The following is a 57671-nucleotide window of genomic DNA, read 5'->3' as shown; positions in this document are numbered from 1 at the left end:
CCGAAATCAGCTCGGCCGCGCACAGCAGATGGCAGTTGTCTATGGCTGTAAATGCGCTTCCCGCAGAGCCATGTCCTCTCTCAGAATACGCTGGATCTCCAGTATCGCGGCCGCGCTCTGTTGCACGCTGTGCCCCGAAATAATGACTTTCTCGGACTGTGCGCCGGGAAGATGTGCGCTGCGATAAGGCACAAGACCGTCATCGGAATCATCGAGGGCCACTTCGGAATTGGCTTGGGCCACGATCGAGTGATAGCGCACCTGGGATGAGATGGGAAAGCCCGCCGCCGTACGCACGAACGGATCGTTTTCGTCGAGATTGTTCACGCTATTGGGAATGGTTGCCAGGCTTTCACGGCTGCTGGCGGCCGCATTGGGTGTCAGTGTATGGGCGAGTTCTTCGAGCACCGTAATGGGAAAGCGGATAAATCCCGCCATCCAGCGCCCCAGGCGTCCACCCGCGACCGATGTGCCCCGATGAGGCGCCGCGATGAAGATGGCACTGCTGACATTCGGGAAGGGCTCGAAGCGCAACATGGGATCAATGCGCCTGATCTGCTGCGGCGTCAACCGACTGTGATCCGCAGCCAATTGCACCAGCGATTGATCGGTTGACGACACCATCAACCGCGCGATGACCCCGCCCATGCTATGCCCCACCAGCACGAGGTCGGACGACGCCGGCGCTTGGCCGGATGGGTCGAAATGCGTCAGCGTATCCCCGAGCGCCCTGCGAATCATGGCGTGGTTCAACGCGACTGGCATGTTGGTCGGGTAGTAGACCTGCCAGATCTGGTAATGCTGGCGCAGGGCCTCATCGCCCAGGATTTCGTTGGCGAGTTCCACCCAGGCTTCAGGGCTGCTGGCCAGTCCGTGCAGCATGACGATGATCCGCCTGTTCGGATCGTAGGGCTGCATCAAGTAGACGTGCGGGCGGTCGATGCCACCCTCGCGCCCGAGCAGGCTGCGCAGCGACTGGCGGTTGAAATTGGCACGGGCCAGCCATACGCCATAGCCGGCCGTGAAATTGGCCGCCAGCGGCACACGTTGGCCGCGCAGCATAATGGCCGATTCCACATAGGGGTCATGCACCGTCAGACGGGCTGTACGAGCATGCAGCACGCTGTCCAAGTTGTCTCCGTCGGGATGCAGCAGAACCGTCATGGACGGCGCGGGCATCTCGCTCCAGGGCAGCGGTTGCTGATCATGTTTTGCCGCTGGGCGACCACCCCGAGTTGGGGCGGCGCTCAGGGACTCGTCCGGAATGACCGCCACAAGCTCGGCGCCAAAGCCGTCGCGCCGGTAGAGGCTACGCAATCCACGGAAAGACAGGGACGAGGCTGGCAGGAGTTCGGCTGGCACCGCCGTACTGCCCGGTAAGCGCGCGCCGCGCATATCCAGCTTCAGTTCCCAGCCTGCAATGTTCCAACTGGTCTGGTCGGGCAACTGCGTCGGCATTTGTTGCCGAACTTCGAACATGCCGGTGGCCGCATGCTCGACGGCATAGTTATACCAATCCCGCACTTGGGTCTGGCGATCCTCGAAGGCCCGCTCTCCCGGAGTATGGTCACCAAGGAACAGATAAGCATAGGCATAGCGAATCGTCTCAAGCCAGGCGGCTTGCTGCGCTGAGCCGGGCTTCATGGCCTGAGCCTGCGCCAGCCATAGTTCGGACAGTGCAGCCAGGCGTCTATCCGTGGCGACCCCCGTCACGGTAGCCAAGGCCTCCGCGCACTCCGAGGAGATCGGCTTTGCGCATGCCTGCTCATCCAATGCCGCCACCCTGATGGTCTGGACAGTCGCATCGCTGAGCTTGCCACGTGTCAGGATGTCGCCGCGCTTGAGTTCGATGGCCTCCCTGGCAGGTAGCGTATGAACTTCAACCACTGGGCCGAACTCGCGCAGGATCGAGCAGCCCCCCAGCAGCAGCGGAGCAAGAGCGGCGCATGCAATGAGAAGGCAGGCCTGCGGGAACCTCATGGATTCACCTCGTTGGCAGGGATGCCTGGCACGCCTTGTCGAATCGACATCGAGAAGTCATCCTCTGACACATCGGAAGCAAGGGCACGTTCGTTGATATGCCCCAGTGCCTGCAATTCATCGTAACGATAGCCAGGCGTCAATCCATGCAGGTCGTAGACGTACCGCGCAAAATATCCAGACAGCAGCAGGCGATAGTCCATTGGCAATGCGGGCGCAATGACCCGGGCCAGCTCGAATACGATGGTCGTGCAGTTACTGGTTAACGTGTTGTAAAAGCGCGGTTTCTGCCGCAGTTCATTGGCCGCGTTCAGATACTCCAGAAACAACGCGCGGGCACTCGCCTGATTCATCTGCAAGCGATAGAGATAAACATCTTCGCCTCGCGCGTTGCTGCGCGTACGCACAATGTCTCGCTCATCGGCGGCTACCAGGATCTGCTCGAACTGACGGAAGAATCCTCCTACCGCCGAGAAGGACTCATGGCGTTCCTTGCGAATTTCCAGCGAGAACACCACGCGTTCACCGCCATCGAAGCCGAACGACACCAGGGTGTGGGCGATGTGCGGCCCCATCCAGTAGGAAAGCACCAAGTCGGCGCTGCGCAGACGATCCAGGTCGTATGTGCGGCTCTCCCACTGCGGGGTGTAGTCGGTTTCGCTGCGCCACTGGAAGTTGCGCACATTATTCAGGTGAACATGGTTGCCGTCGATCCTGGCCTCCAGCAACTGAGCGACATCGTCAGCCCATACACGCTGGTGTGACGGCTGCAGCGTCCCCCACCACATGAGCAGGGAGGCGGCTGCGATCACAAATGCGAATCCGGCGATGTTGCGATTGCGCCGCCCAAGCAAGCCCGCCCGCGACAAGACAACGGTCACACCCAATGTGGACCACATGGCAATGACGAACCATCGCACCACCGAAGGTCCCGGCATCTGATGCCACAGAGCCAGCGCACCCCACACAGTCAGCAGCAGTACCACAAAGCCGATCGCCAAGCCTGCAAGGGCGCGCAGGACTCTGTGCATCACTCCGCTCATTGAGGCTGCAAAAGCTCAAGCAACAGTTGCCGGTGCGCATCCCGTAACTGCACCAGCGAGATGGAAGGATTCCCCTTGGACAGCATCGAGGAACTCAGCCACAGCACTGCGGGCGCGAGCGCCAACGGGAAGAAGTGTTCGGTCAAGACGCCTGGGCGAATGACGCCTCGGCGTATGTTGCGGTGGATGATCGTCTGCGCCCGCTCTTTCAGCCCGAGCGCAACTTCGTTGTGCCAACGCTGCACCAGCTCTGGAGTTCGGGCGCTTTCGGCCAGAAGCAGCCGGTAGATCGACATCGTGGCAGGGGAGCTGAAGGTCGCGTACAGGCGATCCAGGTAGACATCTACCAGCTCTGGCAACGTCAGATCCTCATCCGGGAGCCAGCCCTGGAAATCACAAATCTGCTTCGTCGTACGTTCGAGCAAGGCGTGAAAAATTTCTTCCTTGCTTTTGAAGTGGGCATAGATGCCAGCCTTGGACAAGCCCGCGCATTCCGCCAGGCGCTCCATCGACACTGCGTTGTATGTCCGATCCGCGAATTCGACCAGGGCCGCGTCGAGTATTTCCTCTTTCCTGGCGGCAGAGGACAGGTAGCGGCGCTTGTTGTCTGGCGCGTCATCTTTCTTGGGTGGCATTCAAAGGCTCTGTTCAAAGATCTGAGGGGTGTTCCCATGGGCCTGTCACCGGCTCTACCAAGAATCAGGGCCTTCCTTGAACCCAAGCCGGCAGCTCGAATTGACCTGCGTCAATGACCGACGAGCCCGCTGATTGCGGTTCTTGGATTGTAACGTATAATTGAAAATAACCGTCCAGTCGTTTGTTTTCAGATTTCACAATGCAGATCAACACAGGGCGCGAGTGAACCTGGCACATCGGGTTACGACACAGGAAGAGCGCCCTATCAACCAGCCGGGGAACACGGGGATGCACATATCAACAAGGAGATGAAGTGGGCTTGACAGCACTTGCAAGCAAGAAAGTAGGGCCTGCGGACACCAGCCACGAACCCCGCATTGCGCGGGTGGCAGCCATTCCCTCCTCTGCGACCAGACCCTCTTCAGCCCGATACCTGTACGGAACGTGACCATGCTCCCAACTTCCCCGTTGTTTCCTGCGTTCAGATTGCGCGCTGCCTCGTTGGCCCTGAGCGCCGTCGTCTTGACCGGCTGCATGTCGCTCGCTCCGGCGCCAGACACCCCGCCATTGCCCGTGCCCGAAGCCTGGCCCGCGCATCTTGGATCAGGCACCGACGGCGCCCACGCGGGAGAGCTTGCCTGGCAGGCGTACTTCACCGACCCCCTGCTGCAACGCCTCATCGAGACCGCGCTGGAAAACAACCGCGACCTGCGCGTGGCCGCGCTGCGCGTCGAGGAAGCCAGCGCCACATTCCGCATTCAGCGCTCGGATCGTTTTCCTGCCATGGGCGTGGGCGCCCAAGGTGGACGCGCGCGCGTCCCTGGCGACCTGAACATGTCGGGCCGATCGCAGGTGGGCGGCGAGTACCGGGCCGAGGTGGGTTTGACCACCTGGGAACTGGATCTGTGGGGTCGGATCCGCAACCTGGAAGACGCCGCCCTGCAAACTTGGCTGGCTTCCGACGCGGCTCGCCAGGCCGTCCATTTGGCGCTGATCGCCCAGGTGGCAGACGGCTATCTTGGCCTGCGCGAGATCGACGAACGCGTGGCGATCGCACGGCAAACCGTGACCACCCGCGAGGAGTCCTATCGCATTTTCCGGCGCCGCGTCGAAGTCGGCTCGACCTCGAAGCTGGATCTCACACAGGTCCAGACCCTGCTGAACCAAGCTCAGGCGCTGCTGACGCAGCTTGAGCAAGCTCGCACCACGCAACTGCACGCCCTGGCACTGCTGGTAGGCGCTGATCCCGGCCCGCTGCCCGCCAAGGCACCCTTCGATGAAACGACGGTTCTGGCTGAGCTGCGGGCCGGTCTGCCTTCGGAGCTGCTGGTCAGTCGCCCGGACATCATTTCCGCCGAACACCAATTGCGTGCCAGCAATGCCCACATCGGCGCGGCCCGCGCGGCGTTCTTGCCGCGCATTGCGCTGACCGGCAGCTTCGGCACGGCCAGCTCCGACTTGAATGGCTTGTTCGATTCCGGCAGTCGCGCCTGGACCTTCATGCCCACCCTGTCGCTGCCCATCTTCGATGGCGGGCGCCGCCGCGCCAATCTGGAGCTGAGCGAAGTGCGCCGCGACATCGCCGTCGCCGGATACGAAAAAACCATTCAATCGGCCTTCCGCGAGGTGGCCGATGCGCTGAGCGCAAAGCACTGGCTGGCTGAGCAGTTGACGATCCAGAGAGCCAACCTGGAAGCGCAAAGCGAACGCGCACGCCTGGCCAAGTTGCGCTACGACAACGGCTCGGCCGCCTTCTTGGAAGTGCTGGATGCCCAACGCGATCTGCTGGGAGCCCAGCAACAACTGGTACAGGCGCGCCGCGCGCTGCTGTCCAGCCAAGTGGCGCTGTATGCCGCGCTCGGCGGCGGCACCCTCGCCGCAGCCGGCGAGGCACAGGGTGCGGCCTCGACTCCCGCTTCCACCCCATCAACCCGTTAAGGCACGCCGAACCCATGACTGTCTCCCCCTCTCTCAAGAAAAAACTCCTGGTCGCTTTCGCTGCAGCGGTTGTTGCCGCGCTGGCCTGGTGGAGCTGGACGAGGTTTACCGACAGCGGCCCGGGCGAAGGATTCGTCAACGGCAATGGCCGCATCGAAGCCACCGAGATCGACGTGGCCACCAAGCTTCCCGGCCGCATCGAAGACATCCTGGTGCGTGAAGGCGATTTCGTCACAGCCGGCCAGCCACTGGCCAAGATGCGGCTGGAAACGCTGGAAGCGCAGCGCGACGAGGCCCTGGCCATGCGTCAGCAGGCTGAGCATTCGGTGACCGCGGCGCAGGCACAGGTGGCGCTGCGTGAAGCCGACGTGACTGCCGCCTTGGCTCTGGTTGGTCAGCGCGAGTCGGAACTGGACGCCGCGCAACGGCGCCTGACACGCTCCAGCACGCTGTCGAGTGAGGGAGCCGCCTCGATCCAGGAACTGGACGATGACCGGGCGCGCGTACGGGGCGCCCAGGCGACCCTCGCGGCCAGCAAGGCACAGGCCGCCGCTGCCCGCGCCGCGGTCGAAGCCGCCAGGGCGCAGCTTGTCGGCGCGCAGTCCAGCGTGTCCGCCGCTACGGCCAGTATCAGCCGCATCGAAGCCGACATCCGCGACAGCGAACTGCGGTCTCCGCGCGACGGACGGGTTCAGGTGCGTGTCGCGCAACCCGGCGAGGTGCTTGGAGCGGGCGGACGTGTCTTGAACCTCCTTGATCTGTCGGACGTGTACATCACCTTCTTCCTGCCCGAAACCGTGGCCGGCCGCGTTGCGCTGGGTTCGGAGGTTCGCATCATTCTGGATGCCGCGCCCGAGTATGTGATTCCAGCCACCGTTTCCTTCGTCGCCAGCGCAGCGCAGTTCACCCCCAAGACGGTGGAAACCGCCAGTGAGCGACAAAAGCTGATGTTTCGCGTGCGCGCACAGATCTCGCAGGAGCTGCTGCGTGAGCACCTGAACCAGGTCAAGACCGGTCTGCCCGGCGTAGCCTGGGTCAAGCTCGACGCCAAGGCCGAGTGGCCTCAGAACCTCTCCGTTCGTGTGCCGGAGTAAGGTATGAGCCACAGCGCGCAGCTCGCGACCGTTGCAAGTGTCCGCCAGGTAAGACTGCGCTACCGCGACGTCATTGCCTTGGATGGCATTGACCTGGACATCCCCGCTGGACGGATGGTCGGTCTGATCGGCCCCGACGGCGTGGGTAAGTCCAGCCTGCTCTCGTTGCTGGCCGGTGTGCGCATCATCCAGGAAGGCACGGTCGAGGTGCTCGGTGGCGACATGGCCAGCAAGGCCCACCGCAAGCTGGTGTGCCCGCGCATCGCCTACATGCCGCAGGGGTTGGGCAAGAACCTGTATCCGACGCTCTCGGTCGAGGAGAATCTGCAATTCTTCGCGCGGCTGTTCGGCCATGACGCGCCCGAGCGCCGCCAGCGCATCGATGAGCTGACCCAGGCCACGGGCCTGTTCAAATTCCTAGCACGTCCGGCAGGCAAGCTCTCCGGGGGCATGAAGCAGAAGCTGGGCTTGTGCTGCGCGCTGATTCACGACCCGGATTTCCTGATTCTCGATGAACCGACGACCGGCGTGGATCCGCTGGCGCGCGCACAGTTCTGGGATCTGATCGAACGCATCCGCGCCGACCGCCCCGGCATGAGCGTGATCGTGGCCACCGCCTACATGGACGAGGCGCAGCGCTTCGACTGGCTCGCCGCCATCGACGACGGCAAGGTTCTCGCCACCGGCACACCGAAGGAATTGCTGGAAAGAACAGGCAGCCCGAACCTGGAAGAGGCGTTCATCCGCCTGCTCCCAGAAGAGAAAAAGCGCGGGCACAAACCGGTGGTCATTCCTCCCTTGCCGGAAGACGGCGCCGACGACATCGCCATCGAGGCCAAAGGGCTGACCATGCGCTTTGGCGACTTCGTCGCCGTCGACAGCGTGTCCTTCCGCATCCGGCGCGGTGAAATCTTCGGCTTCCTCGGCTCCAACGGCTGCGGCAAGTCTACGACGATGAAGATGCTCACCGGGCTACTGCCGGCGAGCGAGGGACGAGCCTGGCTGTTCGGTCATGAGGTGGACCCGCATGACTTGGACACCCGCCGCCGCGTCGGCTACATGTCGCAGGCATTCTCGCTCTACAGCGAAATCACGGTACGCCAGAACCTGGAGTTGCACGCCAAGCTGTTCAGCGTGCCCCCGAAGGACATTCCGGGCCGCGTCGAAGAGATGGTGGAGCGCTTCGGCCTGGTGGAAGTCATCGACAGCTTGCCGGCCAGCCTGCCTCTGGGCATACGCCAGCGCCTGTCGCTGGCAGTCGCCATGGTGCACAAGCCCGAACTGTTGATTCTGGACGAGCCGACCTCCGGGGTCGATCCAGTAGCGCGCGATGCATTCTGGCGGCTGCTCATCGAGCTGTCACGTCGCGACCGGGTGACGGTCTTCATTTCCACCCACTTCATGAACGAGGCCGAACGCTGCGACCGCATGTCAATGATGCATGCGGGCAAGGTGCTCGACAGCGACGTGCCCGCCAAGCTGGTCGAAAAGCGCGGCGCCGAAACCCTTGAAGAGGCCTTTATCGGCTACCTTATCGAAGCCGACGGGGGCACGGCCACCCCCGCCAGCCAGGCCCAGGCATCAGTCCAGGCGGCTGAGCCACCTGCTGCGCACGCCGCGCACACCGGACAGTCCTCGGGTGGATTCAGCCCACGCCGCATGTTCAGCTACCTGTGGCGCGAGTCGCTGGAACTGCGGCGTGACCCGGTGCGCGCCACCCTGGCGCTGGGTGGTTCGCTGCTGCTGATGTTCGTGATCGGCTTCGGCATCACCATGGACGTCGAGGACCTGAGCTATGCGGTGCTCGATCGCGACCAGACCACGCTCAGCCAAAGCTACACGCTGAACCTGGCCGGCTCGCGCTACTTCACAGAGCACCCGCCTATCGTCGATTACGAGGATCTCGACCGGCGTATGCGCAGCGGCGAACTGTCGCTGGCCATCGAAATCCCCCCTGGCTTCAGCCGCGACGTGTTGCGGGGCCAGAACGTGCAGATCGGCGCCTGGATTGACGGCGCCATGCCGCAGCGCGCGGAAACCATCCAGGGCTACGTTCAGGGCATGCACCAGCAATGGCTGCTGGTACAGGCCAGCGAGCGCGGCGGCGCCAGCATGGCTGGCAACACCAACGTCGAGACGCGCTTTCGCTACAACCCCGATGTCAAGAGTCTGCCGGCCATGGTGCCGGCGGTGATCCCTCTGCTGCTGCTCATGCTGCCGGCCATGCTGACCGCGCTGGCAGTGGTGCGCGAGAAAGAGACGGGGTCGATCACCAATCTCTACGTGACACCGGTCACGCGCATCGAGTTCCTGCTTGGCAAGCAGTTGCCCTATGTCGGCCTGGCCATGGTGAACTTCCTGCTGATGAGCCTGCTCGCTGTGACCATCTTCGGTGTGCCGGTCAAGGGCAGCTTCTTCACCCTGGCGCTGGCCGCGCTGATCTTCTCCTTCGCCGCGACAGGCATGGGGCTGCTGGCCTCGGCCGTTACACGCAGCCAGATCGCGGCCATGTTCTTCGCCATGATCGGCACCCTCATACCGGCCACCCAGTTCGCCGGCCTGATCGATCCGGTGTCCTCGCTCGAAGGCTCCAGCAAGTTCATCGGCGAGATCTACCCCGCCACGCACATGATTTCCATCAGCCGTGGCGTATTCAGCAAAGCGCTTGGCCTGGCCGACCTGACAGGGCCGCTGTGGTCGATGCTTTTGTCGGTCCCGGTGATTCTCGGCGCAGCCGTTTTGCTACTCAAGAAGCAGGAGCGCTGACATGGGCAGAAGAAACCTGGCCAACATCTACGACCTTGGCGTCAAGGAATTGTGGAGTCTCTGGCGCGATCCGATGATGATCGTGCTCATCGTCTACGTGTTCACCGCGTCGGTCTACACCTCGGCCACGTCCATGCCGGAGACGCTGCACAACGCGCCCATCGCCATCGTTGATGAGGACAAGTCGGCGCTGTCCCAGCGGATTGCCTCGGCCTTCTACCCGCCGCAGTTCACCCAGCCGGCCATGATCGACTATGGGGACGTGGACCCGGGCATGGATGCCGGGCAGTACACCTTCGCCCTGGTCATTCCGCCCAACTTCCAGCGCGATGTGCTGGCGGGGCGCTCGCCCGCCGCGCAGCTCAATGTCGACGCCACCCGCATGAGCCAGGCCTTCACCGGCAGTGGCCATGTTCAACAAATTTTCACCGGTGAAGTCAACGAGTTCGTCAAGCGTTATCGCAGCACCACCGCGCCACCCGTGGATCTGGCCTTGCGCGCGCGCTTCAACCCCGCCCTCGACAAGGCCTGGTTTGGCTCCGTGATGCAGATCATCAACCACATCACACTGCTGTCCATCATCCTGACCGGCGCAGCGCTGATCCGCGAGCGCGAGCACGGCACCATCGAGCACCTGCTGGTGATGCCGGTCACGCCCGCGCAGATCATGCTTTCCAAGGTCTGGTCGATGGCCCTGGTCGTGCTGATCGCCTCCTTCCTGTCGCTCACCCTCATGGTGCGCGGCGTCCTGGGCGTGCCCATCGAGGGCTCCATCGCGCTGTTCTTCGCCGGTGCAGCGCTCAGTCTGTTCGCCACTACGTCGATGGGCATCTTCATCGCCACGCTGGCGCGCAACATGCCGCAGTTTGGCATGTTGATGATGCTCACCATCATGCCGCTGCAGATGCTGTCGGGTGGCACTACGCCACGCGAAAGCATGCCCGAGATCGTGCAGAACATCATGCTGGTCGCACCCACCACCCATTTCGTGGAACTGAGCCAGGCCATCCTTTATCGGGGCGCGGGGCTGGAGACGGTGTGGCAGCCCTTCCTGGCGCTGGCCTTGATCGGCGCGGTGCTGTTTTTCCTGTCGCTGGCACGCTTTCGCAAAACGATCGGCCAGATGGCCTGATCGTTTGACCGCCCGATTGGGCATTTCAACCCAAGCAAGGAGTTTGACCATGAGCAATGAAACCATCCCCCTCAACCTCTTCAAGGCGAACCTGGAACTGCAACTGCGCCTGCAGCGCCTGATGCAGGAAAACGGCCAGCAATGGCTGGAGAACGCCACGCGCGCGGGCAGCGAAAACATTGCCGAGTCCGGCACTGAGATCGAAAGCCTGCTCAAGGCCCAGAACTGGCAGGAGTTGGCCACGCTGCCCGCGCAGGCCTTCTGGCGTCAGTTTCAGCACCAGATGGGTGGCGCGCAGGCACTAACGCAAGTCGCAATCAAGAATCAGACCACCTTCACCCAAGGCCTGCAGCAAGCCATTCAGGACTGGCAGAAATCGGTCACGCAGGCCGTAGGCCAGGCAGATGCGATATTGCCGTTCCAGGATATTTTCAAGCAATGGGGAGCGGTGTGGGCCAAGGCACAGGACAAGGACGCACCAGCCAAGACAGGTGGTCGCAATGCCGGCTGAGCAACGCACTGCACTGGTCACCGGCGGCAGCGGCGGCCTGGGCGAAGCCATCGCCCGGGCCTTGCACGATGCGGGCCATACCGTGCTCATCGTCCATTCGCCGGGCAATGCCAGCATTGGCGCGTGGCTGAAAACCCAAGCCGGCGAAGGTTACGACTTCGCCGCCTACGGCGCGGATGTGGCCGACCATGCCCGTTGCCAGGAACTGGCTGACCGCATCCACACAGACGGGCATCGCATCGACATCCTGGTCAACAACGCGGGCATCACGCGCGATGCCACGTTCCGCAAGCTGAGCTACGCCGATTGGGATGCCGTCCTGCGCGTCAATCTCGATTCCGTATTCAACGTGACCCGGCCATTCATCGACGGCATGCTCGACAGGGGCTGGGGCCGGATCATCAACATCTCCTCCATCAACGGCTCCAAGGGGCAGTTCGGCCAGACCAACTACTCCGCCGCAAAAGCCGGCATGCATGGCTTCACAAAAGCCCTCGCACAGGAAGTGGCGCGCAAAGGCGTGACGGTCAACACCGTCTCGCCGGGGTATCTGGATACGAAGATGGTGACGAGCATGGCCGAAGACGTGGTCAAGCAAGTGGTGGCCGGAATTCCCGTGGGCCGCCTGGGACGGCCTGCGGAAGTCGCAGCACTGGTGGCATTCATCGCCAGCGAGTCTGCGGGATTCATGACCGGCAGCAACGTCTCGATGAATGGTGGCCAGCACATGTACTGACTGCGGCAGGGCCGCCAGGGCGCTGTGTCGGCGGCTCCTTTCCATTCATTTTTTCCGTTTCATCATAGAGGGAGTGCCCATCGCCATGAATCAAGACACCACGACATCACCAACGGCCGCTTGGGGGCAGTTGCTGTGGGACCCGTTGCGACTATCGGCGATGGCAAACGAGTATGCAGTGGATGCCTGGCAGCGGTCCATTCTGTATGCCGACGTTCGCCGCCAACGCGGTAACCAGTACCAGGCGCATTTGGAGGAGCAGACGCCGAACGTACTCGACTTCGCCTCTGAGGTCATCATGTCCGGGCTGGACCTTCCGCAGCCGGTCAACTATGGCCTCGTACGTATCCTGCCGCCAGCCGACACGCCGAGCGATCCCCGCAAGCGACCGTTCGTGGTGGTCGATCCACGCGCGGGCCACGGCCCGGGCATCGGCGGCTTCAAACCCGACAGCGAGGTCGGGGCAGCCCTCAAGGCAGGGCATCCCTGCTACTTCGTTGGCTTTCTGCCCGATCCCGTTCCCGGTCAGACCGTCGAGGACGTCATGCGAGCCGAAGCGGCCTTCGTGCGCAAGGTCGGCGAGCTGCACCCCGACAGCCGCGGCAAGCCTGCGGTTATCGGCAATTGCCAGGCGGGCTGGCAGATCCTGATGGCAGCCGCCGTCTGGCCCGAGCTGTTCGGGCCGATCATCGTGGCCGGCGCGCCACTGTCGTACTGGGCGGGCGACATGCCGATGCGCTACGCAGGCGGCCTCACTGGCGGTAGTTGGTTGACGGCATTGACCAGCGACCTAGGAGCTGGTCGGTTCGATGGTGCCTGGCTGGTTCAGAACTTCGAAAACCTGGACCCGGCCAATACGCTTTGGACCAAACAGTACAACCTGTACGCCAAGGTCGACACGGAAGGCCCGCGCCACCTGCAGTTCGAGAAGTACTGGGGCGGCCACGTCTTCCTGAACGACGTGGAAATGCAGTACATCGTCGACAACCTGTTCATCGGCAACAAGCTGAGTACGGCCCAACTGGTGACGTCCGATGGCGTGCGCATTGACCTGCGCAATATTCGCTCGCCGATCGTGGTGTTCTGCTCTTATGGGGACAACATCACTCCACCGCCCCAGGCCCTGGGCTGGATCACCGACCTGTACCGCAACGACCTGGATGTGGTGGGACATGACCAGACCATTGTCTACGCCACCCATGACAGCATCGGGCATCTGGGCATCTTCGTCTCCGGCAGCGTCGGGCGCAAAGAGCACCAGGAGTTTGCTGCCAACATCGACGTCATCGACGTGCTGCCAGCCGGCATCCACCACATGCAGATCGACGAGCATCACGACGACGCCCAGGAAGGCGAACCAGCCAGTGACGCCTACCTGACCCGGATCCAGCGCAGCAATATCGATGAAGTCCGTGAGATCGTTCGCCCCGACCCGGAGAACGATCGCCGCTTCGCGGCGGTGGCGCGGATCTCCGAGGTCAACCTGGCCTGCTACCGCAGCTTCGTGCAGCCATGGGTCCGAGCCCTGGTCACGGATCAGGGGGCGAAGTGGCTGGAGCCGCTGCATCCACTGCGCATGGGTTATGAATTGTGGTCCGATCGGCACCCGCTGGCCGCCGCTGTACAAGAAGCGGCGCAACAGGTGCGCGAACATCGCCAGACCGTCTCCGAGGCCAATCCTTTCCTGCAACTGCAGACGGAGTTTTCCACCGCCGTCGAACAGATGCTGGATCAATTCCGTGATTGCCGCGACCAAATCTACGCACAGGCCTTTGACATGCTGTACAGCCTGCCGCTGGTTCAGGCCATGACAGGACAGAGCCTGCACGACGATGCGCCGCCGCGACCCCATCCTAGCGAGACGCCCGAACATCGCCAGTATCTGGCGCAAGAGTTGACACGGCTCGAAGCGGATATTCACAACGGCGGGATAACCGAAGCCGCCATACGGGCGCTGTTCTTCGTGCTCGCGGCGCGTGGGGAGGCCGACGGGCGGCACTTTCGGCACGCAGAGGAACTGGTGCGCCCTCATTTGACAAATGACTTCGACATGCAGGCTTTCCGCCACCTCGTGCGTCGGCAGGCTTTGCTCATGAGGCTCGATGAGGACGCCATGGTGTCCGCCATCCCCGGATTGCTCAACGGCATAGCGCCTGAGGACATCCGACAGGTAGCGGGAATGATCGTGCAGGTGATTGGCAGCGGTGATGTGCTGTCCGCACACGAGCAAACCCGACTGGAGCAGGTTTCCACCCTGTTCAAGCGGGCGGCGTGCGAGGCGCAGGCGGCTTCGGCGCTCGCGATGGCAAGTCCCGCCAATGAAACGTCCGCTGCAGCCGTGGACGGGAACTCGGCACCCGCCATGCCAAGCTCTGCCGGTGACACTTCCGCTGCGGTTATGGACACGAAACCCCAAACATCCTCGCCAAAGCCGAAGGCGCCTCAGAAGAAAACTGTGTCCAAGACGCCAGTCGCGCTGCGGACAAGTCAAACACGGCGAGGGAAAGGCAAATGACGACCTCGTCCACACCGGTCGATGCCACTGCCGACGCATTGCAGGTTCTGCGCAACCGCACCTTCGACGAGATCGCCATCGGCGACAGCGCCAGCCTCGAACGCGCGTTTTCGCCGCAAGACATCCACATGTTCGCGCTGCAATCAGGCGATGTGGACCCGGAACCTGCTGCGTCCTCAAGCGCTCGGGACACCACGGAGGCCATTTGTGCAAACGTCCTGATCTCGGCTGTGCTGGGAACACGGCTGCCGGGGCCTGGAACCCAATATGTCAGCCAGAGTCTGTGCTTCCTCGGAGCGGTTCGGCCCGGTGACAGGCTGACCGTGCAGATGCAGGTGACCAGCAAGGACACGGCCACCCACCATGTCACGCTGGCCTGCACCTGCACCAACCAGACGGGGGTGGCGGTTTTCCAAGGCCAGGTAGAGGTCGTGGCGCCCACTGAGCGCATGGAACGAGCGCGCACCGCGTTGCCGGAAATACACCCGGATGCGCAGGGCCGCACAGGCCTGCAGCACCTGCTGGCGCATGTCGCGCACTTGCAACCGATTCGGGTGGCCGTCGCCCACCCGTGCGATGCCCCCAGCCTGTCCGCCGCGCTCGAAGCGCGCCAGGCGGGGTTGATCGAGCCGGTGCTGGTCGGGCCACGGGTGCGGCTCGAAGCAGTCGCCACCGAGGCCGGGTTGGACCTGACCGACGTCGCCATTGTGGACGTCCCGCACAGCCACGCCGCTGCGCAGCAAGCTGTCGCCTTGGCAGCCGCAGGTGAAGTCGAAGCCCTGATGAAAGGGAGCCTGCACACCGACGAGCTGATGTCCGCGCTGGTTTCGGCAGCAGCGGGGTTGCGCACCAAGCGCCGGGTCAGCCATTGCTTCCTGTTGCAGACACCTGCCTATCCGCGCCCGTTCATCGTTACCGATGCGGCGATCAATATCGCCCCGACTCTGGAACAGAAGGCAGACATCATCCGCAACGCCATCGAGCTGGCGCAGGTAATCGGCGTGCGCGAACCCAAGGTCGCGATCCTGGCCGCGGTCGAGACGGTGAGCCCGACGATGACCGCCACGCTGGACGCGGCGGCGCTGTGCAAGATGGCTGATCGCGGCCAGATCACTGGCGGCCTGCTCGACGGGCCGCTCGCCTTCGACAACGCGGTCTCCATCGCCGCTGCGCGTACCAAGGGGATCGTCTCCGAGGTTGCCGGGCAGGCTGACATCCTCGCCGTGCCTGACCTGGAGAGCGGCAACATGCTTGCCAAGCAGTTGATCTTCCTGGGCGGAGCAGCCAGCGCTGGGATCGTCCTTGGAGCCAAGGTGCCGGTCATTCTGACCAGCCGTGCCGACTCGCGTGATACGCGCATCGCCTCATGCGCGATTGCACTGATGCTCGCCCACCACTATCGGCTGTCACCGCCGTGAATCGACATATCAGTCATTTATCCATCTTATTGGAGGAAACACCATGAAGTACTCATTTTCTGGCCGCGCAGCCCTGGTCACCGGTGCAGGATCCGGCATTGGCGAGGCCATCGCGCGACTTCTTGCGAGCAACGGCTTGAGTGTCGTCGTCTCGGATGTCAGCGCCGACAATGCGCAGCGCGTCACCAGTCTCATCAACGCCGAGGGCGGCCACGCCGTGGCCAATGTGGCCGACGTGGCACGCATCGATGAGGTCCAGGCTGCCGTGGCCTGCGCGGTCGATGCGTTTGGCGACCTTCATTTTGCCGTCAATAACGCCGGTATCAGTGGCGACCAGAGTCCTGTGGGGGAACTGGACCCTGCCGCCTGGAGCCGGGTGATCGATGTCAACCTGAACGGCGTGTTCTATGGCCTGCGCCATCAGATTCCCGCCATCCTGCGCTCTGGAGGCGGCGCCATCGTCAACGTCTCCTCCATCCTCGGAGTGGTGGGCGACGCAGCGAACCCCGCGTACGTCGCAGCCAAGCATGCTGTTACCGGGCTGACCCGGTCGGCAGCGCTGGCCTATGCCCCCAAGGGAATCCGGATCAATTCGATCCATCCCGGTTACGTACGTACGCCCATCCTGGATTTCCTGGATGAATCGGCCCTCCAAGAGGCCGTTGGCCTGCATCCGATCGGTCGCCTGGGTACACCGGACGAAATCGCCCATGCCGTGGCGTTTTTGCTATCGGAAGGAAGCAGCTTCCTTGCTGGCACCCAGCTCATCGCCGATGGCGGCTACACAGCGCGCTAAGTCTGAAGACGATGAGACCGCAGACAACCGCGCACACCTTGGCGAGGTCGCACGGACGGCGCGCAGAGAGGACGACCTGATGGACGTCACCATGGCCCGCTCTAGGCGCCACGAACACAGACTGATCCTTGTGCTGAACTGCGGCTCATCCAGTATCAAGTTCGCGGTGTTCGATTCCTCGGCCGCGCCACTGCCGCGCCAGGCATTGTGGAATGGCAAGGTGCAGGGAATCGGTGGCGCCAACCCGGATTTCGGAGAGACGGGGGTTGCGCCGTTCCCGATCGAACTGGAAACGGCACATCCGTATCGCGCCGCACTGCGCCTCATCCGCGATCGTGTCAGCCAGCGGCTCGACGGCCGCCGGATCGGTGCGGTCGCCCATCGTATCGTCCACGGCGGCAGTAAATACTTCATGCCCGTGCGCGTGGACGCGAATGTCCTGGCCGACCTCAAGGGCTACATTCCTCTGGCCCCGCTGCACCAGCCATTCGCGCTCGAAGCCGTGGAGATCCTGCTGCGGGAGCAGCCCGATCTGCCACAGATGGCCTGCTTCGACACGGCCTTCCACCACACTTTGCCCCAGGTCGAGAAGGTCCTGCCGTTGCCCTATGCCGCATGGGAGCGCGGTCTGCGTCGGTACGGGTTTCACGGCCTGTCGTATGAGTACATGGCAGTGGCCTTGCCCGAACGCCATGGCGACGCCGCGCGCGGTCGCACCGTCGTTGCCCATCTGGGCAGTGGCGCCAGTCTGTGCGCCATGCGTGGACTCAAAAGCGCGGCCACCACCATGGGCTTCTCCGCGCTCGACGGCCTGATGATGGGCACCCGCACCGGCGCGCTCGATCCGGGTGCGGTGCTCTACCTGATGGAAATCGAGAAGCTCTCACTGGAGCAAGTGGGGCGCGTCCTCTATCACGAGTCCGGCCTGCTCGGCGTTTCGGGAATCTCGGCCGAGCCGCGCGTCATTGTCGGACACGAGAACGATGCAGGCGAAACGGGGGAGCGAGCGCGCTTGGCACTGGCCCTTTACGTGCGCCGCATCGTACGCGAGATCGGGGCCTTGGTCGCCGTGCTGGGTGGCCTGGACATGCTGGTGTTCACGGCGGGTGTCGGTGAACACAATGCGTTCATTCGCGAGCGCATCTGTGCGGCGCTGGGCTTTTTGGGCATTGCCTTGGATACCGATGCCAACGCCAGCCACGCGGCGACGATTTCCAGCGATCACAGTCAGGTCACCGTGGCGGTCGAGCCCACCAACGAAGAGTGGATAGCCGCCAGCCATGCGCTGTCCTGCCTGGACAGGGAGAAGGCGCGATGACGATCGATGCCTTCCATGGATTCACGCTCGCCATCCTGCTGTTGTTCGTGGGCAAGGGCTTGGTTGCGCGTTGGGGCATCTTGCGTCGATACAGCATCCCGGAATCCCTGGTGGGCGGCTTGGCCTGCGCCCTGGTTGTCTTCGCCCTGTACTACGGTGCGGGGATCGTCATCAGTTTCGATCTCGAAGCGCGTGACGCGCTGCTGCTGTACTTCTTTGCGGCCATTGGCCTGGGTACCGACGCCCGCACGCTGCGCCATGGTGGACGGCCCTTGCTGATCCTGTCGGGGTTGGCCATCGGGTTCATGGTGCTGCAGAACCTGGCCGGGATGGAGATGGCACGCGCCTTCGGCCTGGATCCGCGCACCGGGCTGATGGTGGGATCGATTTCCCTGACAGGAGGCGTGGGCACCACCTTGGCCTGGTCCGATCACTTCGTTCACAACCTCGGCATTGCGCAAGCGCAGGAACTGGGATTGGCAGCGAACATGATCGGCCTGATCGCGGCCTGCACCATCGGGGGCCCAGTCGCAAGCTTGCTCATGCGTAGGCATCGGCTTCAAGCCTCTGGGGACAGCGCCCTGGAAATTGGCACGCTGCACAGGGATGAGCAGCATGCCCGCCTGGACTACTACGGCCTGCTGCTGGCATTGCTCTGGCTCAACTTCGCCTTGATGTTGGGATACGGAATCAATGCCTTGGTCGCGCGTACCGCCGTCACGCTGCCCGCCTTTGTGGGCTGCCTGCTGGCCGGAATTCTCCTGCGCATGGCGGCCGACTGGATGAGGCCAAGTGGGCGCGGACGTTTATGGAACTGGCCGAGCATGCAGCCAGGCATCGCCCTGGTTTCCGACATGTCATTGGGCCTGTTTCTGACCATGGCGCTGATGGGACTCAGGCTCTGGGAACTGCAGCCCGTGCTCGCCTTCATCACGGCGGCGATGCTGGTGCAGATTGCCTTGGTCATCGCATTCGTTTTGCTGATTGTTTTTCGGGCAATGGGCAAGGATTACCAAGCCGCCGTGGTGTGCGCGGGTTTCGGCGGTATTGCGCTGGGATCTACCGCCACTGCCATCGCCAACATGACGGCGGTGACTCGGGAGCATGGTGCGGCACGCGAGGCGTTCATTGTGGTGCCCTTGGTATGTGGGTTCGTCATCGATATTGCGAACGCACTGGTAATCAGCCTGATGGCCGGTTAGGCGAAGCGAAACAGCGGAGCGAGCTGGCAGATGGATACATCGCTGACGCGCTGGCGAGGCGTCGTCGCCCAGGAAATCGCAATCGACTCCCGTTTTCAAGCAAGGGGCTCTTTCTACTTGTGCAGAAATAGAGGTAATACGCTTTGACGAATAAAAAGAACGGCAATATCGACTCAGCCATCAATCCGAAGTTGGATGGGGAGGCCCATGTCGCTTGGGCACAGGCTTGGTCGTCTATTTCGCCGGAGACATCGTTGCTCGCGTGGGTGGACTGGGCGAGCCATTTAGCAAACAGTCCTGGCAAGCAAGCCGAGCTTTTGGCGTTTGCAGCCTCCCTGTCCGAGCAATGGATGACCGTATTGAAGAAGAATCCGGCCAACCCGGACCGGGGAGCCACCGCTCCTGACCGGTCACCTGTCAATGACCGCCGCTTCAACGATCCTGCATGGGATCAATGGCCCTACGACCTTTTCCGCAGTTCATTCGTCAATCAGACCAAATGGTGGGAGCAGGCCACGCAGGGGGTGTGGGGAGTGGATCCGAAACACCAACGCCTGCTGGCGTTTGGCGCCAAACAGTGGCTGGAAATGCTTTCGCCCGCCAACGCTGCGGTTTTCAACCCCGTTGTCCTGAAAAGAACCATCGCAGAGCAAGGCGCCAATCTAGCGCGGGGGACGTCCAACTTTCTCGACGACTTGCGTCGGCAACTATCCGGCCAGCCTCCCGCGGGAACGGAGAACTTCGTCGTTGGGCGCGACGTAGCGGTCACGGAAGGAAAAGTCGTTCTGAGAAATCGACTGATCGAACTGATTCAGTACACGCCCACTACCGAGAAAGTCCATCCCGAACCGATCCTGATCATTCCTGCCTGGATCATGAAGTACTACGTACTGGATCTGTCACCGCATAACTCGCTGATACGGTATCTGGTTGCGCAAGGGCATACGGTTTTTTGCATCTCCTGGAGAAATCCGGATGCTGAGGATCGAGATTTGGGCATGGATGAGTACCTGGAGTTCGGCCTGCATGCAGCGCTGGACGCTGTGACTTCCGTCGTCCCCGGGCATGGAGTCCACGCGGCTGGTTATTGCCTGGGCGGAACGCTACTGGCCATTGGTGCTTCAGCCATGGCGCGTGATGGCGATACGCGGCTGGTGTCGGTAAGCCTGCTTGCCGCACAGACGGACTTCAGCGAACCGGGCGAGCTGAGTCTTTTCATCAACGAGAGTCAAGTGGCGCTGTTGGAAGCCAGCATGGCTCAAACCGGTTATTTGACCTCCGACCAGATGAGCGGAGCTTTTCAGCTACTGCGTTCCTACGATCTCATATGGTCTCGCATGATTGACGAATACCTATTGGGCGATCGCCGGGCAATGACCGACCTGATGGCTTGGAATGCCGATGGGACTCGCCTCCCCGCGAAGATGCATTCGCAGTATCTCCGACGCCTTTACCTGAATAACGATCTCAGCGCGGGGCGTTATCCCGTCACGGGTCGCCCCGTTTCAGTGGGAGACATCGCTGTACCGGTGTTTTGCGTCGGCACTGCCTCGGATCATATTGCGCCTTGGCGCTCGGTTTACAAGCTGCATCTCCTATCTTCGGCCGAGCTGACTTTCGTGCTGACCACTGGAGGACACAACGGCGGCATCGTGAGCGAGCCCGGCCGAGGTAACCGCCAATATCAAATCCATACCCGCGCGGCCGGTGATGGATACATGGCGCCGGATGAGTGGCAAGCGACGATGCAGACGCATCCGGATTCCTGGTGGCCCGCATGGTCGGCGTGGCTGCGAGAGCGTTCCGGTGATGTTGTTGCGCCTCCGCTCATAGGTGCTGAATCCAGTGGATACCCCACTGTTTGCGACGCCCCAGGGGAATATGTACGCAACTGAATAAGCGTATCCCGCGTCCGCTATTGCGACACGGTATACGCAATATCTGTTCGTCATCCCGTTCTACTCTGATAACTGGAGACATTCATGTACTCAAGAATCCTGGTTCCGCTCGACGGAAGTCCTACTGCCGATTTGGCGCTCCACCACGCTGCGGTGCTGGCACGCCTGAATGGCGCAACCATCGTCTTGCTGCACGTCATCGAGGAGATGAAGCACAGCAACGGCTTCGAGAGGCCGAGGATCTATATTGAAGAAGTGAGGCCGGGCTTCCTGGCGGCCGGGCAGAAGCTGCTGGACGAGGCGGCGCTGCGGCTGAGGCAGGGAGGCCTGGTGGTTGAGACCGTCCTTCTGGAAAGCAACGGCGAGCGCGTCTCGGTGCTCATCGCTCAGCAGGCACTGACTACTCAATGCGAGTTGGTGGTGTTGGGTACCCACGGACGCCGGGGCGTGGACAGGCTGCTAATGGGAAGCGATGCAGAGCAGCTCGCTCGCATCGCACCAGTTCCAGTGATGCTGGTGCGCCAGTCCCAATCGGTCATTGTGACTGCAACCCCTGGGCAGGGTGGCACGCCAGCGTGACGAAATTTCAGTCCACCCACCCCGCTGAACGGAGGCTCAGAATCGCAGCCACCTTGGTGCTGCTATTGCTGAGCGCCTCCGCACAGGCCCAGTCCTGCCAACAGGACAACCCGCTGCGCGCAACCGGAACGCTCAATCTGCGGATCGACAACGACATGTTCGGCGGCATTGGACAAGATCAAGGGTACTCCAACGGGTTTCTCGTCAGTTGGGTCTCCCCCAATCTTGTGGATTATCGCGATGACCCTTGCCTACCGCGTCTCGTCCGTGGGCTGAATCGTTTTCTCACAGTGCTGCAACCCGAGGGTTTTGACGAACAGAACATGACCATCGGCTTCGGGCAGATGATGTACACCCCGAGCGACAAAACGCGCAGCGACCTGATCAAAGACGACCGCCCTTTCGCAGGTGCAATGATGTTGAGCCTTGGCTACAACGCGCGGCGCGGCGATACGCTGCGCACCTCACAAATCCGTGTCGGTGTTGTAGGCCCCTCGTCCCAGGCCAGGCAAACCCAGAACTGGTGGCATGACACCATCGGAGTGGACAAATTCAATGGCTGGAGACACCAATTGCGCGACGAACCTGTACTGCAATTGCTGCACGAACGCCGAACGCGAGTCTTCAGGCAAGAAAACGTCAGCGGTTGGAGCTGGGACCTCACCCGCCACTGGGGCGGCAGCTTCGGCAATTTCGCCACCTACGCGAATGTCGGGGGAGAATTGCGCTATGGCCTGCGCCTGCCGGACGATTTAGGCACCGCGCCGCTGCGGCCGGCCGGAGAAAATACCTCGCCCGTGCGCACGACCGCTGGAAGCAACTGGAACGGACACCTCTTCGCAGCACTCGACGCCCGCTGGGTTTTGCACGACATCACGCTGGATGGCAATACCTTCAAGTCCAGTCATAGTGTTGATAAACGGCCATTCGTGGCCGATGTCGGCTATGGCATCGCGATGACTCAGGGCAACTGGCGCATCGCGATAGCCCGCTACCACCGCACACGCGAATTCCGGGGGCAAGACGAAATCCCGGTCTACGGAACGATCACTGTAGGACGGAAATTCTGATGCAGATCAGTTCCTTCCTGGACTCAACACGGGCCATCCCGTCGTTATTCGTCGGCACGAGCCTGGTTGCCCGGATGAAGCATCGACTCCGACCAAGCGCCTGAGTTTCGATAAGCGACCAAGGACAACTCACAAGAAAGGAGACAACTGCATGCAACGACTCACCCTTGCCCTTCCAGGCAACGAAGATTTCGCCCGTCGTCTCGCGCAGACATATGGCGGCGATGTCGGCCGCATCGAAACGCGCCGATTCCCCGATGGCGAGAGCTATGTCCGACTGCATGGCGAACCTACCGGCCAGATCGTGGATCTGATTTGCACGCTGACCCATCCTGATCCGCAATTCCTGCTTCTGGTTTTTGCCGCGGACGCCGCACGCGAGCTCGGCGCGCGCGAAGTGAATCTGGTTGCACCATACCTGGCCTACATGCGCCAGGACAAACGATTCCATGACGGCGAAAGCGTGACATCGCGGTCTTTCGCACGCATGGTCTCATCGACGTTCGACAAGCTGCTCACGGTGGATCCGCATCTGCACCGCTATCCGACGCTCTCCGCGCTCTACACGATCCCCACCACCACCCTGCATGCCGCGCCGCTGCTGGCCGACTGGATCGCTGAGCATGTCGAAAAGCCCTTGATCGTCGGCCCCGATGAGGAAAGCGAGCAATGGGCCGGCTCCATCGCATCCCGCATCGGCGCGCCGCACGTCGTACTTCGCAAGACACGCCATGGCGATCGCAGCGTAGACATCGAGGTTCCCGACCTGTCGGTCTGGCGTGACAGAACCCCAGTGCTGGTGGACGACATCGCATCATCGGGCCGCACGCTCGCCATCGCGGCGCACAAGCTCGCCGAGCAAGGAATGCGCAAGCCGGAGTGCGTGGTGGTGCATGCCCTGTTCGCCGAAGATGCCTGGACCCTATTGACACCGTTGTTTGCCCGGATCACATCCACCGACACGGTACCGCATCCGAGCAACCGCATTGGTCTTGCTTCGCTGATTGCCGGCGCGCTTTCCAGCGGCCAGACCGATCCGCGAACCTGATCTTCCACCTATCCCGCTATTTTCAAGGAACCCGAAATGCCCTCTCAGGCTAACCTCGCAATCGATTGGCGTGCTGGTTACGGGCCCATCGCGCACAGGTCTGAAACCATCGAACGTATGCAGGCCCTAGTGCAACGTCTGGTCGCGCAAAGGCGTATAGCAGACGAAGCCTCGGCCCATGCGCTGCTGGCTGCAGCCGACCGGGTGGCCTGCACGGCCATGAGCGTAGTGGCGCATATGACCTATGCCCGGCGCATCGACCGAAGCGGCTGCCCACTGGGCTCCGATGATTTCAAACAAACGCCCGAAGGCCACACCGGCGGCTCGCTCAACATGGTGCCAGCCTTCGTGGGTTATCTGTTGGCCAACGCGCTGACCGGGACGACACGCGGCTGGCTCATGGGGCAGGGGCACTGCGTGGCCGCGATCGAGGCGGTGAACGCACTGACCGGCGATGTATCCGCCGCCCAGCGTGGACGCTACGACCGCAGCGAGGCGGGCCTGTCGCGTTTGATCGCGGACTTCTACTCCTATGCCATCGATAAGCAGGGTCGGCCCGCGGTACCGCTGGGTAGCCATGCCGGGCCGAACACGGCCGGCGCGATCTCCGAAGGCGGCTATCTGGGGTTCGCCGGGCTGCAGTATGTGCACACGCCGTTGCCGGGAGAAAGCCTGGTGGCATTCCTCAGTGATGGCGCTTTCGAGGAACAACGTGGCTCGGACTGGGCGCCGCGCTGGTGGCGCGCCGAGGACTGCGGCTTCGCCATCCCGGTCATGATTCTCAACGGACGGCGCATCGAGCAGCGCACCCAGATCGTGCAGGAAGGTGGCGCTACCTGGCTGGCCGAGGACCTGCGCCACAACGGCTTCGATCCGGTCATCGTTGATGGACGTGATCCGATGGCGATCGCATGGGCCATTGTTGAAGCCGAAGACACGCTGAGCGCCTTCGCCGCACGCTCGGACCGGCGCTATCCCGTCAAGCTGCCCTACGTGATCGCCGAGACGGAGAAAGGTTTTGGCTTCCCGGGCGCGGCGACCAATGCCGCCCACAACCTGCCGCTGGACGGCAATCCGCGCGAGGATGCACAGGCACGCGAGGCCTTCAATGCAGGGGCTGCGGCGCTGTTCGTGCCGGAGACCGAACTGGAAAACGCGCTCACCATTCTTGCGAATCACGGCCAGAGCCGGCGCTCGCGCGAAAGCGAGCACCCCATGGCCCGACGCCATCCAGCGAGTCCTCAACTGCCGATGCCGACCTGGGGGCCAACGGAGGTGTCGGGCAGCGCCATGTCCGCACTGGACCGTTGGTTCGTGGAGCTGGTGCAGGCAAATCCACAGTTGCGCATCCGGATCGGCAATCCCGACGAACTGGCCAGCAACAAGATGGGGGCCACTCTGGCGCTGCTCAAGCACCGCGTCAACGTGCCCGAACCCGGCGTCCCGGAATCGACGGATGGCTCGGTGGTCACCGCACTCAATGAAGAAGCCGTTGCGGCCGCCGCCCTCGCCAACAAAGGGGGGCTGAACCTGATCGTCAGCTACGAGGCATTCGCGGTCAAGATGCTTGGATTGATGCGCCAGGAGATCATCTTCGCGCGTCGGCAGAAGGAGCTGGGCCAGCCGCCAGGCTGGATCTCCGTCCCGCTGATCGTCACATCCCACACCTGGGAGAACAGCAAGAACGAGCAGTCACACCAGGACCCGACCATTGGCGAAGCATTGCTGGGGGAGATGTCGGACACCGCACGCGTGTTGTTCCCGGTGGATGAAAACACGGCGTGCGCCGCGTTGCGAGCGGTCTACGCCAGCCGCGGCCAAGTGGCTTGTGTGGTGGTCTCCAAGCGCGACACGCCGAATCACTTCAGTGCCGCCGCGGCTCAATCGCTGATCGAGCATGGAGCAGCCCATGTAGCCGGCGATCCGTCCACCGCACAACTGCAATTCGTAGCGATTGGCGCCTACCAGTTGGAGGAAGCGCTCAAAGCCCATGCCCGCCTGGAGCACCATGGGCTTGCGTCGTGCATCACCGTGGTGGTCGAGCCCGGCCGTCTACGCATTCCGCGAGACGAACTTGAGGCCGCCTTCGTGCTCGGTGACGAATCCCTGCAAGCGCTCTTCCCGCCTCACCTGCCGCGCGTGTTGATAAGCCATACCCGCCCTGAGCCGATGCTGGGCGTGCTTCGCCGCATTGACAGCGGCCCTTCGAAGACGCGGGCTTTGGGCTACATCAACCACGGCGGCACCCTCGATGTGGCTGGAATGCTGATCGCCAATCGATGCACCTGGGTGGATGCCATCTATGCCGCTGCGCAAGTGACCGGCTGGAACAGTTCGCAGGCTGCTGCTGCCGCGACCGACGCGTGAATTTCAAGTGGTTCTGACACGGTCCGCAGTGACCGCGCCAGCTCCTGATTTCACAACCCACCAACAAGCGAGGAGACAACTTCATGCTCTCACTGACCAGCCTGGGCGGTGCCGGTACCGTCACCGGCTCCAAACACCTGATCACATATGGCAGTACCCGCATCCTGATCGACTGCGGACTTTTCCAAGGACTGAAGAACCTGCGCGAGCTGAACTGGCAGCATCTTGTCGTTGAGTCCAAGGACATCGATGCGGTTGTACTGACGCACGCGCACCTGGATCATTGTGGATATCTCCCCCGATTGGTGCTGAACGGGTTCCGCGGGAAGATTTTCTCGACGCCAGCCACACGGGACGTCGCCGAACTCATCCTGCTCGACAGTGCTTGGTTGCAGGAGAAGGATGCCGAGTTCGCCAACCGGAAGGGATTTTCCAAGCACAAGCCAGCCCTTGCCCTGTATCGGGTCCGAGATGCCGAACGCACGCTCTTGCAGTTCAAGCCCGTGCCACTGCATCAGGAGACGGTATTGCCGGGCGGTGCACGCCTGGTTCTACGCAGGGCCGGCCACATTCTTGGAGCGGCGACGGCGCAGATCGACATCGGCGGCAAGCGTTTGGTGTTCTCCGGCGACCTGGGCCGCTATGACGATGCGGTCATGCCTGATCCTGAACCCGTCACGGAAGCGGACTACATCATCATCGAGTCCACCTATGGCAATCGTCATCATGACCGTTCCGATGCCGTCGAAGCGCTAGGCGACATCATCGAGCGTACGACTCGCCGCGGAGGCACCGTAGTGATTCCCGCTTTTGCCGTAGGACGCGCGCAGTCGTTGATCTATGACCTATGGCTGTTGCGACAGCGCGGTCGGCTCCGCAACGTGCCCGTCTATCTGGACAGTCCCATGGCCACCAGCGCAACTGCGCTGCTGCACCGCCATGCCGACGACCACAAGCTCGCTCAACACGATTTCGAGACGGCATTCTCAGAAGTCACATACGTGCGCGACGTTGAAGAGTCCAAGGCGCTATCGGCGAATCGATACCCCAAGGTGATTATTTCCGCCAGCGGCATGGCCACCGGCGGCCGCGTGCTGCATCACATAGAAGCGTTTGGCGGTAGCCATCAGAACACGCTGCTGTTCTCTGGATTCCAAGCAGCAGGTACGCGCGGGCGCAAGCTGCTTGAGGGCGCTCGCGAAGTCAAGATCCATGGACGCTGGATGCCGATCAAGGCAGAGGTCGCCGAGCTTGCGATGTTGTCGGCTCATGCCGACAGCGATGAGCTGATGCGATGGCTGCGCGGCTTTACCAAGGCGCCGGAAAGAGTGTTCATTGTTCACGGTGAATCTGATGCCTCTGAGGCGCTGCGCGAACGTATCCAGCGCGAACTCAATTGGCACGCATCGGTGCCCATGCAAAACCAGGAGTTCGCCCTGTGAGTGCCCGCATCACGCCCCAGACACCCGCCTTGCAAGCATTGCGCATGCGACTGCATGCCCAGCATCAACCCGTCGTCTTGATGCGTACCGATTGCCATGTCTGCCGTGCCGAAGGGCTGGCACCGCGGTCACAGGTACTGATCATTGCCGGCGACCGCACTGTGCAAGCGCTACTGTACCAAATCGACAGCGATCTGCTCAAAACCGGACAGATCGCTCTGTCCGAGGCCGCCTGGGATGCCCTGGACATTCATGAGGGCGATCTTGTGCAGGTTCGGCATCCTCCGCTGCTCGAATCGTTGTCGGCCGTGCGTGCGCGAATTCACGGCCACCGACTGCAAACGACGGAGTTGCAGGCGATCGTCCGTGATGTGGTCGATGGTCGCTATACCGATGTCGCACTTTCGGCCTTCCTGACCGCAACGGCGGTACTGCCTCTGGATATGCAAGAGACCATCCATCTCACCCGTGCGATGGTCGATGTCGGGGATCACCTGCAATGGCAGGCTCCGATTGTTGTGGACAAGCATTGCGTGGGCGGATTACCGGGAAATCGCACCACGCCGTTGGTGGTTGCCATCGCCGCAGCCAATGGATTGGTGATGCCCAAGACCTCATCACGCGCCATCACCTCTCCCGCTGGCACCGCGGACACCATGGAAACGCTGGCTCCTGTAGACCTGGACCTGGATACGCTCAGAAAGGTCGTGGAGAAAGAGGGTGGATGCGTGGCGTGGGGCGGCGCGATGCACCTCAGCCCCGCGGACGACATCTTCGTGCGTATTGAGCGTGAACTGGATATCGACACGCAAGGACAACTGATTGCCTCGGTGTTATCCAAGAAGATTGCAGCAGGGGCGACCCACATCGTGATCGATATTCCGGTTGGGCCAACCGCAAAAGTCCGCAGCCGGGAAACTGCCGAGCATCTTGCGCATCACCTTTCGGAAGTCGCCGCGTCATTTGGCCTTGTATTGCGTTGCCTGTTTACAGACGGGAATCAGCCTGTCGGCAGAGGTATCGGCCCGGCGTTGGAGGCGCGCGACGTGTTGGCCGTATTGCGCAACGAGGCGGATGCGCCGCAAGACCTATGTGACCGCGTGGCGTTGGTGGCGGGCGCGGTGCTTGAGCTTGGCGGCGTCGCCAAAGAAGGGGAGGGACTTCGGTTGGCTCATGAGACGATCAGCAGTGGCCGCGCGTGGGAAAAATTTCAGAGAATCTGCGCGGCTCAGGGGGGATTTCGTGAGCCGCCCCAAGCTCTCTATGTCGAACCGCTTTTGGCAACCACTTCAGGCCGAGCAGTACACATCGACAACCGTAAGCTTTCTCGTTTAGCCAAATTGGCCGGTGCGCCTGAGAGTCCAGCCGCAGGGATTCAATTGCAGGTGCGCTTAGGTGACGAGATAACACGCGGACAACCATTGATGTTTTTGCATGCGCAAACCTCTGGAGAGATGGCCTATGCACTCGCATACGTACAAGGCATTGGGGACATTGTAAAGATTGAACCTTAGCGCCGTGGATAAACAGGGCTCTTGAATGCTCGGTCAAACACAGCCCGGCCTCTCGTTTGGAAAAGTTGAACGCCTACATCTCATGCTCAAGAACATATGAAAAAACATCGCTTAAAAGAAGTTTTCAACCTGCATCGCGTGGAGCAAACAGAAGGAGGTCGTCAGCGCCTGAATAGGAACATTGCTCATGGAACTGCGGCACCTGCGTTGCTTTATCGTTTTGGCCGAAGAACTTCATTTCACACGGGCGGCTGAGCGTCTTCACATTGAGCAACCTCCTCTGTCCCGCGCCATCAAGGAGCTTGAGGACGAGTTAGGCGCTGTGCTCTTCGACCGGGACCGCCGGGGCACCCGACTGACCGCTGCGGGTGCCGTGTTCCTGCAGGACACTCGCCGGCTATTCACCGTCCTGGAGCAGGCCCGCGAGAACGTCAAGGCTGTCGCGGCGGGCTTGCGAGGCAGCCTGCGCATCGCCGTATCCGACGGCGCGCTCGATCCCCGGCTGTCGGCGTTTCTAGCCCGTTGCCGTGCCGAAGAACCCGAGATCGAGATACGGATGTCCGAAGTGCCTTTGGCCGAGCAGTTGCGCGGCCTGCGCTCGGGCGACTTCTGCATCGGATTCGCTCATACCGCCGACGTCGGTGATGGCATCGTCGCCGAACCTATCTGGCAGGACCCGCTGGTGGTCGCCTTGCCAGCCCGGCACGCACTGCTCGTCCACAAGGAGGTTCCACTCCATGAACTCCGGGGGCATCCTCTTGTCCTGTGCGATCCCCAGGTGTGCGAAGGCTACTGCCGCGAGTTGGCGCGCCTCCTGCAGACCCAGGAACACAAACTGAATGTCGTTGAGGAGGTTTCCTCGCTGGACATGATGCTCACCTTGGTCGGTGCCGGCTACGGCGTGGGCTTCATGACGGCGACCAAGATTCCGGTCAGCCAGCGACCGGACGTGGTGATCCGTCCATTGGCGCTGGATACAGCCGTGATCACCACCTACCTGCTTCGACTCGAAAGCAGCAACTCATCGGCTTCGCTGGTGCGATTTATCGACCGCCTCCGGGACCCTTCGAGCGACTGACGCAACGGACCGCACCACTTAAGATTGGGCATCGGCACGAAGATTGCGTTCCGTTGCACTCATCAGCTCTGCCGCACTTATGCTGAGGGCAGCGGAGATTTTCAGTATCAATGCGAGCGTGGGCATGTGCTCCCCACGCTCGATCTTGCCCATATGCGAGCGAGCTATACCAGCCATGGACGCGAATTCATCCTGAGCGACTCCCTGCGCCAAGCGGGCAGCACGCACCGCTTGGCCGAAGGCCAGTGCCGGCTCGGCTTCATAGGTGGTTGTGCCAGGGGGGCGGCCCGGTTGAACGCTGCGCTTCTGCATCACCAGAAGCGTCGATCAATCGACCGAATTTAACCACGTTAAAGATATCTCTTTTGGCTATCATGGTGGCTCGCCTTTTTGATCCGATCGCTTTGTGGGGGCTCTCATGCACGACGCCACCAGCCAGTTTTCCTTTTCCAATTTCAGGCTTGCCATAGCGCCTGGCGTACCGTCATCGCATCTTTCGGCATTGCTTGCGTTGCAGCGTGCGGAAGAGCCGGAAGTCACCATTTCGTTTCATGAGGTCACAGCCGATGATTTGATTGCGGGACTTCGGGAAGGCCGCTACGACGCGGGCATGACGCTTGAAGGATCGAGCGATCCGTCGCTGAAAAGCCAACCTCTATGGACCGAGAACATGGCCGTCGCCATGCCGTTGCGCTTTCCCTTACTTGACCAGGCGAAGCTCACGATCGCCGAACTGTTGGACTACTCCGTCTTTCGCTGGCCTGCAGAGAATTGCCCTTTGCTGGATCAGCGGCTGCCTTCTCTTCCCGCGGTGAGTCAACAGAACATTCAGCGTGTCTCTTCCTTCGAGATGATCGCGCTATGGGTCGCTGCCGGCTACGGCGTCGGGGTATCCGCGCAATCGCGCATTGAGCATGCGCAGGGATGGGGCATTCACACACGGCCGCTGTCTGACGGACCCTACGAGATCGTGACCCACCTGCAGCGGCCCTGCGGACAAGCCGACGTTGTTTCAGAGCGGTTCGAGCGCAGAGCACTGCAGGTCGCCAAGAATGCTCCAACCTAGTCGAGTGCCAATGTCCTCGTTCTGCGTCTTCAGTTCAAGGTGCTACACGTGCATTAGGCATTCCACTCGCCAAGCAGCAGACATCACTCGCGCTCTATGACACGGAGCAGCGCCGTTCTACGCTTCGACATGGGGCCAAACGCCTTCGTGACCCCTTCAACGGGTTTCCCTGCCTGCAATGAGTCAAGGATGTCAGCCCAGTCCTGCATGATTACCTTGCGGGACTCCACAAACTTCGTGTGATCGTAGGGCGCGCGCGATGAGTCCTTGCTCTTTTTGGAATGAGCGAGTTGAAGATCGACCCGCTTCTCCGGATATCCCAACAGTCCAAGGATCGTCGTTGCGGTCGAGCGGAAGCCATGGGACGAAAACCGTCCGCCATAACCCATGCGCTTGAGTGCTTGATTGAGCGTCGTTGCCGACATCACTTGTCCCGGCTTTCTGTAGCTCGGGAACAATACTTTGCCGCCGCCAGTTAGAGCATGTAGTTCCCTAAGAGCGGCCACCGCCTGCCGTGACAGGGGAACCAGATGGGGGCGTCGCATCTTCATGCGCTCGGACGGAATCGACCACATGGCGTTGTCCAGGTCGAACTCTTCCCAGGAGGCCTTGCGCAGTTCTACGGTGCGCACGTAGGTCAAAGCCATCAGCTTGAGGGCGAGGACTGTCGTCTGGTAACCCCCTTCGTTGTCCACACGATTGAGAAAGTCCGGGATCTCTGCCCATGTCAACGGAGGGTTGTGGCGGACCTGAGGGCGCTTGACCAGTCCCTTGAGCAAGGCGGCAGGATCGTATTCGCAGAGACCTTGGGCAGCCGCATAACTGAAGATTTGCCCACACCACTGGCGGATGAGGATCGCCACAGTCTTCGCGCCACGAGCCGCCACATCCTTGATGATGGGGCGCAGATGTGGAGCCCTGATGCTGCTGATCGGCAACTTGCCAATCCGGGGGAAAACATCCTTCTCAAGGTAGCTGGTGACCTGGTTGGTGTAGTACTCGCTCCAGTGAGCATTGCTGACGATCCACTCCCGAGCAACGGTCTCGAACGTGCGTTCGTATGTGTCGGCCTGGAGGGCGATCGCCGCCTTTTTCTCCACGATGGGGTCGAGGCCCTTCTTGACCAACGCCTTTGCCCGGTCCCGTTCCGCACGGGCTGCCTCCAGCGTGACCTTTGGGTACACCCCGATTGAGTACACCTGTTCAGCGCCGCCCAGCCGGTAGCGGTACCACCAGAGCTTGGAGCCGTTGGGCTGAACGCGCAAAAAGAGGCTGCCTCCGTCCCGGAGTTGGTACACCTTGGGCCTGGGCTGCGCCGTTTCCACTTTGCGCGCCGAGAGAAGATTGAGTGCTGTGAGTGCCATGTGTATAACGCCTCCAGTTTGGCCCGTTACACACTCCATTACACACATGAGCACTGGATTTGTCCAGCTTTCAGAATCGCTCGATGGACGATCAACCCTTTAAAAACATAGACTTAGAGTTGTTCCATGGAGGTTGATAGACGCCAGTAGACCTCAATCGTAGTTATCGACCATCAGCACGCGCGTCATGGCGTCACCTCCTGGCCCTTGCGGCCCTCTGCGCACAGGCGCGCGAATTCACGGTGTTCGTAGGCGATGTAGGCCTCCATCATGCTGCGGTAGATGGCCTCGATCACGTCGGGCTCGCCGCCCTCGGCCGCCGCACGCGCGCGCACGCGCTGCACGATGGCCTCGATGCGCGCTTCGTCGCGCACCTGGTCTTCGCGCGGCTTGTTGAGGGCAGCCTGGGTCATGTAGCCGCCGCGCTCCACGAGCAGCGGCACCAGGATGTCGTCCAGCGCGTCGATGCGCGCGCGCACCTCGGCCATGCTGGCGCAGGGCTGGGTCTTGTCGATTGCACGGGTGGTCATTCCAGCCCCTCCTCCACCAGTTCGGCCGCACGCAGCAGGGCGCGCGCCTTGTGTTCCGTTTCCTTCCATTCGAGCTCGGGCACCGAGTCGGCCACCACGCCGGCCGCCGCCTGCACGTAGAGCGTGCCGTCCTTGACGATGCCGGTGCGGATGGCGATGGCCACATCCATGTCGCCCGCATAGCTCAGATAGCCGCAGGCGCCGCCGTAGAGGCCCCGCTTGCTGGGCTCCAACTGGTCGATGAGCTCCATGGCGTGCACCTTGGGCGCGCCGGTGAGCGTGCCGGCCGGGAAGGTGGCCTTGAGCACGTCCATGCTGGTCATGCCGTCGTTGAGGATGCCCTCCACGTTGCTCACGATGTGCATCACGTGGCTGTAGCGCTCGACCGCGAAGGCCTCGGTCACCTTCACGGTGCCGGTCTTGGCGATGCGGCCGATGTCGTTGCGCGCCAGGTCGATCAGCATCACGTGCTCGGCGCGTTCCTTGGGGTCGTTCACCAGCTCCACTTCGGTGGCCTTGTCGGCCTCGGGCGTGGCGCCGCGCGGGCGCGTGCCGGCCAGCGGGCGGATGGTGACCTTCTGCCCCTCGGGCGTGCTCTCCTGGCGCACCAGGATCTCGGGGCTGGAGCCCACCACCTGGAAATCGCCGAAGTTGTAGTAGTACATGTACGGCGACGGGTTCAGCGAGCGCAGCGCGCGGTACAGCGACAGCGGCGATTCTGTGTAGCGCTTGTGGATGCGCTGGCCCACCTGCACCTGCATGAAGTCGCCCGCGGCGATGAGCTCCTTGGCGCGCTCCACGGCCGCCAAGTAGTCGGCCTTGGCAAAGCTGCGCTGTGCGGTGTGGCTCTCGGTGGGCCGCACCACGGGCGCGCTCACGGAATACTTGAGCTGGTCCTTCAGCTCCCGCAGGCGCTTCTTGCCCTTGGCGTAGGCCTCGGGCTGGGCCGGGTCGGCGTAGACGATGAGGTACAGCTTGCCCGAGAGGTTGTCGATGACCGCCAGTTCCTCACACTGCAGCAGCAGGATGTCGGGGCAGCCCAGGGTGTCGGGCGGGCAGGTGGCCTCTAGCTTCTTCTCGATATAGCGCACCGCGTCGTAGCCGAAGTAGCCCGCCAGCCCGCCACAAAAGCGTGGCAGCCCCGGGCGCAGCGCCACCTTGAAGCGCTTTTGGTAGCCGGCAATGAAGTCCAGCGGGTTGCCCGGGTGCGTCTCCACCACTTGGCCGTCGGTCACCACCTCGGTGCGCGCCGCATCGCCGAAGCCGCTGGACCGCAGCAAGGTGCGCGCAGGCAGGCCGATGAAGCTGTAGCGCCCGAAGCGCTCGCCGCCGACGACCGACTCCAGCAAAAAGCTGTGCTTGCCGTCGCCCTTGCCATGGGCCAGCTTGAGGTACAGGGAGAGAGGGGTTTCCAGGTCCGCAAAGGCTTCCGCCATCAGCGGGATGCGGTTGTAGCCTTCGCTGGCCAGGCTTTTGAATTCCAGTTCAGTGATCACAAGAAGATTCCCAGCTCGTGCGGCGCGGTCGCTGGCTGCGCCAGTGCGCCGCAGGATCATTCAGAGGAGTCGGCCCCGTGCTGGACAGCACGTGTGGGGCCACGGGCGCACGCTGGGGAGGCGCCCAGGTGCAGTCAGGGGTTCAACGACGCAGGCTTGCGCCAGGGCCAGGCTCCCCGGTCGCTGCAACCTGTGATGAACGTGTGGTGAATGAACATGGACCCGCAGTGTAGCAAAGCACTTTGTCACCTGCGCGGTGGATGCTGCAGCGCATCCACGCGAAAACCCTATTGCCGACCGCCCCTCGATGGCGCAACATTTAGAAACGAACGATCGTTCTTTTTTGGAGTTGCGCAATGCCCTTCACCCGTCGTCGCACCCTGCAGTGGGGTGCTCTGGCCCTTCCCCTGTGCCTGGCGCTTCCGGCTCCCGCATCGACGGAGCCGACGACCGCAGCCGGCGTCAAGTTCGAGCCCACCCTCGACCTGGGCGGCAGCAAGCTGCAACTCAATGGCGCCGGTGTGCGCTACAAGGCCGTGTTCAAGGTGTATGCCGCAGGCCTGTACCTGGAGAAGAAGGCGTCCACGCCTGCCGAGGTCTACGCGCTGCGCGGCCCCAAGCGCATCAGCGTGACCATGCTGCGCGACATCGACTCCACGGAACTCGGCAAGCTGTTCTCGCGCGGTATGGAAGACAACATGGACAAGGCCGCCTTTTCCAAGCTGATCCCGGGGGTGCTGCGCATGAGCCAGATCTTTTCGGAGCACAAGAAGCTCATGGCGGGCGAACAGTTCGTCGTGGACTGGCTGCCCGGCACGGGCACGCAGGTGACGGTGAAGGGCGTCCCGCAGGGCGACCCGTTCAAGGAGCCCGAATTCTTCAACGCATTGCTGGGCATCTGGCTCGGCAGCCAGCCCGCCGACTGGAAGCTCAAGGACGCCCTGCTGGGCAAGGAATAAAGCCCGTCGACCCACGCAGTGACGATACGCAGAGAAAGCATGCCATTGCCCCCTTGATGGCGTTTTCAGCCATCTCCCCTTGGCGATACACTTTATTGCAATTGCGCAGCAAGGGGCCTCTATGCATCTCAGCAACCTCAAGGTCGGCACGCGCCTGGCCTTGTCCTTCGGCTTGGTTCTGCTCATCACCGTGGTCATCGCGGCGGTAGGCATATGGCGTTTGCAGGAGTTGGCAAGCGTCACCCATCAGCTCACCAGCACGGACAACGAACGGCTGCGCGCCGCCAGCACATGGCGGCAGGCGATTGACCTGAACTGGGTGCGCACGCGCGCCGCCATCCTGGATGCGGACACCTCCCATCTCTCGAGCTGGCAAAGCGAGATTGCCAAGACCTCCGAAGAAGCATCCAAGGCGCAGGAGGTGGTGGAGCGGCTGGTGACCACCGACGAAGGGCGCCGCTTGCTCGCCGACATCGCGAAGACGCGCGAAGCCTATCGCGGCCCGCGGGCTGAATTGCTCAAGCGCAAGGCTGCCGGCGAGAGTGTGGGAGAGTTGCTCGACAGCCAACTCAAGCCGCTGGCCGACGCTTACCTACAGTCCATCGTCGCCATGGAACAGCGCCAGCGCGCGCTCTACGAAAGCACCCGCGACAACGCTGCCAAGCAGGCCACGCTCAGTCGCGCCATCCTGATGGTCGTGACCGCAGTGGCGCTGCTGGTGGGCGCGGGCGCCGCGATCTTGTTGAGCCGATCCGTAACCGGGCCCCTGCAGTTGGCCGTGCGCGGCGCAGGCTTGATCGCCGAGGGCGACCTCACCCAGTCCATCCAGGCCCACGGCCGCGACGAAGCCGCGGCGCTGCTGAAGGCACTGGGCCACATGCAGGGCAACCTCGCTCGCGTAGTGGCCGGCGTGCGCGCCAATGCGGAGAGCGTCGCGTCGGCCAGCGCGGAGATCTCGCAGGGCAACCACGACCTGTCCGGCCGCACCGAGAGCCAGGCCAGCGCCCTGGAAGAAACGGCCGCCTCCATGGAGCAGTTGGGCGCCACCGTGCGCCAGAACGCCGACAACGCCCGCCAGGCCAACCAGCTCGCCATGAATGCCAGCACCGTCGCCGTGCAGGGCGGCGAGGTGGTCTCCGAGGTGGTGGACACCATGCGCGGCATCAATGAGTCCAGCCGCAAGATCGCCGACATCATCGGGGTGATCGATGGCATCGCCTTCCAGACCAACATCCTGGCGCTGAATGCCGCCGTGGAGGCCGCGCGTGCCGGTGAGCAAGGCCGCGGGTTTGCCGTGGTGGCCGGCGAGGTGCGCGCGCTGGCGCAGCGCTCGGCCGAGGCCGCCAAGGAGATCAAGCAACTCATCACCGCCAGCGTGGAGCGCGTGGAGCAGGGCTCGCAGCTGGTGGACAAGGCCGGTGCCACCATGACCGAGGTGGTCACCGCCATTCGCCGCGTGACCGACATCATGGGAGAGATCAGCGCCGCCAGCAGCGAGCAAAGCGCGGGCGTGGCCCAGGTGGGCGAGGCCATCACCCAGATGGACCAGGCCACGCAGCAGAACGCCGCGCTGGTCGAGGAGATGGCCGCCGCCGCCAGCAGCCTCAGCGGCCAGGCCCGCGAGCTCGTCGAGGCCGTCGCCGTGTTCAAGCTGGCGAGCCATGGCCACGCACTCGCAACGCCCGCCGCCCTCCGGACGCCCCAGCCATCCGCACCCGCCGTGACGCAGGCCGCGCCCCCCGCACGCCCGGCGTCCGCGCCTGTACAACCGGCGGCACGCCAGGCCCGCCCCGTCTCCGCCTCGCCAAAGGCTGCGCCGGCACCTTCCGCCGACGACGGCGCCTGGGAAAGTTTCTAAACCACCTGCAGCCGCCAGCGGCGGGGAATACCACCATGCAAATGTTCTACCGATTGCCCGTTTCCCGCCGCCTCGGCGGCTTGGTGGCCCTGGCCATACTGGCCATGCTGGCGCTGGTTGCCAGCATCATGTGGACCGAACGCTCCCTGATCATGGGTGAGCGCCAGGCCAGCGTGCGCCAGACCGTGGAGGCGGCACATGGAATCGTCGTGCACTTCCACGCGCAGGCCAGCAAGGGCACGATCACCGAGGAAGAGGCCAAGCAGCGCGCAATGGATGCGCTGCGGCCGCTGCGCTACAGCGGCTCGGAGTATTTCTGGATCAACGACATGCACCCGCGCATGGTCATGCATCCCATCCGCCCCGAGCTGCAGGGGCAGGACCTCAGCAGCAACAAGGACCCGACGGGCAAGCATCTGTTCGTGGAGTTCGTCAACACCGTGAAAAGGAGCGGCGCAGGCTTCGTGAGCTACATGTGGCCCAAGCCGGGCAGCGACCAGCCCGTGGAGAAAGCCTCGTACGTGATGGGTTTCGAGCCCTGGGGCTGGGTGATCGGCTCCGGCGTGTACGTCGACAACGTGCAGGCCACGTTCGTGAGCCGGCTGGCCCGCTCGGGCGCGGTGACTGCCGTGCTCGCGCTGCTGCTGCTGGCCATTGGCTGGCTGGTGGCGCGCAGCATCCTGCGCCAGCTGGGCGCTGAGCCCAGCCAGCTCAACGCCATCACCCATGAGATGGCGCAAGGCAACCTGGCCGTCGAAATACCGCCCGCCCGCGACAGCGACAGCGTCATCCACGGCATCCAGACCATGCGCGACAACGTGGCCGAGATCGTGCAGGGCGTGCGCCGAAGCTCCGAGCACGTGGCCACGGCCAGCGCGGAGATCTCGCAGGGCAACCACGACCTGTCCGGCCGCACCGAGAGCCAGGCCAGCGCCCTGGAAGAAACGGCCGCCTCCATGGAGCAGTTGGGCGCCACCGTGCGCCAGAACGCCGACAACGCCCGCCAGGCCAACCAGCTCGCCATGAATGCCAGCACCGTCGCCGTGCAGGGCGGCGAGGTGGTCTCCGAGGTGGTGGACACCATGCGCGGCATCAATGAGTCCAGCCGCAAGATCGCCGACATCATCGGGGTGATCGATGGCATCGCCTTCCAGACCAACATCCTGGCGCTGAATGCCGCCGTGGAGGCCGCGCGTGCCGGTGAGCAAGGCCGCGGGTTTGCCGTGGTGGCCGGCGAGGTGCGCGCGCTGGCGCAGCGCTCGGCCGAGGCCGCCAAGGAGATCAAGCAACTCATCACCGCCAGCGTGGAGCGCGTGGAGCAGGGCTCGCAGCTGGTGGACAAGGCCGGTGCCACCATGACCGAGGTGGTCACCGCCATTCGCCGCGTGACCGACATCATGGGAGAGATCAGCGCCGCCAGCAGCGAGCAAAGCGCGGGCGTGGCCCAGGTGGGCGAGGCCATCACCCAGATGGACCAGGCCACGCAGCAGAACGCCGCGCTGGTCGAGGAGATGGCCGCCGCCGCCAGCAGCCTCAGCGGCCAGGCCCGCGAGCTCGTCGAGGCCGTCGCCGTGTTCAAGCTGGCGCAGAAGGCCTCCGCCCTGCCGCGCATGGCGCCCGTGCATGCCACGGCCGTGCCGGCTCCCGTACCCGCCACCTCCGCGACACCCGCCGCCCCTGCCCGGCCCGCCACGCCGCCGGCGCCCGCCCGGGCGCCCGCCGCCTTGGCACGTCCGGCAGCAGCGCGCCCTCAACCCGCGCAGGCGGCCCGCACGGCTGCCGACAACGACGAATGGGAGAGCTTCTGAGGACCCGGGCGCCCCGCGCGGCGCCCATGGCGCGCATGCGGCCGGAGGAATTCAGCTAGCGATCAGCTCGGTGAGCGCATCCACGTAGCCGTCCGCGTCCACGCCGCGCACGGGTTGGCCGTGGTTGTAGCCGTACGTCACCAGCACCACGGGGCAGCCCGCCGCACGCGCGGCCTGGGCATCGTTGCTGGAGTCGCCGATCATCAGCGTGCGCGCGGGCGAGGTTCCCACCGCCTCGCAGGCCTTGAGCAGTGGCAGCGGGTCGGGCTTCTTGCGCGCGAACGCATCGCCGCCGAACACGTGGGTGAAGAAGCCGTCCAGCCCTTTGGCGCGCAGCAGAGGCCGGGCGAAGTCGGTGGGCTTGTTGGTCAGGCACACCAGCGGCCGACCGGTGCGGTGCAGCGCCGCAAGCCCTTCGGCCACGCCGGCGTACAGCGCCGCATACTGGCCGTTGATGGCCAGGTAATGGTGCTGGTAGCGCTCCCACGCCTGGGGATACAAGGCCTCGGCCTTTGCTTCCAATTGCATAGCTGTCAGCGCTTGCTGGTCGGGCGCTAGAACGTGTTTTAGTACTGAACGCAGGAGATGCTCCGACCCCTTGCCGACCATGCGTTCGATCGCCGCGGGCGCGATGGCGGGGAGCTGCAGGTCGCGCAGCATGCGATTGAGCGCCTCGGCAAAATCGCCCAACGTATCCACCATGGTGCCGTCGAGGTCCACGATCGCGGCGTCGGTGCGCGCGAGCAGCGCGGCGAGGTCTTGTTGCACCCGTTCCATCCCTTGTCCTTGTCAGTCATGCATTGAGCGCGGGCAGTGTATGCGCTGTCCGACCCGTCCGACACACCACGGCGCCGCATGCGGACAGACGCCTTCCGGGTGGCGTCCTACGCTGGACAGCCATTGTTGGAACCGTCAAAACCATCGCCCTTCAGGAGGTCATCCCATGGCATTGCATCGATTCACCGCCCTGCTTCCCGCCGCATTGTTGCTGTGCGCCGGCGCGGCGCAGGCTGCCAACGAAGTGCGCAGCCAGTACAGCAGCGATCGTGCCGCCTGCGCGTCCGTGCCCGCGGAAAGCCGCGCAGCATGCGTACGCGAGGCAGGGGCGGCCGCCCAGGCCGCGCGCGCCGGCCAGCTGTCCAGCAGCGACACCAGTATCTATGAGCGCAACGCGCTGGCCCGCTGCGAGGCCTTCAAGACTCCACAGGATCGGTCCGATTGCGAGGCGCGCGTGCGCAGCAGTGCCACGGTGTCGGGCTCCGTGGAAGGCGGTGGCGTGCTGCGCGAAGCCACCACGCCGGTGCAATAGGCTTTTTCAGCGGATTGCGATCAAGCCGCGCGGCGGCGCCTCACGCCAGTTCGGCGCGCATGGCGTCGATCACTGCCTTGTAGTCGCTCTTGCCGAAGATGGCGCTGCCTGCAACGAACGTGTCCGCGCCCGCATCCGCCACCCGGCGGATGTTGTCGGCCTTGATGCCACCGTCCACCTCCAGGCGGATGTCCTTGCCCGAGGCCTCGATGCGCCTGCGGGCCGCTTCGATCTTGCGCAGCGTGCTGTCGATGAAGCTCTGTCCGCCAAAGCCGGGGTTCACGCTCATCAACAGGATCAGGTCGATGTCCTCGATCACCCAGTCCAGCACGTCAAGCGGCATGGCGGGGTTGAAGGTCAGGCCCGCCTTGCAGCCCTGCGCGCGGATGTTCTGAATGCTGCGGTGCACGTGCGCCGAGGCATCGGGGTGGAAGCTGATGAGGTCCGCCCCCGCCTTGGCAAACGCCGTTGCCAGTTCGTCCACGGGCTGCACCATCAAGTGCACGTCGATCGGTACGGCGTGCCCTGCGGGCGTCACGGCATGGGGCTTGAGGGCCTGGCACACCATGGGGCCGAAGGTGAGGTTGGGCACATAGTGGTTGTCCATCACGTCAAAGTGGATCCAGTCGGCGCCGGCGGCGATGACGTTGCGCACTTCTTCGCCCAGGCGGGCAAAGTCGGCAGACAGGATGGAGGGGGCGATGCGGTAGGTGCGGCTCATGGCCGCGATTGTCGCAGTTGACGCCGCCGCGGCGCGACGTTCGCATGCCGGGCACAGCCGGAGCGGGGCCTTAGCAGGCCTTGTGCGACGCGGGCCGCACCATCGCCGCTACCATTGCACGATGCCGAAATATCAGTTCCAGGTGGAGGTGCAGCCGCAGTACCTACCCGACGAGTCCGCGCCCGACGAAGGCGTATACAGCTTTGCCTACACCATCACGATCACCAACACGGGCGACGTGACCGCGCAGCTGATTTCACGCCACTGGATCATCTCCGACGCCAATGGCCACACCGAGCAGGTCAAGGGCCTGGGCGTGGTGGGCCAGCAACCGCTGCTCAAGCCCGGTGAGGCATTTCAGTACACCAGCGGCTGCCGCCTGCGCACCGCCAGCGGCAGCATGCACGGCAGCTATTTCTGCGTGGCCGAGGATGGTGAGCCGTTCACCTGTCCGATCGAGCTATTCGTGCTGGAGGCCTTCTCGCCCGGCCAACCGGGCCAGCCCATGGCGGCAAGGGTGCTGCATTGAGCCGCAGCGGCCCTGACCTGGCGCAGCTGCTCGCCGGTATCGACCCGACCGCACCGCTGGCACAGCGGCACTTGCAACTCATCGCCGTGCTGGATTGGGTGCGTGGCGACGGCCAGTCCACAGAGGGCGCCGCAGGCCGCGTGGCCCTGCTGGTCGAAGCGGCGGAACGCTCGCCCGACATCCAAGTGCGGCTGCAGGCCTGGTGGGCAGCGCTCACGCAACAGGTGGACATCACCACGCTGCTGGCGGACTTCGGCTTTGCCCAGCGCACCTCCATGGCCAGCGAGCTGGCCGAGCGCGTGCGCTACAAACTGCTGCCCTCCAGCCCCGAAACGCTGGATGCGTCGGAGTTGTTCATGCTGGCGCTGCCAGGCGATTTCGACGCGCGCTGGCTGGCGTCGCTGGACGAAACCCTGCTGGGCCGCCTGCTGGCCGTGCTGGTGCCCGCCAGCGAGCAGGGCGGCGCCAGCCATTGGCAGCGCGCACTGCTGGACGCCATCACCTACTGCGCCGGGCAGATCCTGTCCACCGGCTTTGCGCCCGAGCTGCGTCTGCGCATGAGCGAGGAGGCGCGCGAGGCCCAGCCCTTTCATGCGCTGATCCGCGACGTGGAGAGCCTGCGCGTGGAGGTGGAGCACCCGCTGCGCACCGGCGACCGCCTGCAGGAAGCCGTGCAGCGCCTGCGCGAGCGCCTGGACGCCTGCCGCGCCGCCACCAACACGGTGTATGCACACTTCGAGGACAACGGCATCTCCGTGGGCCTGGTGTTTCGCCTGCGCCAGCTGCGCGAGCGCATCCTGCGCGTGCGCGAGCTGCTGGAATGCCTGCTGTCGCCCCGCCCCGCCGTGGCAGCGGCCAAGTTCCTTGCGCGCCTGGTGACCGTGGGGCGCGAGCGGCGCAGCCTGCGTGCGCTGGTGGCGTCCAACTCGTCCATGCTGGCGGCCAAGGTCGCCGAGCGCAGTGCCGAGACGGGCGCGCACTACATCACCCGCACGGCGGGCGAATACCTGGCCATGGTGCGCAAGGCGGCCGGCGGCGGGCTGGTGATGGCCTTCACCACGCTGGCCAAGTTCGGGCTGTACGCGCTGGCGCTGTCCGCGTTCTGGGGCGGCTTCATGGCGGGCGTGAACTACGCCGTCAGCTTCGTGCTGATCCAGCTGCTGCACTTCACGGTGGCCACCAAGCAGCCCGCCATGACGGCACCCGCCATGGCCGCCAAGCTCAAGGACCTGGACGAGGCGCAGGGGCTGGAGTCCTTCGTGGACGAGGTCGCGCATCTCGTGCGCTCGCAGGTGGCCGCCGTGCTGGGCAACGTGCTGCTGGTGTTCCCCGCGGCGCTCGCCCTGGCGCTGCTTATCGCGCAGATGCTCGGGCAGCCGGCCATCGGCACGGCCCAGGCGGAACACGTGCTGCAGTCGCTGCACCTGCTGGGCCCTTCGCTGCTGTTCGCGGCCTTCACCGGCGTGCTGCTGTTCGCGTCCAGCATTTTCGCGGGCTGGGTGGAGAACTGGTTCGTATTGCGCCGGCTGGACTCGGCCATCCAGTACAACCCGCGCATCACGCACATGCTGGGTGCTGCACGCGCCGCCCGCTGGGCGCGCTTCCTGCGGGGCAACATTTCGGGCTTTGCGGCCAACATTTCGCTCGGCTTCATGCTGGGGCTGACGCCGGCCTTTGCCGCGTTCTTCGGGCTGGGCCTGGATGTGCGCCACGTTACGCTGTCCACCGGGCAGATCGGCGTGGCCAGCGCCACATTGGGCATGGACGTGCTGCACCAGCCTGCTTTCTGGTGGGCCGTGGCCATGGTGCCCTTCAACGGTGCGCTCAACGTCCTCGTCAGCTTCTACCTGGCGTTCCGCCTGGCATTGCGTGCGCACAACGTGGGCAGCGTGGACCGCGCGCGCATCTACCGCGCGCTGCTGGCGCGCTGGCGCAGCGCGCCGCTGGGCTTTTTCCTGCCCCGGCGCCGCACCGTCTGATAAGGTGCGCCCACCGCAGGCTGCGCGCCGTCCTACAGAAGCAACGCGACCGCTGCAGATACATTCAGTTAACAGCCTGGGAACGTAGTCACGTTCCACGCAGCCGCAGCGCGCGCCCTTGGGGCAGGCTGCGCCCGGGCATCCAGCGGGCCTGCCCGCACGAGACAGAGGATCTACAACAATGAATGAGCTGATGAGCTTTTGGGCGCAGTGGCTGCGCCCATCGGCGGGGTTGCCCACGGTGCAGTGGTCGCTGCTGCTGGCCGTGGCCTCCATCACGGGCTATCTGGTGCAACGCTACAGCGGCCTGCCCAAGGTCGTGGGTTACACGCTCGTGGGCACCATCGTGGGCCTGATGGGCTTTGGCGGCGCCGTGTGGCCGCTGCAGGGCATTGGCCTGTTCCTGGTGGAGCTGGGCGTGGCCGTGGTGCTGTTCGAGGCGGGCGGTCGCATTCCGCTGCGCTGGTTCCGCCATAACCCCATGGTGCTGGTGCAGAGCATCGCGGAGTCCGCCTTCACCTATTTCGCGGTGTACTGGACGATGCTGTGGTTCGACGTACCCGAGCGCGCCGCCGGCCCGCTGGCCCTGGTCGCAATGGCGGCATCACCGGCGGTTCTGACGCGCGTGGTGTCCGACACGCGCGCCGCCGGCCCCGTGACCGACCGTGCCGTGGTGCTCGCAACGCTGTCGTCCTTGTATGCGCTGGCGCTGGGCAGCGCGCAGGCCGAGCTCATCAACCGCCCCGGCGTGGGCCTGGTGGGCACGCTGTATCCCGCGCTGGTGGTGCTGGGCGTTTCTGTGGCCGTGGGTGCGCTGCTGTCGCTCATCCTGCGCCTGGCGTTGCGCGTGATGAGCCCGACGAGCGAGAACACCTCCATGCTGCTGATGGCCCTGATCGCCGCCAGCACCGCCGTCACCGCGCACATGGGCGGCTCGGCCCCGCTGGCCGCGCTGCTGGGCGGCATGCTGCTCAAGCAGCTGCACCCGCGCCCCTGGGCCTGGCCGCGGCAGATGGGCACCGCCTCTTCGCTGCTGACGATGCTGATGTTCGTGCTCGTCTCCACCGTCGCCGCGCAGGCCGACTGGAGCGGCCCGGTGGTCGGCGCCGTGCTGGCGCTGATCTTCGTGCGCCTGCTGGCCAAGGCGCTGGGCGTGGGCGTGGGCAACGTGGGCAGTGGCGCCAGCTGGCGCCAGGCCCTGTGGCTGAGCTGCGCCATGGCGCCGATGTCGGCCATCGCATTGCTGGTGGCCTCGCAGTTCGTGGTGGCCTCGGCCTCCACGGGCCACCTGATCGCGCGCATCGCCCTGCCGGCCATCCTGGTGATGGAAGTGCTGGGCGCAGTGATCGCCACCGTGGCCATCTACCGCGCGGGCGAAAGCTCCAAGCCCTGGGCGCCCCTGAGCAGCCGCGGCAGCAACACCGGAGACACCCAACGTGAGTCTTGAAGCCTTCCACCATTCCGAGCCCCTGACGCTGGGCGTCGAGCTGGAACTGCAGCTCGTGAGCACCAACGACTACGACCTCGCGCCCTACGCCGAGGACATGCTGCGCCTCATGAAGAAGGTGCCGCTGCCCGGCAGCGTGGTGCCCGAGATGACCAACAGCATGATCGAGATCTCCACCGGCGTGTGCCACAGCAGCTCTGAGGTGCTGGGCCAGCTCACGCAGATCCGCGACGCGCTGGTCAAGAGCGCGGACAAGCTCAACATCGCCGTCGTAGGCGGCGGCACGCACCCCTTCCAGCAATGGCACGAGCGGCGCATCTACGACAAGCCGCGCTTTCAGGAGCTGTCGCAGCTGTACGGCTACCTGTCCAAGCAGTTCACCATCTTCGGGCAGCACGTGCACATCGGCTGTCCCGACGCCGACTCCGCCCTGCTCATGCTGCACCGCATGAGCCGCTACATACCGCACTTCATCGCGCTGTCGGCCTCCAGCCCGTATGTGCAGGCGCAGGACACGCAGTTCGACTCCGCGCGCCTCAACTCGGTGTTCGCGTTCCCGCTGTCGGGCCGCGCGCCCTGCGTACTCACCTGGAGCGAGTTCGAGCAGTACTTCAACAAAATGACGCGCACCGGCGTGGTCAAGAGCATGAAGGACTTTTACTGGGACATCCGCCCCAAGCCCGAGTACGGCACCATCGAGATCCGCGTGTTCGACACGCCGCTCACCCTCGAGCGCGCCGCGGCGCTGGCCGGCTACGTGCAGTCGCTGGCCGCGTGGTTCCTGGCCGAGCAGCCCTTCACCCCCACCGAGGACGACTACCTCGTCTACACCTACAACCGGTTTCAGGCCTGCCGCTTCGGACTGGACGCGGTGTACGTGGACCCTGCCAGCGGCGACCACATGCCACTGCGCGACCACATCCTGCAGACGCTGGACCACGTGGCGCGCTACGCCGGCACGCATGGCGCATCGGGCGCGCTGCACATGCTGCGCGGTGAGACCGCGCTGGGCCAGAACGACGCCCGCTGGCTGCGCGAGCGCCAGCGCGAAGAGCAGTTGCTGGCCGAGGTCAGCCGCCAGGCCGCGCTGCGCTTTCGCGGGCACGACATCTGAACGCGGCAGCCGCCCATGGGTGAGTTCGACCTGATTGCGCGCTACTTCACGCGCCCGGTGCGCCGTGCGGCGCTGGGCGTGGGCGACGACTGCGCGCTGCTGTCGGTCACGCCCGGCATGCAGCTGGCCGTGTCCAGCGACATGCTGGTCGAGGGCCGCCATTTCTTTGCCGACGTGGACCCCGCGCACCTGGGCCACAAGGCGCTGGCGGTGAACCTGTCGGACCTGGCCGCCTGCGGCGCCAGGCCGCTGGCCTTCACGCTGGCGCTGGCGTTGCCGCGCGTGGATGCGCCCTGGCTGCAGGCGTTTGCGGACGGCCTGCTGCGGCTGGCCGACGCGCACCAGTGCGAACTGGTCGGTGGCGACACCACGCAGGGGCCGCTGAACCTCTGCGTCACCGTGTTCGGCGAAGTGCCCACGGGCCAGGCCCTGCTGCGCAGCGGTGCGCGGGTGGGCGACGACATCTACGTGAGCGGCACGCCCGGCGAGGCGCGCCTGGCGCTGGATGCGCTGCGCGGCCGCCTGGCGCTGCCGCCCGCCGCCCTGCAGCAGTTGCGCCCACGGCTGGAGCAGCCCACACCCCGCGTGGCGCTGGGTCTGGCGCTGCGCGGCGTGGCCAGCAGCGCCATCGACGTGAGCGATGGCCTGCTGGGCGACCTGGGTCACATCCTGAAGGCCTCGGGCGTGGGCGCCTGCGTGGACGCCACCGTCGCTACCAATTTGCTAGCTGCTAGCGCCCAGCAGGCGGGCGCTACAGCCGATTTTGACGCACAAACGCTGATGCAATGCGCGCTGGCCGGCGGCGACGACTACGAACTGGTCTTCACCGCCCCTCCCGCACAGCAGGCCGCCGTGCAGGCCGCCGCGCAGGCCAGCGGTACGCGCGCCACGCGCATCGGCCGCATCGAGGCCGCGCCCGGCCTGCGTGTGGTGGACGGCCAGGGGCAGCCCGTGACGCAGCACTTCGCCTCGTTCGACCACTTCGCCTGACCGCTCCCGCTACCGGGCCGGCGCCGCTGGTAGCATCGGCCGGCACTTGCATCCTTGCCGCCCATGCCCGATACGCCGCCCCCCACCCCGCTGCCGCCCCACGCCCTGCGCCGCTTTCTGTTCGTGCACCCCGCGCACTGCATCGCGCTGGGCTTTGGCAGCGGACTGTCGCGTGTGGCACCGGGCACGGTGGGCACGCTGTGGGGGTGGCTGGCGTTCCTGGTGCTGCAGCTGTGGCTCACGCCGCGCGGCATGGGGCTGCTGATCGCGCTGTCGCTGCTGCTGGGCTGGTGGGCCTGCACCGTCACCGCACGCCACATGCGCGTGGCAGACCCCGGCCACATCGTGTGGGATGAGATCGTCGCGATCTGGATCGTGCTGTGGCTGGCCATGCCCATGGGCTTCTGGGGCCAGCTCGCCGCCTTTGCGCTGTTCCGTTATTTCGATGCCGCCAAACCCGGCCCCGTGACCTGGGCCGACCGGTTGTTCAAGGGCTTCGGCTGGCGCGGCGGCCTGGGGATCATGCTGGACGACCTGGTGGCCGCGTTCTGCACGCTGCTGGTGATCGCGCTGTGGCGCCACTGGTTCGGGTGAGTGCCATGGAACTATCAAAAATAGAGCTACCGGCGCTTGATGGGCGAGCGCTGGAGGCCGATTTGATTCATATCGCCACCACGCTGCTCGCACGCGGCTGGATGCTGGCCACGGCCGAGAGCTGCACCGGCGGCCTGATCGCCGCCGCCTGCACCGACCTGTCGGGGTCGAGCCAATGGTTCGAGCGCGGCTTCGTCAGCTATTCCAACGCCGCCAAGACCGCGCTGCTGGGCGTGCCCGCCGATCTCATCACGGCCCACGGCGCCGTGAGCGAGCCCGTGGCCCGCGCCATGGCCGAGGGCGCCGTGCGCCACAGCGCCGCGCAGGTCAGCGTGGCCGTGACGGGCGTGGCCGGCCCCACGGGCGGCAGCCCGGACAAGCCGGTGGGCACGGTGTGGTTCGGCTGGTGCGTGGCGGGCGCCACCCATTCGGAACTGCGGCGCTTTGCCGGAGACCGCGCCGCCGTGCGCGCCGCCACGGTGCGCCACGCGCTGGGGCGGCTGGCGCAGTTGCTGGCCCAGGCGCCCGCCCCTTCGCGCTCCTGACGGTCCCACTGGGCCTGGCGGCGCCGTAGCACCTGGGCAGGCCCAGAGCGCAATACCGGGCCACCGGCTGCGTGCCGCCCACTCAATGCCGGCGAGTCGAACCGGGCCGCGCCAGGCCAGCTACACCAGGCAAGGCCGCGTCAAGCCGCGCCGCAGCACTTCTTGTACTTCTTGCCGCTGCCGCAGGGGCAGGGGTCGTTGCGGCCGGGCTGCTCGCCCTTGACGATGGTTTCCTGGCGCGGACCCAGGCTGCGCCAGAGCTGGCGCAGGTCGTACACGCCCCAGATGGCCTCGCCAAAGACCTCCAGCCGCTCCTGGCTGGTGCTGGGCGGGCCGTCCTCGGCGTACATGCAGATCTCGGGCTTGCCGGTGTCGTCCTCGGTGAGGGCGACGATGGATTCGAGCGCGCCGTCCAGCCACTGGGCGGCTTCCTTGTCGCGCGGGGTGGCCCAGTCCTCGGGCCAGTTCTCCACGGCGAACATGAAGCCCAGCGCCCAGACCTGGCCGAAGGAAGGAATCTCCTGCCCCGCCATCTCGGCGCGCTCCTCCTCGGGCAGGCTGGCGATGGCGCCGCGCATGTCGATCACCTCGGGCTGGAAGGCGTTGTCGGCGTCCAGCGATTCGGCCTGCTCGTCCAGTTGCGCCTGCACCTCGGCGCGGCGCAGCTCCCACAAGGCAAGGAAGCGCTCCTGCTGCGCCAGGTCCTTGAACGTGGGTACCAGCGGCAGGGGCTCGCCTTCGGCCACGTCCAGTTCCAGGCCGTCGCCTAGCAGCATGGGCAGCCATTCCGCCGCGGGCACGGGGCGGCGCGTGCAGACCAGCGCCGTCAGGAAGCCGTCGCAGAACTCCCACTGCGGCACATCTTCCTCACGCGTGCGCAGGTCGTCCAGCAGGCTGTCGAGTTCATCCAGTTCGTCCGGCCCCAGGGCGGAGGCGGCGGCGGATGCGGGGATGTCGGAGGTGGCATTCATGCGGAATCGGGCGGGGCTTGGACCCGCGGGCTAAGGAGGAGGAGAAACAGGGCCCCAGGAGGCCTGAGGCGCGCAGTGTAACGTCGTAGGTTGCGCGTTAGCTATTGTATTAATAGCTGTTCGCGCTTATTACACAAGCGCTAGAGCTTGATTTGGCCTTAAAAACAGAAACGCCCCATGCCAGGGCAATGGGGCGCAGCGGTCGGTAACAAAGGGCTGTCTGGGCGGCCCACCCAGCCTTATTGGCTGGCGATTTCCAGATGGGCCTCGCGGGCTTCTTGGATGAACTCGAGGATCAGACGGACGGCTTCGCGCATGGTGTGGTTTCCTGACTGAGATGCTCATCCGGTGCGGAACGGCGCGCATCTCATACGCCGACCAACACCGGGTTAACCATTAAGTGTTAACCCTTAGGCGTAAGTATAAACCACAATCCACTTTTGTGCTGCAGCGCAGCGAAGGCTGGGGCGATCAGGGCGCGGCTACTCCTCTGCCGTCCACTCCACCCGGGCCCCCAGGCTGCGCAGGTTCTCCACAAAGTGCGGGTGCGCGCGGCGGATGGGCGTGGCGTTGCGGATCTCCGAGCGCCCCGGGATACTGGCCGCCACCATGAACAGCGCGATCGCCACGCGGATGATGTAGGGGCTCTCCACCACCGCAGGCGCCAGCGGCCCGCCACCGAAGGTGACGATGCGGTGCGGGTCGGACTGGTACACATGCGCGCCAAACTTGGACAGCTCGCCCGTCCAGCCTAAAGCGCCGTCGTACACCTTGTTCCAGAACATCGCGTTGCCCTGCGCGCGCACGCCCAGCGCGATGAAGATCGGCAGCAGGTCCACGGGGAAATAGGGCCAGGGTGCTGCCTCCACCTTTGTCAGCACGTTGGCGGTGAAGGGCGTCTGCACCGTGAGCGGCCCGTCCACGAAGGCGCGCGACCAGCCGTCCCGGTGCTCCACGCGCACGCCGAATTTGGCAAACGTGCGGTCGATCAGCGGGAAGTTCTCCGGTGCGCTGTTCTTCACCACCACGTCGCCGCCGGTGATGGCCCCCAGCGCCAGGAAGGTGGTGATCTCGTGGAAATCCTCGGCAAAGCGGAATTCACCGCCCCCCAGCTCGCCGCCGCCATGCACCGTAAGCCGCGAGGTGCCCACGCCCTCGATCTGCGCGCCCAGCATTTGCATGAAGCGGCAGAACTCCTGCACGTGCGGCTCGGACGCTGCGTTGGTCAGCGTGGAGGTGCCCTGCGCAGCCACGGCGCACAGCACGAAGTTCTCGGTGGTGGTCACCGAGGCATAGTCCAGCCAGTGGTGCACCGGCGTGAGCATGCCTACGCGGCGCACCAGCAGCGAGCCCTCGGCCCGCTCCACCTGGCCGCCGAAGCTGCGAAAGACCTCCACATGCGGGTCGATCTCGCGCACACCCAGGGTGCAGCCCTTCACGTTGTCCTCCAGCCGCGCCACGCCGAAGCGCGCCAGCAGCGGCGGCACCAGCATGATGGACGAGCGCATCTCCTCGGGCAGGCGGTGCGTGGCGGCGTCGAAGTGCGTGGCCTGGTGATGCAGTTCCAGCGTGGCGCTGGCATGGTCCCAGCGCACCTCGCTGCCCAGGGTGCGGAAGATCTCCAGGATCTTGCGCACGTCGGTGATGTCGGGCACGCCCACCAGGCGCAGCGGCGCGCGCGTGAGCAGCGTGGCGCACAGCACGGGCAGCACCGCGTTCTTGTTGGCCGAGGGGGTGACGCGGCCACGCAGCGGCGTGCCGCCATGCACGATCAGGTTGGACATGGTTCGCAAACCTCTTCAAAAACAATAGCTGCCACCGCATGCGTGTCCTGCGTCAACAGCCGTTTTCGCATGCAAAGCACAGCCTTGTCCTTGGACACGATGATGGCGCGGTGCGCGACCGCCAGGTCGATGAACTTCTGGTCGTCCGCGTCCTTGCAGGCCCAGGGCGCGCGCGGCGCCACCTCGACCAGGCGCACGCCCGCGTCGAACGCCGTCAGTACGTCATTCGCGCCCACGCCGTAATACGCCATGCGCGGCTGCAGGTGGGTGTACTGCAGCACGCGCTCCAGCTCGTCCCGCATGTGCTGCGTGGCGATCCAGTCCAGGCGCTGGGCCTGCAGCAGCGCACGCACGGTGGCCACGGCCGCGTCGGCGAAGATGAACAGGTCGAGCACGATGTTGGTGTCCAGCACCACGACACGCGCGCTCTCGCCCGCCGGCGCCACGGCAGGCAGGCGCAGCTCAGGACGCATCCGAGGCTCCGCCGGCCGGCGCACCCGGCGCACCGTTGGCCGCGCCGCCCTCCCCCGCGTGGCCGGCGCGCGGCCGATCCCGCACGGCGCCCGCCACGAGGTCGAAGCGGAACAGGCGGCATTCGATGGGGCCGTTCCACAGCGGCACGCGGCGCGACTCCTTCAGGCGCATCTTGCCGGGCAGCTTGAGGTCGGGCGTGAGCATCCAGGCCTGCCAGCCGGCGTAGTGCTTCTTCCAGTGCGCGGCCAACTGCGCGAAGAAGTCCACGCCGTCCTCGGTCTGCGCCGTCTCGCGGCCCATGCGCTCGACCGTGGACATGCGCTCACGCGCATTGCGCCCCGCCGTGCCCGCCGCGGCGATGCGCTCGCCATACGGCGGATTCAGCAGCATCACCCCGGGTTGTTCACTGGGCGGCATGCGCTGCAGCGCATCGCCGCCGCGCAGCTGCACCGCGTCGGCCACGCCGGCGCGCACGGCGTTGCGCTGGGCAAAGTCCACCATGCGGTGCGACACGTCGCTGCCAAAAATCGGCACCGAGGCCGCGGTAACGGCGCTGGCCGCTTCATCCTTGATAGCAGACCAGACATGGGCCTGGTGCGGCAATAGCTTCTCGAAGGCAAAGCGCCGCTGCAGGCCCGGCGCGATGCGGCAGGCGATCTGCGCGGCCTCGATGACCACGGTGCCGCTGCCGCAGCAGGGGTCGTACAGCGGCAGCGGCTGCTCGCCATGCGGGTCCCAGCCGGTGGCGGCGATCATGGCGGCGGCCAGCGTTTCCTTGAGCGGCGCGTCGCCCTTGTCCTCGCGCCAGCCGCGTTTGAACAGCGGCTCGCCCGAGGTGTCGATGTAGATCTGGGCGCGGTCGCTGGTCAGGTGCAGGTGCACGCGCACGTCGGGCCACTGCGTCTGCACGTCGGGACGCACGCCGGCCTTGGCGCGGAAGCGGTCGGCCACGGCATCCTTCACGCGCAGCGCGGCGAAGTTCAGGCTCTTGAGCGGGCTGTGCTGGGCCGTCACCTCCACCTTGAAGCTCTGGCGCGGGGTGAACCAGATCTCCCAGGCCACGTCGGCCGCGGCGGCATAGATATCGTCCTCGTTGCGGTAGGGCCGCTCGGCCAGTTGCACCAGCACGCGTTGCGCCAGGCGGCTGTGCAGGTTCAGGCGCAGCGCGTCGCGCCAGGAGGCGCGCAGCAGCACGCCCGCGCGGCCCACGAGCAGGTCCTGCCCGGCCAGCCCCGTGAGGCTGTGCACCTCGTCGGCCAGATAGCCCTCCACGCCAGCGGCGCAGGGCAAAAAGAGTTGAAGCTGGTTCATTGCGGCTGTGCTGCGCGCTGCAGCAATGGCTGGAGCACGGATTCAGGAATGGGTGCGGGCTTGCGGGCCGCCCGGTCGATGAAGACGATGCCGGTCTTGCCGCGCGCGATCTCGCGCCCCTGGCTCTTCTCGGTCATCCGGAAGACGAGGTCGAAGCCGTAGCTGTTGAAGTCCTGCGGCGTCATCTCCACGCGCAGCGTCTCGCCGTGGAACGCCTCGGACTTGTACTGCGCCACGATGTCGCCCACCACGGTGGACAGGCCCGCCACGTCGGCCTCGGGGTAGCCCAGCGACTTGAAGAAACGCACGCGCGCCTCGGACACGAGGCTGAGCAACTGCGCGTTGTCCAGGTGCCCGCCCTGGTTGACATGGCTGATGTAGATCTGCAGCTCGGTACTGAAGCCGAAGTGCGGGGGAAGGTCGAAGACGACGCGTGCCATGGTTCAAAGTGCCTTGCGGAGGTTGGCCGGGGCGATCTTGAGCGCCTCGCGGTATTTGGCCACGGTGCGGCGCGCACATTCAATCCCCTGCTCCTTGAGCATCTCGGCGATCTGGCTGTCCGACAGCGGCTTGTGCGGGTTCTCGGCCGCGATGAACTGCTTGATGAGCGCGCGCACGGCCGTGCTGGAGGCGTTGCCGCCGGTTTCGGTGCCCAGCCCCGAGCCGAAGAAATACTTGAGTTCGTAGGTGCCTTGCGGCGTGGCCATGTACTTGGCGGTGGTCACGCGGCTGATGGTGGACTCGTGCAGGCCCAGTTCATCGGCAATGTCGCGCAGCACCAGCGGGCGCATGGCCAGTTCGCCATGCACGAAGAAGTTCTTCTGCCGCTCCACGATGGCGCGCGACACGCGCAGGATGGTGTCAAAACGCTGCTGGATGTTCTTGATGAACCAGCGCGCCTCCTGCAGCCGTGCCTGCAGCGCCTGGTGGCCTTCGCCACGGCCGCCGCGCAACGCACCGGCGTAGATGTCGTGCACGCGCAGACGCGGCATCACGTCCGGGTTGAGCTGCACGCTGAAGTTCTGCTGTCCGCCGCGGCCGGTTTTCTTGACGATCACGTCGGGCACGATGATGTTGCGGTCCACGTCGGCAAAGCGCCTGCCCGGACGTGGCTCCAGCCGCGCGATCAAGGCCATCGCGGCGCGCGTGCGCTCTTCGCTGGTGCCGCAGGCCTGCGCCAGGCGGCGCACGTCGCGCTTGGCCAGCAGGTCCAGCGGCTGGCCGCAAATGGCCAGCGCGGCCTGGATCACGTCGGGGTCGCCCTCTTCGTCCTGGTCCATCGCACGCAGCTGCAGCGTGAGGCATTCGGCCAGGCCGCGCGCGCCCACGCCCGCGGGCTCCAGGCTTTGCAGCAGGCGCAGCGCCACGGTGAAACGGTGCACCAGTTCATCGAGTTGCTCGGGGTCTTCGGTGCCCGCCAGGCTGGCGGCCAGGTCCTGCAACGACTCGTCCAGGTAGCCGTCGTCGTTCAGCGATTCGATGAGGAAGCGCAGCGCGGCCATGTCCAGCTCGGACAGGCGCAGCGCCAGCGCCTGGCGGTGCAGGAAGGCCGTGAGCGACTCCTGGCTGCGGGCCAGCTCGGTGGCGTCCACCTCGTCGTCGCTCCCCGCGCCGGCACCGTTGCGCGCCGGGGCGTCGCCGCCCCACTCGCTGTCGTCGGGCGCCAGGTCTACCGAGCCGTCGCCTTCCCAGTCCGCGGGTTCGGCCGTGGATTCGGCGGTGGAGGTTTCTGCATCATTTTGGCTTGTAGCGCTTTCCTGCCCTGCGCTGACAGCTCCTGAATAAATAGCATCTTCAACTTCTCGGTCTTGCTCGCTCACCGGTGCATCGGCCTGGGCCAGGCCGAACTCCTCGCGCAGGGCCTCTTCCAGCGTGCGCTCCAGGAAGGGGTTCTCGTCGAGCATTTGCTCGACCTCCTGGGCCAGCTCCAGCGTGGACAGCTGCAGCAGGCGGATCGACTGCTGCAACTGCGGTGTGAGCGCCAGGTGCTGCGAGACGCGCAGCGACAGGCCGGGCTTCATGGCCTGCAACCCACTGTCTGGTCCTGCATCGCGCCGTGGTCGCCCATCACTCTCACATGCGGAAGTGCTCGCCCAGGTACACCCGGCGCACTTCCGCGTTGTCGACGATGTCCGACGGCGTACCCTGAGCCAGCACCTGGCCGTCGCTGATGATGAAGGCGTGGTCGCAGATGCCCAGCGTCTCACGCACGTTGTGGTCGGTGATCAGCACGCCAATGCCGCGCGCCTTGAGAAAGCCAATGATGCGCTGGATCTCGATCACGGCGATCGGGTCGATGCCGGCGAAGGGCTCATCCAGCAGGATGAAGCGCGGCTGCGTGGCCAGCGCGCGCGCGATCTCCACGCGCCGGCGCTCGCCGCCCGACAGCGCCAGTGCAGGCGACTTGCGCAGGTGGTCCACGCGCAGCTCCTGCAGCAGCGCGGTCAGGCGCCGCTCCACCTCGGCGCGCGGCAGGGTGCGGCCGGCCTCGTCGGTCTGCAGCTCCAGCACCGCGCGCACGTTGTCTTCGACATTGAGCTTGCGAAAGATCGAGGCTTCCTGCGGCAGGTACGACAGGCCCAGCCGCGAGCGCCGGTGGATGGGCATGTCCGTCACGTCCTGCCCGTCGATGCTGATGCGGCCGCCGTCGCTGCGCACCAGGCCGACGATCATGTAGAACGACGTGGTCTTGCCGGCGCCGTTGGGGCCCAATAGGCCCACCACCTCTCCCTTTTGCACGACTACGGACACGTCCTTGACCACCTTGCGGCTGCCGTAGGACTTCTCCAAGTGCAGCGCCTCCAGGCGGCTGACGCCTTCGCTCATGCGCGCATCGTCCAAGGCCGCGCTCACTTCGCGCCGTCCAGGCTGGGGCTGGTACGCAGCGCGGGCGGCTCGGTGCGCACAGGCGGCGTGGCGCTGGTGCCCGAGGCGGGCTCCTTGGGCGCGAGCACCGCTCGCACCCGGCCGCCCGGCGTGCCGGCAGTGGCGCCAGCGGGCGCGGTCTTCTGCCCGTCCACGGTGAACACGTCCGTGAGGTTGTTGTAGACGATGAGCGCGCCGGCCAGCTCGTCGGTCAGTGTGGCCTCGCGGTAGCGGCGCAGCTCGGCGCGGCGGATGAGCTTCACCACGTCGGCGCGGCCGTCGTATTCGATGACCTCGCCCTCGCCCTCGACGAACTCGTCGGGCGCGCCCGGCGCGGTGTCGCGCTTTTGCCGGAAAAAGGCGCGCTTGCCCGGCTCGGCCGTCACCACACCGTACTGGAAGCCGTCGGGGTCCTGGCGCACCTCCAGCTGCGCGCCGCGCAGCACGATGGTGCCCTTGGTCATGACGACACGGCCGGTGAACACGCTGGTCTGCTTGAGCTCATCGTGGCGCAGGGCATCCGCCTCGATGTTCATGGGCTTGTTGCGGTCGGCTTTTTCGGCGTGCACCAGCGGCGATGCAGCCAGCGCCAGGGCCAGCGCTGCGGCGCGGGACAGGAGGAGGAAGGGCAATCGGGTTCTCATAGAGGGCACGAATCTTGCGGTCATTGTACTGACGCAAGCGCGCCGCCGCCGCAGTGGATCGCATCAACCCGTACAGGCCTGCCACCGGCTGTCATGCCGCCGCGCCAACCGGTGTGCAGGCATGAAAAAAGCGCGCCCGTAGGCGCGCTTGTCGCTGGTGGCGGCGGGGCGCTTCAGCCCTTGCGCGCTACGCCAACCAGGTGCTCCACCACCTGCAGCACACTTTGCATGTTGCCAGCCATGGTGCCGTCGGTGTAGTAGCGGCCGGCCACTCCCATGGAGGGCACGCCTTCGACCTGGTAGCCGTCCTGCAGCTGCGACGCCTTGCGCACTTGGTTGGATACGGTGAAGGAGTTGTAGACCTCCTTGAACTTCGCCACGTCCACGCCCTGCTTGCCGATCCAGTCGAAGATCAGCTCGTCCTTGTTCAGCGGCAGGCGTTCCACGTGCACCGCGCGGAACACCTTCGCATGCAGCTCGGGCAGCTTGCCCATGCCTTCCAGCGCGTAGTAGAGCTTTTGCTGCGGCACGAAGCTCGCATTGAACGCCACGGGCACGCGGCGGATGTGCAGGTCCTTGGGCGCCGACTTGATCCAGGCCTCCAGCGAAGGCTCGAACGTGTTGCAGTGCGGGCAGCTGTACCAGAAGAACTCGATGACCTCGATCTTCCCGGCAGGTGCCTCGGTTGCGACAGGCTTGCCCAGCTTGACGTAGTCCTTGCCTTCCTTGAACTGGCGGCCTTGCGCCAGTGCGGGCGCCGCCAGCGGCAGGCTCAAGGCGGTGGCCGCGGAGGCGACGGTCAGAGAAAACTCACGGCGTTTCATAGGTTGGGATCACTCCTGGACAGTATGGAGGGTTGTGAGCGCCAGCGCGGGCAAAAGTTCAGCGCTGCACCCGGACCAGCGCGGACTCCACCCCCGCGCCATCGAGTTTTTCCTTCAGCGACTCGGCGTCGTCACGCTTGCCGAACGGGCCCACGCGCACGCGGAACACCGTGCGGCCGTTCTGCTCGCGCTCGCTGACGCGCGCCTCCCAGCCCAGCATGGCCAGCTTGGCGCGCTGCGCATCGGCATCCTGCTGGGTGCGGAACGCGCCCGCCTGCACGAAGTATTCGAAAGGATCGGCACTGGTCGCGGGAGCGGGCGCCGCGTTGGCCTTGGCGCGGGCCAGGTCGCCCAGCGGGTCGGCCGACGTCGGTGCCGCGCCGGGCCGGCTGGCCGCCGCCCGCGGAC

Annotated in this window: 50 protein-coding genes (1 of these 50 only partly in view); 31 read left to right on the top strand and 19 right to left on the bottom strand. The window is 64.7% G+C overall.

All coding sequences use genetic code 11. The annotated features are described in order from the left end of the window. Positions 1–39: 39 nt before the first annotated feature. Genes AC1PPL_RS16535 through AC1PPL_RS16525 form a run of 3 tightly spaced genes read right to left on the bottom strand, consistent with a single transcriptional unit; the run spans position 40 to position 3658 of the window. A complete protein-coding gene (locus tag AC1PPL_RS16535) occupies positions 40–1980 on the bottom strand; it encodes an esterase/lipase family protein (protein WP_479973722.1) in 1941 nt (646 codons plus the stop codon). After that, on the bottom strand, positions 1977–3011 hold the full coding sequence (locus AC1PPL_RS16530; protein WP_018715740.1) for an Lnb N-terminal periplasmic domain-containing protein: 1035 nt from the start codon (positions 3009–3011) through the stop codon (positions 1977–1979). The genes AC1PPL_RS16535 and AC1PPL_RS16530 overlap by 4 nt, the downstream gene beginning before the upstream one ends. Positions 3012–3019: 8 nt before the next feature. Continuing rightward, positions 3020–3658: a TetR/AcrR family transcriptional regulator gene (locus AC1PPL_RS16525; RefSeq protein ID WP_103738602.1), complete on the bottom strand. Its 639-nt coding sequence runs from the start codon at positions 3656–3658 to the stop codon at positions 3020–3022. A 451-nt stretch (positions 3659–4109) separates the two neighbouring features. Here AC1PPL_RS16525 and AC1PPL_RS16520 point away from each other — a divergent pair, with 451 nt between their 5' ends. From AC1PPL_RS16520 to AC1PPL_RS16430, 19 genes are all read left to right on the top strand, one after another. After that, the gene (locus tag AC1PPL_RS16520; protein WP_054667826.1) at positions 4110–5597 is read left to right on the top strand and encodes an efflux transporter outer membrane subunit; all 1488 of its coding nucleotides are present in this window, start codon (positions 4110–4112) and stop codon (positions 5595–5597) included. 14 nt (positions 5598–5611) lie between these two features. Next, positions 5612–6691 (top strand): HlyD family secretion protein, encoded by a 1080-nt coding sequence (locus tag AC1PPL_RS16515; protein ID WP_054667827.1) that lies wholly within the window; start codon positions 5612–5614, stop codon positions 6689–6691. A gap of 3 nt (positions 6692–6694) precedes the next feature. Then, complete coding sequence (gene rbbA, locus AC1PPL_RS16510) at positions 6695–9457, top strand: ribosome-associated ATPase/putative transporter RbbA (protein WP_479973721.1); 2763 nt, start codon at positions 6695–6697, stop codon at positions 9455–9457. Position 9458: 1 nt separating this feature from the next. After that, positions 9459–10589 (top strand): ABC transporter permease, encoded by a 1131-nt coding sequence (locus AC1PPL_RS16505; RefSeq protein WP_479973720.1) that lies wholly within the window; start codon positions 9459–9461, stop codon positions 10587–10589. Between the two features lie 49 nt (positions 10590–10638). Further along, on the top strand, positions 10639–11100 hold the full coding sequence (locus tag AC1PPL_RS16500; RefSeq protein ID WP_044396478.1) for a phasin family protein: 462 nt from the start codon (positions 10639–10641) through the stop codon (positions 11098–11100). After that, a complete protein-coding gene (phbB, locus tag AC1PPL_RS16495) occupies positions 11090–11836 on the top strand; it encodes an acetoacetyl-CoA reductase (protein ID WP_310834431.1) in 747 nt (248 codons plus the stop codon). The genes AC1PPL_RS16500 and phbB overlap by 11 nt, the downstream gene beginning before the upstream one ends. An 85-nt stretch (positions 11837–11921) precedes the next feature. After that, positions 11922–14351, top strand: coding sequence for a DUF3141 domain-containing protein (locus AC1PPL_RS16490; protein WP_479973719.1), 2430 nt, complete (start codon positions 11922–11924; stop codon positions 14349–14351). Then, positions 14348–15769 (top strand): bifunctional enoyl-CoA hydratase/phosphate acetyltransferase, encoded by a 1422-nt coding sequence (locus tag AC1PPL_RS16485; RefSeq protein WP_479973718.1) that lies wholly within the window; start codon positions 14348–14350, stop codon positions 15767–15769. The genes AC1PPL_RS16490 and AC1PPL_RS16485 overlap by 4 nt, the downstream gene beginning before the upstream one ends. 43 nt (positions 15770–15812) lie before the next feature. Then, positions 15813–16565: an SDR family NAD(P)-dependent oxidoreductase gene (locus AC1PPL_RS16480; protein ID WP_479973717.1), complete on the top strand. Its 753-nt coding sequence runs from the start codon at positions 15813–15815 to the stop codon at positions 16563–16565. A 79-nt stretch (positions 16566–16644) separates the two neighbouring features. After that, on the top strand, positions 16645–17883 hold the full coding sequence (locus AC1PPL_RS16475; RefSeq protein ID WP_051084431.1) for an acetate/propionate family kinase: 1239 nt from the start codon (positions 16645–16647) through the stop codon (positions 17881–17883). Further along, positions 17880–19085, top strand: a complete 1206-nt coding sequence (gene gltS / locus AC1PPL_RS16470; protein ID WP_003050035.1) for a sodium/glutamate symporter — start codon at positions 17880–17882, stop codon at positions 19083–19085. The genes AC1PPL_RS16475 and gltS overlap by 4 nt, the downstream gene beginning before the upstream one ends. Positions 19086–19228: 143 nt before the next feature. Further along, the gene (locus tag AC1PPL_RS16465; RefSeq protein ID WP_282375145.1) at positions 19229–20980 is read left to right on the top strand and encodes a PHA/PHB synthase family protein; all 1752 of its coding nucleotides are present in this window, start codon (positions 19229–19231) and stop codon (positions 20978–20980) included. An 87-nt stretch (positions 20981–21067) separates the two neighbouring features. Then, positions 21068–21562 (top strand): universal stress protein, encoded by a 495-nt coding sequence (locus AC1PPL_RS16460; RefSeq protein WP_003050031.1) that lies wholly within the window; start codon positions 21068–21070, stop codon positions 21560–21562. Beyond that, on the top strand, positions 21559–22632 hold the full coding sequence (locus tag AC1PPL_RS16455; protein WP_310834440.1) for a lipid A deacylase LpxR family protein: 1074 nt from the start codon (positions 21559–21561) through the stop codon (positions 22630–22632). The genes AC1PPL_RS16460 and AC1PPL_RS16455 overlap by 4 nt, the downstream gene beginning before the upstream one ends. A gap of 151 nt (positions 22633–22783) precedes the next feature. Beyond that, on the top strand, positions 22784–23680 hold the full coding sequence (locus tag AC1PPL_RS16450; RefSeq protein WP_479973716.1) for a ribose-phosphate pyrophosphokinase: 897 nt from the start codon (positions 22784–22786) through the stop codon (positions 23678–23680). A gap of 36 nt (positions 23681–23716) precedes the next feature. Further along, positions 23717–26047 carry a phosphoketolase family protein gene (locus tag AC1PPL_RS16445; protein WP_479973715.1) on the top strand — a complete coding sequence of 777 codons (2331 nt, stop codon included), beginning with the start codon at positions 23717–23719 and terminating at the stop codon, positions 26045–26047. Positions 26048–26130: 83 nt separating this feature from the next. Next, positions 26131–27489, top strand: a complete 1359-nt coding sequence (locus AC1PPL_RS16440) for an MBL fold metallo-hydrolase RNA specificity domain-containing protein (protein WP_020307801.1) — start codon at positions 26131–26133, stop codon at positions 27487–27489. Further along, a complete protein-coding gene (locus tag AC1PPL_RS16435) occupies positions 27486–29003 on the top strand; it encodes a thymidine phosphorylase family protein (protein ID WP_020307800.1) in 1518 nt (505 codons plus the stop codon). Before AC1PPL_RS16440 ends, AC1PPL_RS16435 begins: the two co-directional genes overlap by 4 nt. Before the next feature lie 187 nt (positions 29004–29190). Beyond that, positions 29191–30081, top strand: coding sequence for a LysR family transcriptional regulator (locus tag AC1PPL_RS16430; RefSeq protein ID WP_003050005.1), 891 nt, complete (start codon positions 29191–29193; stop codon positions 30079–30081). Between the two features lie 18 nt (positions 30082–30099). On the opposite strand, the gene AC1PPL_RS16425 is transcribed toward AC1PPL_RS16430, so the two are convergent. After that, entirely contained in the window at positions 30100–30393 is a 294-nt protein-coding gene (locus AC1PPL_RS16425) for a helix-turn-helix domain-containing protein (RefSeq protein ID WP_003050003.1), read from the bottom strand. A 106-nt stretch (positions 30394–30499) separates the two neighbouring features. On the opposite strand from AC1PPL_RS16425, the gene AC1PPL_RS16420 reads away from it, so the two are divergent. Further along, positions 30500–31147 carry a substrate-binding domain-containing protein gene (locus tag AC1PPL_RS16420; protein WP_020307796.1) on the top strand — a complete coding sequence of 216 codons (648 nt, stop codon included), beginning with the start codon at positions 30500–30502 and terminating at the stop codon, positions 31145–31147. 83 nt (positions 31148–31230) lie between these two features. On the opposite strand, the gene AC1PPL_RS16415 is transcribed toward AC1PPL_RS16420, so the two are convergent. The 3 genes from AC1PPL_RS16415 to trpE form a co-directional block, all read right to left on the bottom strand. Then, entirely contained in the window at positions 31231–32511 is a 1281-nt protein-coding gene (locus tag AC1PPL_RS16415; RefSeq protein ID WP_003060765.1) for a tyrosine-type recombinase/integrase, read from the bottom strand. A 185-nt stretch (positions 32512–32696) separates the two neighbouring features. After that, positions 32697–33041, bottom strand: a complete 345-nt coding sequence (locus tag AC1PPL_RS16410; RefSeq protein WP_011803830.1) for a chorismate mutase — start codon at positions 33039–33041, stop codon at positions 32697–32699. Further along, entirely contained in the window at positions 33038–34537 is a 1500-nt protein-coding gene (gene trpE, locus AC1PPL_RS16405; RefSeq protein ID WP_424297075.1) for an anthranilate synthase component I, read from the bottom strand. The genes AC1PPL_RS16410 and trpE overlap by 4 nt, the downstream gene beginning before the upstream one ends. 356 nt (positions 34538–34893) lie before the next feature. Here trpE and AC1PPL_RS16400 point away from each other — a divergent pair, with 356 nt between their 5' ends. The 3 genes from AC1PPL_RS16400 (at position 34894) to AC1PPL_RS16390 (ending at position 39162) form a co-directional block, all read left to right on the top strand. Then, positions 34894–35496, top strand: a complete 603-nt coding sequence (locus tag AC1PPL_RS16400; RefSeq protein WP_287803672.1) for a chalcone isomerase family protein — start codon at positions 34894–34896, stop codon at positions 35494–35496. A gap of 121 nt (positions 35497–35617) precedes the next feature. Further along, a complete protein-coding gene (locus AC1PPL_RS16395; RefSeq protein WP_123674847.1) occupies positions 35618–37354 on the top strand; it encodes a methyl-accepting chemotaxis protein in 1737 nt (578 codons plus the stop codon). Between the two features lie 35 nt (positions 37355–37389). Continuing rightward, positions 37390–39162 carry a methyl-accepting chemotaxis protein gene (locus tag AC1PPL_RS16390; RefSeq protein WP_479973714.1) on the top strand — a complete coding sequence of 591 codons (1773 nt, stop codon included), beginning with the start codon at positions 37390–37392 and terminating at the stop codon, positions 39160–39162. Positions 39163–39213: 51 nt separating this feature from the next. On the opposite strand, the gene gph is transcribed toward AC1PPL_RS16390, so the two are convergent. Next, a complete protein-coding gene (gene gph, locus AC1PPL_RS16385) occupies positions 39214–39939 on the bottom strand; it encodes a phosphoglycolate phosphatase (protein WP_012655418.1) in 726 nt (241 codons plus the stop codon). Positions 39940–40105: 166 nt separating this feature from the next. Between gph and AC1PPL_RS16380 the strand changes: the two genes are divergently transcribed. Beyond that, on the top strand, positions 40106–40471 hold the full coding sequence (locus AC1PPL_RS16380) for a hypothetical protein (protein WP_252101780.1): 366 nt from the start codon (positions 40106–40108) through the stop codon (positions 40469–40471). A gap of 40 nt (positions 40472–40511) precedes the next feature. Here the strand turns inward: AC1PPL_RS16380 and rpe are convergent, their stop codons facing one another. Further along, the gene (rpe, locus tag AC1PPL_RS16375; RefSeq protein ID WP_011803824.1) at positions 40512–41192 is read right to left on the bottom strand and encodes a ribulose-phosphate 3-epimerase; all 681 of its coding nucleotides are present in this window, start codon (positions 41190–41192) and stop codon (positions 40512–40514) included. 121 nt (positions 41193–41313) lie between these two features. Between rpe and apaG the strand changes: the two genes are divergently transcribed. The 7 genes from apaG to AC1PPL_RS16340 all read left to right on the top strand — a co-directional run bounded on the left by apaG (position 41314) and on the right by AC1PPL_RS16340 (position 48390). Further along, entirely contained in the window at positions 41314–41721 is a 408-nt protein-coding gene (gene apaG / locus AC1PPL_RS16370) for a Co2+/Mg2+ efflux protein ApaG (RefSeq protein ID WP_012655416.1), read from the top strand. Continuing rightward, positions 41718–43700: a site-specific recombinase gene (locus AC1PPL_RS16365; RefSeq protein WP_312300476.1), complete on the top strand. Its 1983-nt coding sequence runs from the start codon at positions 41718–41720 to the stop codon at positions 43698–43700. Before apaG ends, AC1PPL_RS16365 begins: the two co-directional genes overlap by 4 nt. Positions 43701–43881: 181 nt before the next feature. Continuing rightward, complete coding sequence (locus AC1PPL_RS16360) at positions 43882–45147, top strand: cation:proton antiporter (protein WP_479973713.1); 1266 nt, start codon at positions 43882–43884, stop codon at positions 45145–45147. Next, on the top strand, positions 45137–46261 hold the full coding sequence (locus AC1PPL_RS16355) for a YbdK family carboxylate-amine ligase (protein WP_479973712.1): 1125 nt from the start codon (positions 45137–45139) through the stop codon (positions 46259–46261). Before AC1PPL_RS16360 ends, AC1PPL_RS16355 begins: the two co-directional genes overlap by 11 nt. Before the next feature lie 15 nt (positions 46262–46276). After that, a complete protein-coding gene (gene thiL / locus AC1PPL_RS16350) occupies positions 46277–47251 on the top strand; it encodes a thiamine-phosphate kinase (protein WP_479973711.1) in 975 nt (324 codons plus the stop codon). A gap of 63 nt (positions 47252–47314) precedes the next feature. After that, a complete protein-coding gene (locus AC1PPL_RS16345; protein ID WP_479973710.1) occupies positions 47315–47845 on the top strand; it encodes a phosphatidylglycerophosphatase A family protein in 531 nt (176 codons plus the stop codon). A gap of 5 nt (positions 47846–47850) precedes the next feature. Next, a complete protein-coding gene (locus tag AC1PPL_RS16340; protein ID WP_479973709.1) occupies positions 47851–48390 on the top strand; it encodes a CinA family protein in 540 nt (179 codons plus the stop codon). A gap of 140 nt (positions 48391–48530) precedes the next feature. Here AC1PPL_RS16340 and AC1PPL_RS16335 read toward each other — a convergent pair whose 3' ends face one another. The 10 genes from AC1PPL_RS16335 to AC1PPL_RS16290 all read right to left on the bottom strand — a co-directional run. Beyond that, the gene (locus AC1PPL_RS16335; protein ID WP_479973708.1) at positions 48531–49361 is read right to left on the bottom strand and encodes a YecA/YgfB family protein; all 831 of its coding nucleotides are present in this window, start codon (positions 49359–49361) and stop codon (positions 48531–48533) included. Between the two features lie 482 nt (positions 49362–49843). Further along, positions 49844–51145 carry a UDP-N-acetylglucosamine 1-carboxyvinyltransferase gene (locus AC1PPL_RS16330; RefSeq protein WP_287802763.1) on the bottom strand — a complete coding sequence of 434 codons (1302 nt, stop codon included), beginning with the start codon at positions 51143–51145 and terminating at the stop codon, positions 49844–49846. After that, a complete protein-coding gene (locus AC1PPL_RS16325) occupies positions 51133–51618 on the bottom strand; it encodes a putative toxin-antitoxin system toxin component, PIN family (RefSeq protein WP_270174815.1) in 486 nt (161 codons plus the stop codon). Before AC1PPL_RS16325 ends, AC1PPL_RS16330 begins: the two co-directional genes overlap by 13 nt. Next, on the bottom strand, positions 51608–52930 hold the full coding sequence (locus AC1PPL_RS16320) for a THUMP domain-containing class I SAM-dependent RNA methyltransferase (RefSeq protein WP_047349340.1): 1323 nt from the start codon (positions 52928–52930) through the stop codon (positions 51608–51610). The genes AC1PPL_RS16325 and AC1PPL_RS16320 overlap by 11 nt, the downstream gene beginning before the upstream one ends. After that, a complete protein-coding gene (locus tag AC1PPL_RS16315) occupies positions 52927–53370 on the bottom strand; it encodes an acyl-CoA thioesterase (protein WP_479973707.1) in 444 nt (147 codons plus the stop codon). Before AC1PPL_RS16315 ends, AC1PPL_RS16320 begins: the two co-directional genes overlap by 4 nt. Before the next feature lie 3 nt (positions 53371–53373). Beyond that, positions 53374–54951 (bottom strand): RNA polymerase factor sigma-54, encoded by a 1578-nt coding sequence (locus AC1PPL_RS16310; RefSeq protein WP_479973706.1) that lies wholly within the window; start codon positions 54949–54951, stop codon positions 53374–53376. Between the two features lie 52 nt (positions 54952–55003). Then, positions 55004–55756, bottom strand: a complete 753-nt coding sequence (lptB, locus tag AC1PPL_RS16305) for an LPS export ABC transporter ATP-binding protein (RefSeq protein WP_088888621.1) — start codon at positions 55754–55756, stop codon at positions 55004–55006. 23 nt (positions 55757–55779) lie between these two features. Next, on the bottom strand, positions 55780–56439 hold the full coding sequence (gene lptA / locus AC1PPL_RS16300) for a lipopolysaccharide transport periplasmic protein LptA (protein ID WP_088887807.1): 660 nt from the start codon (positions 56437–56439) through the stop codon (positions 55780–55782). Between the two features lie 173 nt (positions 56440–56612). Then, positions 56613–57263 carry a thiol:disulfide interchange protein DsbA/DsbL gene (locus tag AC1PPL_RS16295; RefSeq protein ID WP_011803808.1) on the bottom strand — a complete coding sequence of 217 codons (651 nt, stop codon included), beginning with the start codon at positions 57261–57263 and terminating at the stop codon, positions 56613–56615. A 58-nt stretch (positions 57264–57321) separates the two neighbouring features. Next, positions 57322–57671, bottom strand: partial view of an SPOR domain-containing protein gene (locus tag AC1PPL_RS16290; RefSeq protein ID WP_047349343.1) — the 3' portion only. It continues 277 nt past the right edge of the window; only the last 350 of its 627 coding nucleotides appear in the window; the start codon falls outside the window, past its right edge — the gene reads right to left on this strand; the stop codon is at positions 57322–57324.

The sequence above is a fragment of the Diaphorobacter sp. B2A2W2 genome (assembly GCF_056730635.1).
The sequence above is the reverse complement of the archived record's forward strand: the minus strand, read 5'-3'. Positions and strand labels throughout refer to the sequence as shown.

Coding starts and splice junctions, on each gene's coding strand:
- AC1PPL_RS16535 (WP_479973722.1), bottom strand. CDS start 1,980: ATGAGGTTCCCGCAGGCCTGCCTTCTCATTGCATGCGCCGCTCTTGCT.
- AC1PPL_RS16530 (WP_018715740.1), bottom strand. CDS start 3,011: ATGCACAGAGTCCTGCGCGCCCTTGCAGGCTTGGCGATCGGCTTTGTG.
- AC1PPL_RS16525 (WP_103738602.1), bottom strand. CDS start 3,658: ATGCCACCCAAGAAAGATGACGCGCCAGACAACAAGCGCCGCTACCTG.
- AC1PPL_RS16520 (WP_054667826.1), top strand. CDS start 4,110: ATGCTCCCAACTTCCCCGTTGTTTCCTGCGTTCAGATTGCGCGCTGCC.
- AC1PPL_RS16515 (WP_054667827.1), top strand. CDS start 5,612: ATGACTGTCTCCCCCTCTCTCAAGAAAAAACTCCTGGTCGCTTTCGCT.
- rbbA (WP_479973721.1), top strand. CDS start 6,695: ATGAGCCACAGCGCGCAGCTCGCGACCGTTGCAAGTGTCCGCCAGGTA.
- AC1PPL_RS16505 (WP_479973720.1), top strand. CDS start 9,459: ATGGGCAGAAGAAACCTGGCCAACATCTACGACCTTGGCGTCAAGGAA.
- AC1PPL_RS16500 (WP_044396478.1), top strand. CDS start 10,639: ATGAGCAATGAAACCATCCCCCTCAACCTCTTCAAGGCGAACCTGGAA.
- phbB (WP_310834431.1), top strand. CDS start 11,090: ATGCCGGCTGAGCAACGCACTGCACTGGTCACCGGCGGCAGCGGCGGC.
- AC1PPL_RS16490 (WP_479973719.1), top strand. CDS start 11,922: ATGAATCAAGACACCACGACATCACCAACGGCCGCTTGGGGGCAGTTG.
- AC1PPL_RS16485 (WP_479973718.1), top strand. CDS start 14,348: ATGACGACCTCGTCCACACCGGTCGATGCCACTGCCGACGCATTGCAG.
- AC1PPL_RS16480 (WP_479973717.1), top strand. CDS start 15,813: ATGAAGTACTCATTTTCTGGCCGCGCAGCCCTGGTCACCGGTGCAGGA.
- AC1PPL_RS16475 (WP_051084431.1), top strand. CDS start 16,645: ATGGACGTCACCATGGCCCGCTCTAGGCGCCACGAACACAGACTGATC.
- gltS (WP_003050035.1), top strand. CDS start 17,880: ATGACGATCGATGCCTTCCATGGATTCACGCTCGCCATCCTGCTGTTG.
- AC1PPL_RS16460 (WP_003050031.1), top strand. CDS start 21,068: ATGTACTCAAGAATCCTGGTTCCGCTCGACGGAAGTCCTACTGCCGAT.
- AC1PPL_RS16450 (WP_479973716.1), top strand. CDS start 22,784: ATGCAACGACTCACCCTTGCCCTTCCAGGCAACGAAGATTTCGCCCGT.
- AC1PPL_RS16445 (WP_479973715.1), top strand. CDS start 23,717: ATGCCCTCTCAGGCTAACCTCGCAATCGATTGGCGTGCTGGTTACGGG.
- AC1PPL_RS16440 (WP_020307801.1), top strand. CDS start 26,131: ATGCTCTCACTGACCAGCCTGGGCGGTGCCGGTACCGTCACCGGCTCC.
- AC1PPL_RS16430 (WP_003050005.1), top strand. CDS start 29,191: ATGGAACTGCGGCACCTGCGTTGCTTTATCGTTTTGGCCGAAGAACTT.
- AC1PPL_RS16425 (WP_003050003.1), bottom strand. CDS start 30,393: ATGCAGAAGCGCAGCGTTCAACCGGGCCGCCCCCCTGGCACAACCACC.
- AC1PPL_RS16420 (WP_020307796.1), top strand. CDS start 30,500: ATGCACGACGCCACCAGCCAGTTTTCCTTTTCCAATTTCAGGCTTGCC.
- AC1PPL_RS16415 (WP_003060765.1), bottom strand. CDS start 32,511: ATGGCACTCACAGCACTCAATCTTCTCTCGGCGCGCAAAGTGGAAACG.
- AC1PPL_RS16410 (WP_011803830.1), bottom strand. CDS start 33,041: ATGACCACCCGTGCAATCGACAAGACCCAGCCCTGCGCCAGCATGGCC.
- AC1PPL_RS16400 (WP_287803672.1), top strand. CDS start 34,894: ATGCCCTTCACCCGTCGTCGCACCCTGCAGTGGGGTGCTCTGGCCCTT.
- AC1PPL_RS16395 (WP_123674847.1), top strand. CDS start 35,618: ATGCATCTCAGCAACCTCAAGGTCGGCACGCGCCTGGCCTTGTCCTTC.
- AC1PPL_RS16390 (WP_479973714.1), top strand. CDS start 37,390: ATGCAAATGTTCTACCGATTGCCCGTTTCCCGCCGCCTCGGCGGCTTG.
- gph (WP_012655418.1), bottom strand. CDS start 39,939: ATGGAACGGGTGCAACAAGACCTCGCCGCGCTGCTCGCGCGCACCGAC.
- AC1PPL_RS16380 (WP_252101780.1), top strand. CDS start 40,106: ATGGCATTGCATCGATTCACCGCCCTGCTTCCCGCCGCATTGTTGCTG.
- rpe (WP_011803824.1), bottom strand. CDS start 41,192: ATGAGCCGCACCTACCGCATCGCCCCCTCCATCCTGTCTGCCGACTTT.
- apaG (WP_012655416.1), top strand. CDS start 41,314: ATGCCGAAATATCAGTTCCAGGTGGAGGTGCAGCCGCAGTACCTACCC.
- AC1PPL_RS16360 (WP_479973713.1), top strand. CDS start 43,882: ATGAATGAGCTGATGAGCTTTTGGGCGCAGTGGCTGCGCCCATCGGCG.
- thiL (WP_479973711.1), top strand. CDS start 46,277: ATGGGTGAGTTCGACCTGATTGCGCGCTACTTCACGCGCCCGGTGCGC.
- AC1PPL_RS16345 (WP_479973710.1), top strand. CDS start 47,315: ATGCCCGATACGCCGCCCCCCACCCCGCTGCCGCCCCACGCCCTGCGC.
- AC1PPL_RS16340 (WP_479973709.1), top strand. CDS start 47,851: ATGGAACTATCAAAAATAGAGCTACCGGCGCTTGATGGGCGAGCGCTG.
- AC1PPL_RS16335 (WP_479973708.1), bottom strand. CDS start 49,361: ATGAATGCCACCTCCGACATCCCCGCATCCGCCGCCGCCTCCGCCCTG.
- AC1PPL_RS16330 (WP_287802763.1), bottom strand. CDS start 51,145: ATGTCCAACCTGATCGTGCATGGCGGCACGCCGCTGCGTGGCCGCGTC.
- AC1PPL_RS16325 (WP_270174815.1), bottom strand. CDS start 51,618: ATGCGTCCTGAGCTGCGCCTGCCTGCCGTGGCGCCGGCGGGCGAGAGC.
- AC1PPL_RS16320 (WP_047349340.1), bottom strand. CDS start 52,930: ATGAACCAGCTTCAACTCTTTTTGCCCTGCGCCGCTGGCGTGGAGGGC.
- AC1PPL_RS16315 (WP_479973707.1), bottom strand. CDS start 53,370: ATGGCACGCGTCGTCTTCGACCTTCCCCCGCACTTCGGCTTCAGTACC.
- AC1PPL_RS16310 (WP_479973706.1), bottom strand. CDS start 54,951: ATGAAGCCCGGCCTGTCGCTGCGCGTCTCGCAGCACCTGGCGCTCACA.
- lptB (WP_088888621.1), bottom strand. CDS start 55,756: ATGAGCGAAGGCGTCAGCCGCCTGGAGGCGCTGCACTTGGAGAAGTCC.
- lptA (WP_088887807.1), bottom strand. CDS start 56,439: ATGAGAACCCGATTGCCCTTCCTCCTCCTGTCCCGCGCCGCAGCGCTG.
- AC1PPL_RS16295 (WP_011803808.1), bottom strand. CDS start 57,263: ATGAAACGCCGTGAGTTTTCTCTGACCGTCGCCTCCGCGGCCACCGCC.